The organism is Bulleidia sp. zg-1013, from assembly GCF_019798045.1.
Classification (GTDB): domain Bacteria; phylum Bacillota_I; class Bacilli_A; order Erysipelotrichales; family Erysipelotrichaceae; genus Bulleidia.
In genome coordinates, this window is sequence record NZ_JAGXEX010000007.1 from 1 (window position 1) to 57,671 (window position 57,671).

The following is a 57,671-nucleotide window of genomic DNA, read 5'->3' on the forward strand; positions in this document are numbered from 1 at the left end:
GAAATTTTTATGAATGTTCAGTGATAATGTCTTAATAGATGTTCAGTGATAATGTCCCGATTATTGATTAAAGATAGTGAGGCATTGTTTTACATCTCTTTCTCCATTTTATTATTTTCCAGTCATTGGAGGAACAAATGAAGAGGATACGATTATCTATGAAAGAACAAGAAAAATATTTAACAATCAAAGATTTAATTGACCATCACGGCAATAAGAAACGAGCGGCTTTAAAACTTGGTGTTTCTATTCGTACAATCAATCGTTTAATTATTGTCTATCGGAATAAAGGAAAAGCCGGTTTCGTTCACGGAAACAGAAACCGACCATCTGCTCATTGCCTCACACAAGAATTAAGCTCTCACATCATACATCTTTATCAATCGATTTATCAAGATGCGGGCTTTAATTTTTCTCATTTTACCCAATTCTTAAGTGAAAAACATGATATCCATGTCAGTCTTTCTTCGGTTAGAAGAATTTTAAATGAAGTAGGTATCTTCTCCCCTAATGAACACCGCTGTTCAAAAAAGAAAAGAAGTATCATGTCTTTAAAACAAACGAAACCGACTCTCACGGATACGGAACTAAATGTGGCTGTCAATCATGAATTAAGTTTACAACCAGCTCATCCAAGAAAAGCTCGATGTAAGAATTTTGGGGAAGAAATACAAATGGATGGCTCTATTCATAATTGGTTTGGTGAAAATAAGGCAACGCTACATTTAGCGATTGATAATGCCACAGGCGTGATTGTAGGTGCTTATTTTGACAAGCAAGAAACACTTCACGGCTATTATCACTGTTTTCACCAAATCCTTTCTAACTATGGCATACCCTATCAATTTCTTACCGATAGACGAACTGTTTTTGAGTATGAAAGACGCACGAATAAATCGGCTGAAAATGATGTCTTAACGCAATTCGGTTATGCCTGTAACACTCTTGGCGTTACCATTGAAACTTCCGGTGTTAGCCAATACAAGGGGCAAATAGAAAGAGCGAATAGAACCTTTCAAGACCGCTTAGTTAGTGAGTTAAAAATGGAGAATATAACAACCATAGAAAAAGCCGACCAATATCTTATTGAAACCTTCGTACCTAATTTTAATAGGCGTTTTGCTCAAGATTATACGAAATACCCTTCGGTAATAGAAAGTAGTCCCGGCGAAGAGACAATCAATCTAACATTATCAGTTATATGCGAAAGAAAATTCGATAATGGCTCCTGTATAAGCTATAAAAACAAATATTACCAAGCCTATAATCAAAATAATCAATTAATCGCCTTTAAGCCTAAGACAAAAGCCTTAGTCATTAAAACCCTAAACAATACCCTATACGTAACGGTAGATGATTGTGTGTATGCTCTATTTGAATTAGAAAAGAACAAGAAAGTCTCTGCAAATTTTGACACTGATGACACAAAAGAAAAAAAGCCGAAACAGGTACATATACCGCCAATGAGTCATCCTTGGAAAAGAGATTCATTTATTCGTCAGCAACAAAGAGCACATCAACACAAGCAATTTACACGATGATAGTAAGCTTTAAAATAGCGAGAAATCTCTAATCAAGATTCCCCGCTTATATTACAAATTTTTTGGGACATTTTCACTGAACATTGACACTTTTCGTTCCGGTTTTGTGAAATTTTATTCGTTTAAGTTATCGGTTTTTGTAATACTATATTCCTTTAATTTTCTTGAAAATGTTGAATGGCTTATTTTTAGACGTTTTGCCCCTTCTCTAAGGCTGATTTTGTCGTTTTGCCATAATGTTACGATTTTGTAAAAATTATCGGGAAGTTTTTGTTTTGGTCTGCCAAACTTTACTCCCTTTTTCTTGGCTTCCTTTATGCCCTCCATCTGTCTTTGGTGGGTATTTTCTCTTTCTATTTGTGCGACATAAGACAAAACTTGCAAAACGATGTCTGCTAAGAATTTGCCTGTTAGGTTTTCTATCCTCTCTCTTGTGTCGAGTAAGGGAAAATCTAAGACGATGATGTCTGCTTTTTTCTCTTTTGTGATTTTGTTCCACTCCTCTAAGATTTCGTCGTAGTTTCTTCCGAGCCTGTCTATGGACTTGATGTATAGCTCGTCGCCCTCTTTTAGCTTTTTTATGAGCAGTTGATATTTTTTGCGATTAAAATCCTTTCCGCTGGCTTTGTCTACATAGATTTGTTCCATCTCCAAGTTTTCTTTTTTCATGGCAGTAAGCTGTCTGTCTACATTTTGTTCCCTTGTCGATACTCTGACGTATCCATATTTCAATATAATCCCTCCTACAAAATGATTTATATATAATTATTCCATAGGATGGGTGGACTTATCATGAATAAGGGAAAGAGTTAAATATCTTGCAAACAAAAAAGGTGGTTAGATTTTACTCTAATCACCTTTTGATTCTGTGTATTGCAACTTACTTTTACTCATTTAGCTCCCAATGACCACTATTACCACTACCTACATACTTCAGATTATCTATTTCTTTCAAAGCCCTTTGTATTGTTTTTACACTTACCCCGGCACTTTCTGCAATAGCCTGTCTTGTAATTTTATTATTTAATCTTACTTGCATTTTTATAAATTCGATAAGCTCATTTCTGTCGTGAGGGACACTGTGAGGGACATCGTGAGAGACACTGTGAGGGACATTCCCTCCACCAACCTTTTGTGTCGCTATCTTCTTTAGAGGAATAATCGTTCTGAATATATCTCCCTCCTCAAATAGCGGGTTTTGTCCTGAATAAAGCTGTGTGTACTTGTAGGTATTTCGCATTCCTGAACCAAGTTCATCCGCAAGACCTATTTCTCTGAAAACTTTAGAGATAGCAGGATTCTTGGGAAATGGCTCAAACTTCTGTAAATCTAAAGCTCCCATCCCATGAGCCAAGTTGCTGTTTTCAACTGTAATCCTCTCATCGTCAATAATCATCTTTGCAGGGAAGCCACTTGAATAATCTCTATGAGCCAGTGTATTGGAAACTATTTCTCTGAGTATCCTGTCTCTTGCATTGACATTGACAATTCCGTCCAAGACAAATAAATCATTCAAGTGCTTTTGTCCAAATTCTATCAGCCTGTCATAGCTGTCAATCAGATTTGTTATAACAACATCTCTATCATCATATCTATCCTTATTTTCAACCCTGAATATCGCATCCGTTTTGTGCTGCGGAAGAACGGACATAATAGAGTTAACTTTTCCAAATAGCAAAATAGCAGCTAATGTGATTCCTTCACGCTTTGTTTCCGGATTTGTCAGTATCAAATTGGCACTTCTAAGAAGCTCCTCATTACTCATATTTTCCCAAACATGATTTTTATTTCTTGCGACAGCCATTTTCTTGGCTTTATCAATGACAGAAGCATCAAGAAAATCAATATCAAGATTCGGATATACTTTATTTACAAAATAGCTTCCTTGTTTTCTTGCATATAACTTATAGACAAGTTCAGAATGATCTGTGATATTGATGTCCCCTTCATAAGACCTGTCCCAAATTCTTCCGTTATGTCTGCACACCTGATAACCTTCAGGAACTCTTATATAAATAACTTGTTTTCCCTCAATTTCAAAAGTTTCCGGCAGTAAATAAAGTGGTGGATACATCTTTTGTGGATTGTTGATTGCCGTAGTAAATTCCTTAATCACTTTATCGACTTTATCTTCACTAACACCAACGATCTCTCTTTTATCATTTACACCAAGTAAAATATGTCCGCCATTTCTATTATTGAAAGAGCATACCGTATCAAAGACATCTTTAGTTAAAGCATTCTTAGATTCTTTAAATTCGACATCTATCTTTTCTCCGGTTTGGATTAACTTCTTAATTTCATCTATCGTCATCTGCTTATTTCACCACCTTTATTTCTTAATCTTTTCTTCAATAAAAACATTGGAATTTTGAATTTCAACTCTATCTTTATTAACTACAAAAGTAACATAATCCCCATTTTCTAAATTTAAAAGTTCCCTTATCCTTTTCGGAATAGTAACCTGTCCTTTTGCCATAACTTTTGCGGTATCCATAAATATATCTTTCATGCCCGATTCCTTTCGCCCTACTTTTCCTACAAAAGATTATAGCACTTTTAGGATATTTTTTCTACTCTGAGATTAGTGGATCTATACTAATAAAGTAGACATGATATAAAAAAGGAAGTATAGGTTATTTTCCTTTACTTCCTCTTACAGATGAATAAAATTCTTTAGCTATATTAAAGTAATTCCACATCTATATTAAGTATATCAAAAATTTCTTTAATTTTATCGTATTTACCAGTCATAATAGTAGCTTTCTTAAGATTAGGAAATTGCTCTAGTTCCGATAAGCTTACTTCATTCAAATCAAAATAATCATCTTCTCCATCCCAAGCCGGAATAATATTCATATAGATGTCATTTCCACCATCACATATAGATTGTTTCTATATGTGATGCTAAGCTCTTTGGGATGGTCAGCTCTTTGAAAAAATTGATTGCCGGTTCAATTATAGTACAAGTATCCGTGTCAATATCTCCTCTTGTGTACTGTTTGGCAAAATCATATATATCAAATGAAGGCCTTAATAACTTCAAGTCATACATTAGAACTTGAATAATAGCCAACTTGAAATTTATATTTTCAAAATGAAGAATATCTTCCTTATTTTCCTTATTAGGGTCTCTGGAAAATTGGTCGTCTATACCCGTATTTTCCATTACCTTTATAAGATTAGCCACCTCTGATTTTATAGATTTATTCTTGTATATTAAGGTTATAATCAAAGGGAGTCCTATAAGAGGTAAAAATATAAGTCCTCCAATAAGTCCTAATAGTCTATAGCGATTTGTCGTATAAATGCTTTTGGAAACACTATTAATAAAATTTGCTTCAAGGGTGAAAATTTCACCCTTAGTTAGGATAAATAATAAAATACACTCCACTACTAATAATAAGAAAAATAGAATAATTGATTTCTTTGCCACCTTATTACATATATCAATTTTTGTGTCCATACAGATATCTTGACTGTTAGGTATATTAAAAAACCATTTTTTAGCACGTTCTTCTTTAGTCATAATTTATTCTCCTATAATGTATTATTGTATATTTGATTAAAGGTCTTCAAAGAGTCTTTGCCTTTTGCTTAAACTATGTATATCTATATACAAGAATATCAATGCTACAGCACCAGACATTGTATCACTCAGGGCGTTTGAAAGGTATACTCCATTTATGCCCATTATTTTTGGTACCATATACAAGAGGGGTATCAGGATACCTCCATACCTCAGTATATACAATAAAGATGATATTTTAGGTCTTCTTATAGACTGAAAGTAGGTTGTCGCAATAGAATGGATGCCCACAAAAGTTATACCAAGAAGGTATATCCTTATATTATGACCCGTTATCTCAAGTAGTCTGGTATCAGAAGTATAGGGGCATACAAAAAGCTTTGGATAAAACTCTATAAATATTAAAAATAGTGAACTTATAGCCACCATTACACCACTTGTGAGTTTTGCTGTTTCTACAATCCTGTGGTACTTGTTAGCACCAAAATTATATCCTATGAGTCGGGAATTTGCCGGTTTTTCATTCTTTTCGACATTACACGATTCTTCCAAATAGACTTCATCAGCAATTTGTAAAAGTTCATCATCCTCATATTCCCTATTTTCAATTGAAATCCCAATATCATAGAGTAACTGTTTTTCAGATTGTTCAAGTTTTACTTTCATAATCTTTCCTCTTCATTAATTTTTCTACAAGTTTCGTATGTGTCTTATGAACGGTAGTTATTGTACCATTATCTGGATTTAAATATACTGTAGCATTTTTACTAATAATTTGAAATGATGATTTGCCATTTTTATTAACTTTAACATCACCAATTTTTAAACTATGTTTGATTGCATCTGTAATATCAAATGGATTCATTTTCCGATTATATGCTTGGTCGTAAAAGTGTCTACTTATTTTTTTGATTTCAGTATCATTTACCCTTGCACCTACGATCTTTCTTAATTCTCGACTGACCTTTTCCTGTAACCCTTGTGGTTCGAGTGACTTTTGGAGCATGCCCGCTTCTTTGAATTGTTCTTTCCACTACTTCAAATAGCTTTAAATCCATACTCTTTTGAGTGGGCTCACATGAATGCTTGAAGATATAGCCTTTTTCTCTTAGCCATTCATCAAACACGCTACACGCTGTATATTCGTCCACTGATAGCTTCCGGCTAATTCTTGTACTTTCTTCTCATATTCATATTGAACGGCTTTCAGTGCCTTCCTAACGGGGTTTATCTGCTCTTTCTCCGATTTCCCCATCTCTTGTATGAGTTCTGCTTTGATTTGTTTTTTAAGTTCTTCAAATTGTTCTTTTGTTAGCTCCATATAAAAAGCTCCTTTCTTTTTTCGTTCTTTGAAAACACAAGGAGCATAGTGTATAATCTCTATGCACCCTTGCGGTGTGATGTTTGGGTGGTCGATACGTCCGTCAAAACTTAGCGACTACCCTTTTTATTTAGCTTTTTCGATCCAATGTCTTATCAATCCGGCTTTGGTTAAGCCTTTTTGATTTGCTAAATATTCTAATTTTTCTAGGCTTTTTTCGTCTAATCTAATTTCTAAACGTTTAGACTTATAGCCCGATTCATTAGGTTTAAATCTCATCTTTTTTGCGGACATTTTCCTCCTTTCCCTTAACTTCAATACTTTTGTATTGTGCTAAGTCAATACCTTTTTAGAAATAAATAATTTATTTTCCTATTGCAATACGTAATAATACGTAATATAATATAGACGTGGTAAGGAAGTAACCATATGCCAATGACGTCTAAGGAAATGGTTAAACTTCTTCTAAAGAATGGATTTATAGAAATTAAATGTGGGAATGGTTCTCACCGCAAATTTCAAAATCCTGTTTCTAAGAAAACAATAACCGTTCCTTATCACAGTAAAGATTTAGGGAAAGGGCTTGAGCAAGCAATTCTCAAGCAAGCAGGGCTTAAAAAATAGCCCTGTCCCTATTTCATTTAACTTTAGGAGGTATACACCATGTTAAACGTTTCTTATCCTGCTGTTTTCCATCATGAAAATTCTAGCTATTGGGTTGAATTTCCCGATTTACCAGGTTGTTTTACTCAAGGTTCTACTTTAGAAGAGGCTTATTCCTTCGCTAAAGATGCTTTAGGCACTTACCTTGATACCTCTGAAGATATTTATACTCAAGATTTCAAACAACCTAGTTCATTTGAAGATATTGCCAAAGAATATCCAAGTGAAACTGTTATGCTCGTTGATTTTGACTCCATTGTTTATGCAAAGCACACTAAGTCACGTCCTGTTAAGAAAACACTTTCTATCCCGGAATGGCTAAATAATGAAGCAAATAAGCATGGCATTAACTTTTCACAAGTACTCCAGGATGCCTTAAAAGAAAAACTAAATCTTCAATAATTTAATACCTAAGCACCTCTTATTTCATTGTCAAAGAACTGTTTTTTGTTAAAATTTGTATGATGTTTTAAACACATCACTTGTTTTTTAAACTTTAACTTCAATATTTATTTCCTTATATTTTGCGGCTAATTCATCAATAATCGAATTAGCCTTTTCTAATGCTTTGTTTAATTCATTGATTTTTTCTTCCAATTCTTCTATTTCTCTAAATTTGACTTGGAAATGCATAGTGTGGTGTGTGGTACTTTGCATAGTAATTCCTTTCTCCTTTCTATTCAGTTAGTGCCCACCAAATAAATCCCTAAATTGGAAAAGTGATGGTGAGTGTTACTATTAAAAATTCATAGATGTTTTTAAGTGATTGTTTCATATGCTCTCCTTTCTGTGTTCTCCTTTTTCCGCTATATACTGATGGCGGAGCGGAAAGGAGGTGAATAATAATGGCTAAAAATAGTAAAACTACTTCTGCTAAAGTTGCTTCAAAGGCATCTAGTATTCTTCGTGACGGAAGAACAAGTGCAAAATCAAAATCTGTTGCCTCTTCTTTTCTTGACTTAAATACAAGCTGGTAAATACCAAATTCTGGAATTACATTTGTTTCTACTGTCTGGGTAATTGGTGTTCCATCTCCTTTTGTTCCTGTAACTACCCCTACCTTACTTTTAGTAACCCCGTCTACCGTCGATAAAGCTCTAGTAATTTGTTTCAATCCAAGTGCTTTACAAATGTCTACTGCTACCGCATACCATTCACCGCTTACCTCAACAAACCTTATTTGATGACCATTCCATACCTCTGTTTTCATTGTTAATCCTTTCTAAATAGTGTCGTTTAAGACACTATTATTGAAAAAAACAAGGATGATTTGAGAATCACTTAAATTTAAGATAGATGATATATTCTTGATTTCATCCTGTTTAAATTGGGTTACGCCATTCATTTTTCTTGTGAACGCTGTTAATGAAATACCTAACTTATTTGAAATATCTGAATAGGTATATCCCTTTGCCACTAATAATCCTTTTAACTCTTGAGTATTCATTTAATCCTCCTTTCTGCATAAGTAAAATAGCAATAATGTGTTTGTAAGCAAAATAATTATTTCAAACATATGTGTTATAATGGAAACAACCATTAAGGAAAGAAGTTTTCACTTCTTCCCTCTGCTCTTTTTAAGAGCAATGGTTAATGTTACGATTGAGCTTATTAGCGTTAGCAAGGCGGTTATAAGTTCAATCGTTTCTTTTATTATTTCCATCTTTCCTCCTTTCGTGTCTTTTAGGACACTATTATAATAACAAGCTTTTCTATCTTTGTAAAGCCTTTTAAGACACTTTTTTAATATTTTTCAATGGTTTAATTGTCTTTTTTGCTACTAGTTAATATAATTTAATCATTGATGGAGGGAATGCTTTTATGGATAGCATGTTAAAGAAAAGACGAACGGAATTGGGGCTAACTTTAGAGGAAGTTGGAGATTATTGTGGAGTTGGAAAATCGACAGTTAGAAAATGGGAAGTTGGCATTATAAAAAATATGAAAAGGAATCAGATTTCAAAATTATCTGAAATTCTTCAATTATCACCTCTTGATTTAATAAATTATAATTCAGAAGATTATCTCACCGAAATACCAATGTCTAATATTGTTTTTGATGATTACTTCCCTCTCCGCTATTATTCGGGACTTTCTGCCGGTAGCTTTGAGGAGCTTCTGGAAGCTGAACCGGATAGCGTAGTTTATGTTCCTATCATCTTTCAAAGCAAAAAGAAAAGGCTTCATGCCTTTAAGGTAAATGATACATCCATGAACAATGTTATCCCGGATGGCTCTATTGTGGTCATAGAAGACACGCACAACAACACTATGCGATATTCCGACGGAACAATCATTATCGCCTTCATGGACGGCACAGCGACCGTTAAACGTTTATATTCAAGTGGAAATCAAATAATGCTCATGCCGGATAGCTCTGATAAAAGCCATATGCCCATCCTTATTACTCAAGAACAGCAATTAATTATTATCGGAAAAGTCATCTGGCACATGAACCCGGAAGATATAGCGGATAAGTGTTACTAAAAAACAAAGGAGAAAGGAGTGAACAGATATGAATAGACGAGTTCAACTCTTTCACGGAAACATATATATCTATAACGAGGCAGACATCGGTATGTATCTGTGTGACACGAACTTAAAAAATAGAGTATGTTTTGTTCCGCTTGACGAGGATGACGGAAAGTCAAACACAATCAAAATTAACACATTGCGAAAGGTTGTATTTTTGGATGATTTTGAAGAGATTGACCGTTCCGCAATTAAAGAACCATTAAAATTACACGGAGCGAATGTGCAAGTCCCTTATACACAATATCTGCTAATATCCGAGTATGTTCTGACAAAGTTGTTTCACAAAACAGCGGACACGTATAACAAGCTGTCGCACTTACGTTTCAATAGTATTGAGAAAGAGAATTACATACTAACCGAAGATTACTATAAGTATCTATCTTGGTTTGACTTTAAGACAAAATTGCAATTTCAAATAAACTTAAAAAAACAACCAAGTATCATGGTACGTGGTGTATATTGGGCGGAACTAGGGCGGAACCTAGGTTCAGAGTTGGAAAAGTTACGACCTGTTTTGGTATTGAGAAAGAATGTATCAACCTCTAACCCAAACCTATCGAGCTACACAGTTATACCGTTTACCTCGCAGGATTCCGCAAACAAATATTGGTCTAACTATCGGATAAAAGTTGATGGCAAGAATAACTACATTAAAATCAATGACATGCAACGGACAAGTATCAAGCGAATTAAAGGCTCTTTTATCAAAAGGGACGGTACGCCTTTGTTTATCAACGAATATCAAATGCACAAAGTTAAAAGTCTTATACATAGATATTATGTCAAAGGCGAGAAAACGCAGAAAAGCGCCACCAATAAACAGTAGCGCCTTTCTGAAGTCCTCCAAATATACCACCTAATGTGGATTAACGAAGTTACGTATATTTTATAACACAGATGTTTAGAAAATTCAACACACAAGCAACCAACTTGATTAACACGTAACGAAAAACAGCCATCCATAGATGACAGGTAAAAAGCGTTAATAGATAATTAGAAAGGCGGTTTTTGATGATTAGATATGATGAAAAAAGAAAAACTCATTATGTTCAAATAGAAACTAAAGACCCCGTTTCAGGAAAAAGAAAGACCAGAAAAAACGTGGGTTTGCTTTGAAGCGTGAAGCAAAACAGTATGAAACAGAACTAATAAATAATGTAGCCAATAACAAGTCCACTGATTATACTTTTGGAAAAATGGTGGATTTATACATCGAATCAATAGAGGGTTTGCAATCCACTAAGGATACAAAAAGAAAGGTATATATAAATCATTGTAAAAAATTCTATGATACCCCCATTTCAAAAATCACAAAAGCTAGCTTAATGGAATGGGCAAATAACCTAAAATCTAGTTCACTGTCCAGATTAACAATAAATAGAATTATAGGTTCTGTTTGTTCTGTATTTGGATATGCCGATAAAATATATGACATTAAAGATATATCCAGCATAATGACACTAAAAAAGAAAACTTCTAACGACATAAAAGAAATGGAAACTTGGACGATACAAGAATTTGAACAATTTGAAAATGCGATTGATAATCCTTTGTATCGCGCTTTTTTCCATACTTTATTTTGGACAGGTGCACGTCGTGGAGAGATATTAGCCTTGCAGTGCGATGATTTTAGAAAGAATGAGTTAGACATCAATAAAAGCATAAAACACTTCAAAAACGGCTTTATTCCGTTAAAGAATGCTAATTCAAAGAGAACTATAAAGATAGATACTAATACAATAGATATTTTGAAAGAGCTAAAAGGCAAATATAAGAAAGGCTTTTTATTTGGCGGTAATAGTTCTTTATCTATAACAGTAGTACAAAAGCAGTTTAAGAAAGCTATTAAAAAGTCAGGTGTAAAAGAAATAAGATTGCATGATTTAAGGCATAGCCACGCTACTATTTTAATCAATAATGGGGTAAATATTGTAGCAGTATCCAAACGACTAGGACATTCCGACATTAACACAACCCTAAGGGTATATACTCATTTATTACAAAAGACAGATGAAAAGATGATGGAAACAATCAATGAATTAGCAAAAACGAAATAAAAACCCGTCCATAATCCGTCCAATTATTAAAAAAGCCCCATTTTACTGGGGTTTTTTAGTTAAAAGCGAGTGAGCGGGATCGAACCGCCGTATCCACCTTGGCAAGGTGGTGTTCTACCATTGAACTACACTCGCAATGGCGGTTCTGACGAGATTCGAACTCGCGATCTTCTCCGTGACAGGGAGACGAGATAAGCCACTACTCCACAGAACCAATCATGGCGAGGAAAGAGGGATTCGAACCCTCGCGCCGATTTCTCGACCTATGCCCTTAGCAGGGGCACCTCTTCGGCCTCTTGAGTATTTCCTCACGAGCTGCCAAGTGCATACCTGTTTTATTCAGTGCCTTGTAATATTACCATGACAGCTAAATGATTGCAATATATTTTTAAAAAACTTTTCAAATTAACGACTAAAGGCTTCCGGTAAATCATTCTCCAGTAAAATCGTATCATGTTCGTTCGCATGTTCATATACATACGAAAACGCTTCTTTCACTGTTTGATACACATGAATATGTTCAGAATCAAAATTCATTTCTGCTAAACCCTCTTGAATAGCCTTTGTTTGTTTTGGACCAACCAAAATAACCTCATCCACAAAATGCTTCATTTGTTTGCCAAATTCACGATTGTATTCATCTTGCTTCTTACCTAAGTCAATCATACCAGGAGTGATAATATAACGCTTCCCCGGCATCATTGATAATACTTCCAAGGATATCTTCGCACCAATCGGATTTGCATTAAAGGCATCATCAATAAACCGATAGCCATTCATCTTTTTTAATTCTAAGCGATGCTCCACTTGTTCCATATTAGCCACTGCTCTTTGCAAGGATTTCCAAGAAACACCTAAATGGCGAGACACCACAATACCACTTAAGATATTCATGATATTCAACTCACCTAATAGCTTTGTATGAAACCGAACTTCTTCTTGTGCATGAATGACAGTGAAATAGGATCCCGTTGCCGTATAATTGATTTTTACAGCACGATAATCCGCATCCTTCGATTGAATACCGAAACTAATTAAAGGAACCTTATTCTTCACTTTATATTGACGAATATAAGGATTATCTAAATTAATAACCCCTAAGCCATTTTCTTTTGGTAAACATTCTATCATCTGCATTTTTTCAGCAATGATATTTTCTAAAGAACCAAAGGTCAATAAATGCTGGGGACCAATTGAAGTCACAACCCCAATTTGTGGTTGAACGTATTTCATCAAACGCTTAATTTCTCCCCTATGGTCGGCACCCATTTCGCAAATGAAAACCTGATGAATTGGTTTTAAATAATGACGAATGGTCATCGTAATACCCATTGGTGTGTTATAGGAAGCCGGCGTCATTAAAGCATTGTATTCTTCCCGAACGATGGAATGAATAATGTTTTTTGTACTGGTTTTACCATAACTACCTGTAATTCCAATTTTAATTAAATCTGTTTGAGCGTATAAGCGCTTTTTGCCTAAATGAATATAATACTGTTGAATTGCCTTTTCAAATGGATAAGTCAACCAACCCACCAGGTACATATAAAGCCAAGGACTTAAAGTCAAACAAAGCAACCATAAAAAATCCAAACGGAAATAAATAAAACTAAAGATGGTTAGCCCTACCAACAGAAAAGAAATGAACAGTTGCCTTTTCACTCTTGATGTCAATACCAAAGGCTTGATAGTGATATGAAATTGATTTTGGAAACGATACATAACTGACAACAAAAGACTCATCCCTATCATTCCTGGCCACTTTACAGCTGTAACCGGTATGAAAGACCATATGATAGACAAAAAGACAAGTCCAAAAGGAAAGTATAATTCATGATAAATCTCAGATATATGATCTTTCATCCAATGGTAAAAGCGGCCTATCTCATAGCGATTTTGTTGGAACATGTGTAATACATATAAAAATTCCACATAAAAACCAAGAAAGAATAAAACAGCTTCTATACATCTCCAAATCATTCTGTTTTCCCTCCTAAAAATGCCCACAATACTTGATTAAATCGATTAGCTTCATTCCAATACGCAAAATGGTCTTGTTTATCAAACACGACTAAAGTCGCATTCGTCATTTCCTTTTCCATTTTTTCTCCCATCCATAAAGGGGCGGCCGTATCAAATTCACCCCAAACCAATAAAGTTTCACAATTAACTTTATTCAATAAGGGTGATAAATCTTCGTTGACTACTTTCACTAATGTTGGACGCATAATACCTTTCGCCGCTCGATAATCAGCTGAACCACGGGAATTTTGATAGCGCTCCAATTTGTCCCATTGATTAGATTTGGTCAAATACCACTTCCCTAGTTTATACATACAAGTGCGAAGCCTAACCTTCCAGCTAACCTTCGGGCGAATACCGGCCGCTCCTGTCAAAACCATTTTTTCGACTCTCTCCGGGTAATCACCTGCCAAACGAATCGCAACACGACCACCAAAAGAGTGAGCAACGAAAATAGCTTTCCGTACCCCAAGTTTATCCAATAATTCCAATAACCAATTTTCATAGTCTTGAGTTGACCAAGCTACCTTTGGTGCCTCACTTTGCGCAAAACCAGGGAAATCAAAAGAAATTACACGATATTTCCGACAAAATTCTTTACGAATTTCAGCCATCATCTCAATGTTTTGACCCCAACCATGTAATAGAACCATCGCCTCTCCTTGACCTTCATCTATGTAGCGAGCTTGTAAGTTTTGTATCTCAATCATTTTTTCCATACGCTCATTATACCCTAGTTCTAATTTCTTTTCCTTTTATTTCAAAGCCAACCCCATTGGAAGTATTATATGCCCTAGCATGATAGCCATAGCCTTGACTGACGCGATCCACAATTGCTAGACCCAAGCCAAATTGACCATCTTTGCCTTTTACATAAGGATTAAAAAGATCACTTAATTTTTCTTTTGGAATAGTTGGACCATCATTTTCAATTCGTAGTTCATTCTTTCTTAAATAAATACGAATCTCACTTTTCGCATAGCGTAAAGCATTATCCAAAAGATTAGAAATCACATTTCGCCAAGGTTCTTCCTCTCCTTTGAAGCTTACATTTTCACTATCTACAATAAATTCGATATCCGAACGGATGGCTTTTAGAGAAATCACAACACTATCAATTAAAGGTTCCAAATCCGTTATTGCTTCTGTTTCTTTCTCTGCCAAATAACCATATCGATTTAATAATAACAAACTCTTTACTTTCTTTTCCAAACGGTTCGCATGGTCTTGAATAACCGCTACCGATTCTTCTAAGGTTCCATAAGGATATACACCATCTTGAATCGCTTCCGCATAAGATTTAATCGTCGCAATTGGCGTCTTTAAATCATGAGAAATATTTTGAATCATTTCCTCTTTTTCACGTGATTGTTTGGATAAGGTTTCTTCCATTTCCACTAAAGCTTGAGAAATGGCACCTATTTCATCGTGGTGGGTTATTTTTAATGGTGATGGCTCATTCAATTTCACATGGCGAATATACACACGAATGCGATACAAACGATAAATAAGAGAAGATAACCATATCAACATAGCCATCATGAAAAGACCCAATACCAGCATATTGATAATATTGAGAGACTCCCCCACTCGTTTTTCAACATCTGGAATAGCTTCTTTATCAATGTAAATACGATATTCTTGACCATCTATGCGAACTGACTTTTGATGATATTGCTCAGGCTGATAGAGATTCGGCTCATTCTTTGAATACGCTTTCCACATTGTCCCTTCTTTTTCATAGACATAACTACCCCATGGTAAATACAAAGTACTTTGATGGTCTACTTTCGCTTCCTGAATGGCTTCTTCTATTGTCGCAAAGGTTTTTTGCAAATCATGAGATGCACTAAAATGGATGTTGGGCCAAACTAAAGTTGCTAAGCCAATCACTAAAATCAAACTCAATATAAATAAAAGAGAAATAAATTGTTGGGTTAAAGAAAAATACTTTGCCCATAGACGAAAGCGTTTCATCCTAGACGATACCCATAGCCATAGATGGTGTGAATACTTAAATCAGGACACTTTTTACGCAATCTTCTTAAGGTATCATCCACCACTCGATCCGAACCAAAGTAATTATCATCCCAAACTTGCGCTAGGATTTGTTCACGCGAGAACGCAATCCCTTTGTGTTCCACAAATAAAATTAACAATTCAAATTCTTTAGTTGTTAATTCGATTTCTTCATCACCACGCTTAACAATGCGTTTTTCTCCATCAATCTGATAGCCATCCACTTCAATACTCTTACTATCCGGATAAGAGCGTTTCATCACATTCAATACACGTAAAACCAATTCTTTTGGTGAAAAAGGTTTTGTAATATAATCATCACTTCCCTTTTCCAAACCTAAGATACGGTCAAACTCTTGATCACGAGCAGACATAAAAATGACCGGTGTTTTATTATCACGATTACGAATTTCATCCATCAAGTCAAAGCCTGATTTATCTTTCAACATAATATCCAATACCCATAGATGAACCGTATGATTTTCTAGGTATTGATAAGCATGGTCATAATCCAAGAACGAAACAACTTGAAAACCTTCTTTCTCTAAATAACGAGAAACAAGTTCGTTTAAATCTTTTTCATCTTCTACAACAGCGATTATTTTTTTCATACTTCTATTATAAACAAAAAGGATGCTTCATGGTTTGTTTATAAGGTATCTTTCTAATAAAAAACACCGCTTTATTGCGATGTCTCATCTTTAAAATGTTATAAAAACTATTCCATCTATACTAAATAGCTTTCTTTTAAACACTCTTTATCCTTTGGCACAACGATCCAAGTCTTTATATATCTAAAGCTGAAATAATAGCTTCAACCTCTTGTTCACAAATTTCTAAAGTAGCAGCTTCCACCATCACTCGTAATAATGGTTCTGTTCCCGAAGGACGAACTAAAACACGACCATTACCCGCTAAGCGTTTTTCACTTTCTTGAATGGCTTTGCGTAAAGAAGCACTTTCTAAAACCGTTTCCTTATTTTCCACACGCACATTCTTTAGAACTTGTGGATAAATAACCAAACCTTCTTCCAATTCTAATAAAGACTTCTTAGTTTCTTGCATCACATAAAGAACAGCTAAAGCTGTTAATAGACCATCTCCGGTTGTCGCATATTCCTTGAAAATAATATGACCGGATTGTTCCCCACCAACTTGGTAATTATATTTACACATTTCTTCATAAACATATTTATCCCCAACTTGTGTCTTAACCATTTGAATCCCTTCTTTTTCAAAGGCTTTGAGTAAACCAAGGTTTGCCATAACCGTCGTAACAACGGTATTATCCACCAGCTTGGCTTGATCTCTTAAGAACTTGCCAAATAAATACAAAACAAAATCACCATTGACCAAATGACCATTCTTATCCACAATGATTTGTCGGTCGGCATCACCATCAAAAGTTAGACCAATAGCATAGTCACCCTTCTTCATCATTTCTTGCATATCTTCAGGATGTGTCGAACCACAATGGGTATTGATGTTCACACCATTTGGTTCCATATGGATAGCATCTACCTTGGCTCCTAAATCCTCTAAAACTTCTTTAGCCGTATAAGAAGCAGCTCCATTAGCTGTATCAATAGCAATACGCAAGCCTGTTAAATCCAAAGAGAAACGATTGGCAATCCATTTTTTATAATGTTCCAAGCCCTCACTATAGTTGTAGACTTTACCAATTTTTTCATCTGTTGCATATTCAAGTTCGACTTCTCCATCAATGAAAGCTTCAATTTTATCTTCCAAATCAGCTGGAATTTTAATACCTTCCGTTGAGAAAATCTTAATTCCATTATCATAGAAAGGATTATGAGAAGCACTGATCATGGCTCCACAAGCGAAATCCTCATTGTGTGCTATATAACAGGTCACCGGTGTTGGACCATAGCCCAACAAATATACATCACAACCTTGGGATGCAATACCGGCCGCCAAAGCACTTTCCAACATATCACTAGAAAGACGCGTATCCTTTCCAATCACAATCTTACTTTTCTTTTCTTGACTAAAATAATAGCCTAAATAACGACCAACTTGAAAAGCTCGATCCACTGTCAAACCAATATTCGCTTTACCGCGAATTCCATCTGTTCCAAAATACTTACCCATACATGTGTACTCCGTTCTATTTATTTATCACCAATCACATTGAGGTTGTAATTATTCTCTGTTAATTGATAGGTTACTAGCTTATTTTTAGGGGCATCTACCTTTAATGCAAAGTCTTGCAAGCCGGGCTTCGCATTCGCTAAGTCAATATAAACGTAAATATCCTCTGCCTTTTCTTGATTAACATTACTTTCTGTTCCCTTAACAATCACGGTTGTGGTTGTTTTGTGGTTAGCTTGAGTGACTTTATAACCATTGGTATTATTGCGATAATTGATTGGAACATTCTCAATTTTACGAGTGACCATATCTCCTAATTTAATATTCATAGAAACCTGTTCTAATGAAGCTGAACTAACCCCGGCCGGTAATTCCAAAGGACGAAGAAGGGTCGCATCTTCAGTTAGGTTTTCACCATTTACCCCCACTTCAACCTGTTCAATTGTTTTTAAAACTTCTTCACTACCATAAATCGTGACGGTTTCTTGGGCTAATTGAACACTTTCGATGGCTTTATTATTAGGAATATCACCCTTAATTTTAAGTTTAATTGGAACTGTCTTATGATTATTTGTGACTGGCACCTTTACCGAAACGGTTTGGGGAATAATATCGGCTTCCACGGGCTGTCCTTTGCTGTTATAAGCCACCAAATGCGCTTCTTGGCTAAAGGTTTCACTTTTACCTGAAACATCAATAAAAGCCTTCACAAATGCAATAGAATTCAAGGTATCTTGAGAAGCACGCACATTCACTTTGTTTTTGGATAACTCCGGTGTCCCTAGGCTTAACTTAGGATCCATTTTGGATGTATGGATAAATTCATAGGAAACATTAAAGGCTTGCGTTGTTTTTTTCTTAAGTGTCACAACAACTGTGGTTGGATCAACAACCGCATCCAAATTATCTCCATAACCTTCGGTCGTTAATCGAACGGTGTGTTGTCCTTCACTTAAATCACTTAAATTAGCAACCACATTCCCATTCGCTACATTAGTACCACTTAAGCTGGTTGCATCTCCCGATAAAATAACGTTTGCACTGCTTGGTAAACCGGATAATTCAAAATTATCACGATTATAGTTAGCGACCACCTTTACCCCATTCACCGTTCTTGAGGTCTTTAAAGTAGAAGCGTACAGCTTTGATATATCACTTAAATTCACCAGGCTAAACAAAAGAGCAGCCAACAGAAAAGCCACTAATTTAGGGTATTTCTTATTGAACAAAAACTTATCGAAGCCAGAAGAAATAGCCGATAAAACACTCGCCAGCTTTTTTTCGTAGGTATTGGAATGATTGGATAAAGATTTTCTTTTTTCTTTTAAACGAGAAGTTAAAGAAGGGAATCTTGTTTTTTTATCTTTATTCATCTACTTTGCCTCCTTTGTTCTTATCTAATTCTTGAATAGCGTTATCTCTTAAGCGTTCCACTTCTTCTTGACTTAGAGTTGGTTTTATTCTTTCCGGATAACTCGCTTTCGTTTTTTCTTTCTTATGTGGTAACTTCATACCGGCTGACTTAGCCACCCAATCGAGATTATCTTTTTGACTTTGTTCATAGATTTCTTCATGACCATCATGAATTTCAACAACAGTCATCGCACCACTATTATTCACTGTCATCTTAGAGTTAAATGGATTTAATTTTGCTGAAGAGTTATCCTTTGTTACTTGATTGAACACAATTGACTTCAATAATCTTCTTAATTCCGCCGGACTAACGGTTTCAATATTACCTTCTCTTGCAATAGAAATAGAACCTGTTTCTTCTGAGATAACGATGGTAATAGCATCCGTTATTTCACTAATACCAATCGCCGCTCTGTGTCTTGAACCAAAACGGGAAGAAACCACTCGGTTGGTTGGTGGAAAGTAAGCACTGGCACAAACCACTCTATCACCCTGAATAATCACCGCCCCATCGTGTAAAGGTGTACTTGTCACAAAAATGGAGGTTAATAATTCAGCTGATATCTTCGCTTCAAGTTTCGTTCCAGTATTAATGTAATTTTCTAAACTGGCCGATTGACCAAGAGTAATTAAAGCACCCGTTTGATCCTTGCTTAAAAGAGTAGCGGCCGTCACAATGGCTTCAACCACTTCACTTTTATCATCATTAGACATTACCGAAAAACGCGAAAAGAAAGTACTCTTTCCTAATTTTTCTAGTAAAGAGCGAATTTCCGGTTGGAAGATAATGATAATAGCCAAAAATCCCCAGTTGATAAACATATCTGCAATAAATTGAATGGTTTTTAAACCAATAATTTTAGCAATAATATCAATGAAAATCACAAAGAAAATTCCTTTAAAAATCTGCGTGGTTCTGGTGTTGGTTCGAATGACTTTTAAGGAATAATAAATCACAAGCCAAATGATTAAAATATCTAATACAGAGCCAATAATGCGCCATGCGCCCTGAAATGCGTTTGTTAAACTTAAGATAGACAAAAGAGTGCCCCCTTTCAGCCATTTTATTATATCAAAAAAAGATAAGCTTTCGCTTCTTCTTCTATTGTTTTCCTAACTGCACTTTGGTGACTTTTATTTTCCGGTTTAGAAACGTATCATATAAGAAGAGAGGTTTTCTATGAACATTCACTATAAAGAGCCCTTAACATTACCAAAAATGACGAATTATTTGCGTGAAACCAAAAACGTTACATATGTTCAAATCAGTGAGAAACAAGCCCGGCGTTATTTATATCAATATTCCTATGTTAATCTAATCACGCCCTTTAAGCATCTTTTTAAAAATAACGGTGTTTATCGTTCGACGGATTTTAAGGAATATTTAGATGCTTATTTACAGGAAAGAAATCAGTATCCCATCCTTTATAAAAATATTATGGCTTTGGAATGTTGCTTAAAGTCTATTTTGTCCTATGAAATATTAAATGCTTATCAATTGAAAAGTTATACACAATTTCAAGATTTAGCTGAAACTCTTCGTTTTAATGCTCAACATACACCTTATACAGATTCCATCAAATCACATATGTATAAAATCATTGATAAAATGCGAGATGAAATTCAAGATTATCGCAGTCCTTATTTCCTCTTGGGACAATTAACTTTGCATGAATGTTTATCATTATTGTATTCTTTAGATACTGCTTTAAAAAATCATTGTCGAAAAGAATTTCTTCATTGTCAAAATTTTATTCAAGAAAGTGATGATCAGTTATTTTATGAACAATTAGATAAGATTATTCAAATTAGAAATTGTATCTGTCATAACGATAGTTTAGAAAGTTTAATTCGTTATCAACAAGAATCAAAAGGTCTTCTTCGTCTTCCGGAAGAACAGAATCAATTCTTAATTTTAGTGGATTGTTTATTAAAGAATGAATGATGGATACAATTTAAAATTTGTATTTGGAATGAAATTAGAAATTTAGCTTTTATTCAATCACTTTTTCTTTCTGTTAGACACATAAAAAGCACTCTTCACCGCTAATCAATATAAATTTTTATGGTTTGCTAGTTAAGCTCATTTTATCCGATGGTCTTCTATTCTTTATTTTTTTGTCACATATGTATTATCACCTAACACAAAAAAGCGAATAACAGTTATCAAGCTGCTATTCGCTTATCGCTTTTATGAAGGCTCTTTATTTAAAAAGCCATTCTGTAAACGTCATGCCTAATAGACTACTATGACGTTCATAATTGGTATATAGCTTGCTTTTCGCTATATAAATTCATAAGACTTATTTACTACAAACTTCTTTTCTGCGTAAGAAGAACAGTAGCACAACAGAAGCCAATCCCATTACACCATATAACATCAGTGCATTATCATCACTCGTCCTAGGAACTCCAGTAGCAGATATTGGCTTTTGTTTCTGTTTAGGAGCTGCAGCAGATATTGGCTTTTGTTTTAGTTGAACAACTACAGTAATTGTTGCACCATCAGGAGTTGTAAATGTTAATGGATATGTACCACCTTCATTTTGTTTAATCTTATCGTTGATGGCTGTTAATTCAGATGAATTCACTTTAATTGAATCTAACGGAATCGGATTTCCATTGACATCTTTACCAATAATCTTAGCCAATTCTTTAGCTTTGTCTGCTGTTAATTCTCCATTACCGTTATCATGTGTGAAACTATTACCTCCAATATTTCCAATACCATTCGGAACATTTGGCTGTACCCCCATATCACGTAGATTGACTGTAACTGTCACCTTAGTTCCGGAAGGAGTTGTAAATGTTAATGGATAATCCCCCGGTTTCTTATTTGTAATCTTATCATTGATATCTGCTAACTGTTTTGGATTAACTTTAATGAGTGAAGAATCAATTGGTGTTCCATCAACATCAGTTGCACTAATCATACTACGTATCTTACTTTCAGTATCAGTTAGTGATCCTTCATTAATTCCATAAATGAAATCATTTCCTGTAATACGCTGTTGTGTTGCTGAATCACCGGCACCATGACTCTTAATTTGTACTTTTACTGTTGTCGTCATACCATTAGCTGTAAATGTTAATGGATATACTCCCGGCGTATTGCTATGCTGTTTATCAACAATCGTTGCAAGTTGTTTAGCATTCACATCAATATTTGCTGTTGGAATTGGTATACCATTTGCATCATGGGCATTAACCTTACTCAAAATACGTGCAATTTTATCTGTTAAGTCAGGCTCATCTGCACCATATGCGAAGTCATTTGCACCGATATATGCCGCACTAACAGTTGGTCCACCCGTTCCGGATTCAGCGTTGTCATACATTGTTACTTTCACCTTCAGGCTTGTGCCATCAGGAGTTGTAAATGTTAATGGGTATGTACCCTTTTGTTTGTCGGTCTGTGCTTTCTGAATTACGTTTAATTCAGTAGGATCTACAGTAATACTACTTGCTGGAATTGGTTGGTTATTACCATCCATTGCACTGACGGTCGAACGTACCTTAGCAATGACGTCTGTAATTGGAGTTTCATTGAAACCATAGCTGAAATCATTGGCTGTGATATGTGTCGATGTTGGACTCAAATTACCATGATCCACAAGTTTCACTGTAACTTTTGCTTTCACACCACCATATTCAAAAGTTAATGGATATTCACCATTCTTCTTGTTGTGTTGTCCATCAACAATAGCCGCAAGTTCTGTAGGATTTACGGTAACGGTAGATGAGGATACATGGTTACCACTACCGTCTTTTGCTGTAACTTTAGATAGTTGTTTAGCGATTGCTTCCGTTAAATCCGGTTCATCAATACCATAGTTAAAGTTGTTTGCCCCAATGGATGGTGTATTTGGTGCTGTTGGTGTTTCGGAACCATTATCAAATAAGGTTACATTTACCGTAACACTAGTGCCATCAGGTGAAACAAATGTGAGTGGCATTGGGCTAGTTGATTTATCTTTATTGTCAATTGCTGTATTGATGGCGACAAGCTGTGCAGCATCAACAGTAATATCACCTGCATTCAGCACAACATTATTGGCACGATAACCATTTACAGAAGCTAAAATCTTTGCTGCATCATCGGTAATATGACCATTATTCATACCATATAGGAAGTCATTTCCATATATACGATCCGTGTTGTCTGTCGGATCAGATGGATCATTACTATTGCCATGACCTTGATCCATTAATGTTACCTTAATAGTCTTTTCAGCAGTTGTTACAAATGATGCATGTGGGTTTACTGCTGGAGTAGAAATCTTAAGCTCATAAGTTCCCTTTTCTCCTGCCGTAATCTTGGCGTTGATATTGGCTAAGTCAGCCGGATCAACAATAAGATCAGCGAATGGAATATTTCCTGCCCCATAGTATTTACCGGAAGCTACAGCCAATGCTTTTGCATCCTCAGCTGTCAATGCGCCTTCATTTAAGCCACGTGAGAAATCATTTGCTATAATCTGGTCTTTACCACTTCTGGAAATATTTTCTAATGCTTTATTTGGAACGGACTTGTTGCCGGCATTATCTTCTGTAATGACATATACATCATAATGACCCTCATTTGGCAGCTCAGTCGTGTCAACCGGCTTGTATTCGCTTTCTGATGGTGCCGGATCTCCGCTCTTAACAATTGCTACTTTTGTTGTATTTGGCTTGATTCCAGAAGCACCATCCGTTGAAGTGTCTGTAAAACCATGATTAGGTGCTCCTTTATTGTATGTAACATTCGCATTTGGTTTTGTCTTATCAATACGAACATTCATATCATCAGAAGCGGCTGACAACTTCGTATCTGTTCCATCTACGATATAACCATTTACAGTTGTACCGGCTGTTTCTGATGTATAAGTATGGTCAACAGACGAGTCTGGTGTTGTTGCCTTGGCAACTTGTGTTGAACCTTCATAGGCTGCACCAAACCATGGAATTGAAGTTGTCCATCCGGTTGGCTCTTTAACCGTTACGGTTACATCTTTATTTGTCCATGTTCCGCTTACATAGGCTTCACCATCATTAGTTTTTGCACTGATTAATGCACTTGCACTACTGGTTACGACTTGGTGCGTAGGACCTGCCGTTACACCGGATTTATTTGTTGCATGATCAATCGCATAGAAATACACATCATAGATTCCGGGATTAACCCCGGTATCTACCGTACCACCCGCCGGAATGGCAAGCCAATTCGAATCAGAGGCATCAAATGTAGGGGCTGGGAAACCGGCATTCACAAAACGAACATAAGTCGTTTTAACACCCGATAAAGCATCTGTACTTGCATCCTCAACCGTCGCCCAGTTATTTGATGTTGTAGCGTTCGCAGTCGGAATCACACTGTCAATCTTCACCACCTTCTTTGCCGATTTTGGTGACAATCTCACTGTATGGTCACCCGTACCTAATAACTGTGCTTCAAATTCATCACCAGTATTAGTAGTAGAATCAGCTGTATAGTTAGCAACCGTATGCGCATTACCGGAAGAACCGCCTACTTCTGTACCATTCTTGAAAATCGTTGTATCATACGTTGTACCAGGAGCAGTTGTAGTCCCTTTAATGTCTACTCCCTTACGTCTATCAGCATCAGCATCGGCATGTTGAGAAAGCCATTCACCACCATAAACATCATTTGTTCCGGCATAATAGGCTTCAATGTTTGGGGCTGTTGAAGTTTTAACTGTAATACGACGGCTTGTCCCTGTTTGCGTATTATCACCAGTACTATCTTTGATTGTATAGTTATGATCAGCATAACCGACAACATCAAAATTGGCACCTGTGCTAGACAGCTTCGTATCATTTCCACTAACTAAACTATCGTCTGTGATGGTTCCATCACTTGGGATTGTCTTGGAAGTGGTCTTACCCCAAGTCGCAGTAATTCCTTCGTTCCAATCAACGGCGCTGTTATCTTCCATTGTCTTTTCAATATCCGGATGCGCTGTGACAATTGGGGGATATGGTGTTGCCACTGTACTTGCAGGAATTGTAAAAGTTTTGGTGAATTCTTTTGCAAGATTATGCAAGGGATGAGCTTCTACATCCGAATGAGAAATAGTCTTCTCCACTGTTGGTTGAAAAGAAGATACAGGGTAGTGTGAATGGCTCACATTAAAGCCCACCGTGCGAGTGGCTGATACCGTTGTTCCATCATTAAGTTGAAGATCAAAATCCAAAGGTACATTTGCTATGACTCTCGATCCATCACCCGAACTTGGGTACGCTGTATAGGAATTCGTCGATGTAAGCGTAATATTGGCTAAAGATGATGGCTGCATAAATCCATTTGCGGCAATCAATGCATTAGCCTGTGAAATAGAAATCGGAGCACCATCCAGTGTCGCACTAACAGCAGAAACATTACCGGTTGCATCGACCGATGTGATATTCATATCCATGTTGTATTCCCGATCGGTTATTGTGTCACTTGGATAAGGTGGCGCAAAATGGAATATACTATGCGATGTACAATCAGCCCTTACTTCCAAACTACCCAAAGCACTATAAAAATATTTTACAACCAAAGTTTTTGGTGGCGCCGTCGTGGTAACTGTTTCCGCATTTACCTTAGCATAATTGGTATGCAGAAAAGTAGAAATCATCATAAATACGCCAATCAATACTTTCGTAATCTTATTTACGAGACTGTGTGCACGCTTCTTTTCTCCTTTCCTTTTTTTTCGAGATTTGTTGTTGTTTTGCATAATAACCCTCCCTCCCTTGTAAAGAACAAAATGCAAAATTCTCAATTTGTGTTGCGATGATATTTAGAATCTTCTTTACCACCATTTTTAAGCATTACATCACTATCTCTTCCTCAGAGTCAGTTGTAAATACTAACTAAAGTAGTAAACAGTCTCCCAAAAATCATCCTTCCCCTTAATGCTGTATCATCATAAATATGTACGCTTAGTACATTCAAATGTTATAGAGCATTAAGTTTAAAAATAGAAGTTGGCACGTAATTCAGACTTTTAAATCCGTTTATGCTATATCTAGTGTATAGAAGTATATATAGGCTCTAATACAGGATTTTTATAAATGGGAATTTATTAAATTTAGGTGGATTTAAAAGTCTACCTTTATTGCCACTTTATGGTGAAATTTATTTGACAAAGATGTTATATTTATCCTTTTATTGTTGATATATGCTTTTCTTCCTTTAGCCATTTTGCCAGCAAGGTATGACTAATTCCCAAAATTTTTGCTCCTTGCCTTATACTGATTTCTTTCTTTTTCCATCTATATGCTACTTCGTGAAATTCCTTTGGAATTTCTTTTTTAGTTCTTCCAAATTTTACTCCTCTTTTCTTAGCTTCCCATATACCCTCCATCTGTCTTTGGTGTGTATTTTCTCTTTCTATCTGAGCAACATAAGACAATATCTGCAAGACTATATCCGATAGGAATTTCCCGGTCAGATTGTTAATTTGATTTCTTGTATCAAGTAAAGGAAAATCTAAGACAATAATCTCAGCATTTTTCTCTTTGGTAATATCATTCCATTCTTTGATGATTTCATCATAATTTCTACCCAGTCTGTCTATGGACTTGATATACAATTCATCTCCCTCTTTCAATTTTCTGATGAGCTTTTTATATTTTCTGCGATTAAAGTCCTTTCCGCTTGCCTTGTCTACATAGATTTGTTTCACCTCTATCCCCTCTTTCAAAATAGCAGTCAATTGTCTATCTATATTTTGTTCCCTGGTTGATACTCTGATATATCCATATTTCATCTCTATATCCCTCCATTTCTTTTATCTATAATTTAGATGTTATATGGATACCTTTAGTAAATAGGAATGATATATCTTGAGTAAGCAAAAAAACCTAACCCATATCGTTTGATATTTTATCCTTTTGTATACGGACTTGATTATCTTCCAGATAGCTATAAAAATTAAAAAAACGGAAAGAGCACTTTTTTTAAATATGTATGCTTTCCCTGAATTATCTAAAAAAATAGCTGGGTTGCCTTTTCATATACTTATTTTACTAATATAGCTTTGCTTAAAACTGCCTAATCATCAAATTCTATATCAGTAAATCATTCCGACGTAGAGTTGACGGTATAGAGTCTACAAAGGATAAGAATTCACAATCTGCGACATTCTCATGCTTTCATTTTATGGCAAAAATAAATAAAATAATGCCATAGAACTATAAAACCCCATTTTACCGGGGTCTTTATGTGTTTATGCCGCTTAGCAGAATTGAACTGCCCGTTCATCCTTACCATGGATGCGTATTACCACTATACTAAAGCGGCGTGCCTTTATATCTTAAACAAAGACAACATAAATGTAAAGGCTAGAGTATCTGTTTCAATAAAGAATTTACCTTAGAAACTGGAAAACCCATAATCGCATAATAATCACCATCAATCTTATCAATATAACGAGCAGCCCAAGCTTGAATAGCATAGGCACCTGCCTTATCTTTCCATTCACTACCTTTTAGATATAACTCCAATTCATCATCTGGTATTTCTAAGAAATAGACATCACTAACTGAAATGGCACTAAGCACTTGATTCCCTTTACGAACAACAACGGATGTATACACTTGATGAACCGAATTGCTTAATTCTTGTAACATCCTTCTCGCATCCTTTACATCTTTTGGCTTACCAAAAACAAGATTATCTTTAAGCACAATTGTGTCGCTCGCAATGATAATCGCTTCTGGTTTTTGCAAAAAGATAGCCTCCGCTTTTTCTTTAGCAATATTCAAACTATTTTCATTTGGTTTTAAATTTGAATACCACTCCTCTTTTGTGTTTGAAACCATAATTGAGAATGGTAAGCCTAAAGTTTCCATTAATTCTTTTCGGCGTGGGCTTTTAGAAGCCAATATAATCTCTTTCATAGACAAGTGTTCCTCTTTCTATCCATGTAAATGCTATAATAAGGATAATGTAAGTATACAACAGGAGGTAACTATGAATCATCAAAAACCAACACTCGTGATACTAGCTGCAGGATTGGGTAGTCGCTATGGCGGTATGAAACAAATCGATGGCGTTGGATCTCATGGTGAACCAATCATTGAATTTTCTATTTACGACGCAAAAGAAGCTGGCTTTGAACAAGTCGTCTTGATTATTCAACACCAACACGAAGCTCTTTTCAAAAAAGCTTTAACTGACCGCGTGGCGCAAAAAATGGATGTCCAATTCGCATTCCAAGACGTTAATGATATACCAGGGGAAGCGATTGAACGTAGTAAACCGTGGGGAACAGTACAAGCTTTACTCTCTTGTCAAGATATTGTCAAAGGTCCTTTCGCTATCATCAATGCGGATGATTATTATGGCAAAGATGCTTATCGAAGCATTTATCAATTCTTAAGTACAAAAGTAAGCGAAAATCACTACGCTATGGTAGGCTATCACATCAAAGAAACTGTCACCGAAAATGGTTCTGTCACAAGAGGTGTTTGTGATGTCAATGAACAAGGTTATTTAAAACAAATCATAGAAATCAAAGAAATCTATTTAAAGGATAAGCAAATTCACGCTAAGAAAGATGGTCAAGATATTCCACTAGATAATAACTGTTTGGTATCAATGAATTTCTGGGCTTTTCATCCTTCCATTTACGCAAAACTCATGCCATTATGGACAGAGTTCGTTGCCAAAGCACGCATTGAAAATCCTGAAAAAGCTGAGTATGTTATTCCAACAGCGATTGGTCAATTGGTTCAAGATAAGCAAATTCAAGTAGAAATCTTAGATACAAGCGACAAATGGTTTGGTGTAACTTATCAAGAAGATAAGCCAACGGTTGTCAGAAATATTGCTGAATTAAAGAAAAATGGTTCCTATCCAGATGTTCTTTGGAAAGAAACCGATTAAGTGATTGAAAAATCACTTTTTAATTTTACGATGGAAGAGTTAAAACTTTCTTCTTGAATTCAAAACTATGTTTTGCCATAAAATCAGGATTTTATCTTACTGTTCTTCTACTTGTTGAGTTATTTTTATTCCTTGTTGTTTTTTCCCTTTTGATATGAAAATTCTCAATTCAAATGCAAGCATAAATAATGTTGCAATCAAAAACCCATCATGAAAATTTTATGATAGATAACGAAATAGCCAATATATGCTATTATTGTCAATAAATACACAATGACTAATATATGCCATTTCTTTGCCGAGCTATCATCTATTATTTTATTTTTTATACCAACATTTCCCTTTATCAACTCGTCCAAACTCATTCCAAATTCTTCACTGATTGCAATAAGATTAGCAATATCGGGAATCCCTTTGCCCACTTCCCATTTGGTAATTGCCTGCATTCCCATTTTCCAGCAATAACTATAATCTTATCTCTATTATTATATATTTCAGAGCGAATCTTTTTATAATTATCTTCATCTGAAAACGATAATATAAACACATATTTTTTACTTTTTATAGGAGAGACTAAATAAACTTCTTTCTTATCATTATCATATAATTTTCCGTCTACAGTCGCTTCAATTATCTTTTTTCCAAAACACTCTTTTGGATATCTATATCATAAGCCCCTTCTTCAGTAAGAGGTTTAATTGCTGTTCCTAATTTAATAGAACCTTGTAGGTAAATATTCGGATTATATTCTGCTAGGTCAGATTCTTTTATATAGTTTGCAATTGCCTTATACCTGTTTGATGCTTTTTAGTAATTTGATTCAGAAACATCAATTTCATTAATAAGCTCTTTTATCTCCTTCGACATTTCAAATTTTTTCATTTTATTCCCCCTCTCTTCTTAAATAATATATTGCAAATGGGCTCCTATTTTAAATGATTTTCCTCTTATATCAACACATTCCTTTTCAACGTCTTCTCTATCTACAAGCTTAATTAAATCATTCTCTTCTTTTACATATTTATATATCATATCAATGTATTCATTTGTTAAATGAATCTCATAAATATCAAACAATAATATTTCATTCTTTTTAAAATGCTTAGAATAAGCCATTTTAGGTTTTATTTGCTTTAAAAATTCTATTCTCATGCTACTTAGAATTTCTATAGGCAATATGTTATTTTTTATAATTTCTTCGTAAAACTCTCTATATACCGCTACTTCCCTATTTTCTCTACTATCAAACCAATTTAGAATTTTGCTAATATTTTTTCCTTTGGTACAAAATCTTAAATCTTCTTTTTCATAAAAACCTCGTTTATTTTCGAAAATAATATTCAATTTCCTTTCAATAGTACTAAACGAACTACAAACCTTATATACTCCACCAACAGGTTGCAGTTGTTCTATTTTACTTCCCTTAATTAAAAGATATTTATCATCTATTTTTATTTTATATAAATACGCAATACTAAACCTAATATCTTCGCTCCAATGTATCAACGATTTTACAAACAACCCTATTCTTCTATAATTAGCTGCAAATATACCAATCAAAAAACAAATTCCACTGCTAATCAAATTAATTCCTATATTTTCTAACACTTATATCCCTACACTTTCATTATTACTCCCACTTAATTTCTTCATTCACTTTTTGATGAATATCTACTCTATTATCAACATCAATTAAATTTACTAACCAACCATTTAATGTACAACTTCTGATAAATTCATCAATTCTATTAACCCCATTCATTTCTTTGAGTGTTACAACAACACCAAACCTAACTCCTACGCCATCTTGGGGAGCTAATCGGTTATTTGTCTTTACTTCCATACCCCAGTTCTTATTTCTATAAGAATCTTTTGGTATCATTCTTTTTGTAGCACTCTCTGCGATATACTTTACGTTATCCCATTTTCTAAACTGTTTTCTGGCTTCAACTTCCAAAAGATAATTTTTTTCTCCATCTAATGTGTCTTCTGTATTCTGTTTATCACCCTTAATATCCTTGATTTTTTTATCATCTCCTATTCGACCAAAATGCAAATTCAATTCTGTATTTGTATAGTCAACACCTTGCAATCTATCACACAATGGGAAATAACACATCGTAGCCTTCGCAATATATGGATACTTATTATCCTTTAGAGGAACTGGAAAATCGTAGTTATAAGTATTCCATTTTTCACTAATATCTGATACCACAAATTTTATTTCATCATCTTTTGTCTGAATAATATCGTTTATATGAATTGGTACAACTCCATGCCCATATAAAGCAACTTCCTCAGGAGTCGGTTTTTCATCCCAACCTCTTGCAGCGTCAATAATCATGGCTTTTGCAACTTCTCTATTAAGTCCTAACACATCAATTAAATAAGATAATTTTCTCGCAATCCAAGGTGCAGCATAAGAAGTACCAGCAACACTTGCAGCCCCTAAAGGTTCACAAACCCTAATGTACTCTTCTTCACTGCCACCATAATAGCTCACATCAGGCTTTGCAAAGAAAGATAATACTAATCCTTTACGAGCATATTTAGTAGACAGACCATTCTTACTAACCGAATTTACAACTATACTATTAACAGAATCTGCCGGAGATCCTATTTTTACTATATCTGCACTTGGTTTATTTGTTCCTGCCACAACAAATATTACATTGTTTTCAAACTGAATTTTATCTAATGTTGCAGCTTCAGCAGAAATAAAGTTGTCATTAATTTCCTGATTACTACCAAGTGAAATATTCCAGACTTTTATATCTGAATTATTTACTACAATACTCTTTATTTTCTTTATTATTGAAAATGAAGAAAATTCAGCACCTACCGCTACTCCAAAATGCCTAACCTTAAACCTTCCACAGCCATCATCCAGCCAAGGATTTAATCTTGCTCCATCAACAATAATGGAAGATACTGCTGTACCATGATTATAATCTTTTGGATTTTTTGGTATATCTTCTGAGACCATATCATGATATTCAACCCAATCACTAAAATAAACACTTTCATCAAATAAGGTATCTATCACCCCAATTGTCGGTTCAATAGTTGGGGATGGTATAGTTACCATTTTTGTTTGATACTCATTGATAAAATCATCAGGTGATAAACTTGACAAATCAACGGTTGCCATTGAAACAAGATAAGGAGCTTTTTCGAAAAGTAGTTCTACCTGCTTTTCATCTAAGTAAACAGTTTGATTATCTAAAATTCTGCTACTTAAAATATCTATCCCTAATCTTTCAAATAATAATTTTGCATCTTTTCTTACATCATACAAAGTTATAATACTCTGTTTTACATCTATCGTAGGTGACTCTATCTCAAAAGAATCGATATACGATACATCTGCAATCACCTGTTTAAATATGGACATACTTACAGAAAGGTTTTTAAAAACTTCTGAATTAACAATACTTTTGTCTTCAAATTTGCTCTTGCTGATATTTCCTTCAAATTTTTGAGATAATATATTTGAAGTATTTACAATTAACTCTATGCTTTTAGTTAAATCATCCTCATCAAGAAAATACGTTATTATATGCTTACTCTTATCTAAATTAAATTTTGCTCCAACAATTGCTTCATTAGAATCCGTCCCTTTAAAAAGTCCTGCAATTCGATTACTTTTCGCAACAATTTTATTATAATAAACACTAATTAAAATTCCTTCAAACGGCTTTGTTTCTTTATCCCAAAATTCTTTAATTTGGCTTAACTGAGATTTTAACCTTAACAAATGCTGTGTGCTAACATCATTTTTTCCATTCATGGCTATACCTCCACGCATACCATTTTTACTGGCTTGCACAAAGCGCTTACCTCTTAATTCCAAGACATTATTCACTGCCTACTTCCTCCTTCTTTAACTTTCTTGATACAGCACTTTTAGACTCTCCTTTTAATTTTTCTATTTCTCTTACAGTAAAGCCTTCTTCATGAAGTTGGCTTACGTCCTTTTGATCCAAGTTTCCTATCAACCTATTGTACAATCTTTTCAAATAATCATACTCAGAACCAACATCACTAAATGCAAGTGATGTTTTTATAATGTTTTTTAATTCTCCAGGATAAGGTATTTTCTTTGCTATCTTCAATATTTTTTTAAATAATCTTGTGTCCTTGGATATTCCTTTAAAATTCTTGATAAATGAAGAAAAATAATATTCAGCAACTTCTATTAAATCCTCATCACTATACCTATTGAAATTAATAACAGCATCAAATCTCCTAATTAAGGCTTTATCAAAATTTGAATATAGATTAGTTGTTGCAATAAGTACAATCTCTTTATTAAGGTCTGTCAATCTATCTAATTCTCTTAAAATTGTAGATGTTACTCTTCCCATCTCTCTAATATCATTAGAATTAATTCTATCCAAAGCAATAACATCAATTTCATCAAATAAAACCACAACCTTATTTGCATTTGGAAGCATATTTATTTCTCTAAATACCTTTATTATGTTTTTATTAGTCTGTCCCAACTTGCTATCTATCAAGTTTTCAAAATCCACCCTAAAAAGAGATCTATCCAATAATCTTGCAACATTTTTGGCTGCTTCTGTTTTTCCACTTCCCGGTAATCCTTCAAATAAAAATTTATTAATACCAACATTATGGTTTACAGCGTTAATAATACCTTTTATATCTTCTGTTATTTCAAGTGGTAAATTTAAAGCCTCTAAATTTCTTATTTCTACTTGTTTTAAAAACTCACTTTCAAAATCACTACTTTGTGGTGAATATAAATTTGATTCAGATATTAACCCCATAATATATTCGGATAACTGATAATCTCCTATGCTATCAAAATATCTTGCGATTGCTATCGCCTCATTCCTAAAGGAATTTTCATTCCTTTCCACATGGTATTTTATTAAATTCAAAACATTTTGTTTTTTCATATTTCCATACCTCCTATTTTTTCATTATTATATCACAAATCGGGACAAATTTCTATATTTATGGGACAAATATTTAAAATTTTAATTTCTGTATGAAAGGGTATATTAGCGTTCCTTCATGAATAAAAAAGAGCCGGTGCAGTTCATTTGACCTTGCATAATGGTACGGTTAAAGCGTTCTCTCCAATAGTCGAACTTGGCACAGGCTGTCGCTTCAGGATTTTTATCATAGATACTTAACTGACTTCTAAAGTCGTATCTTTAATCGTTTCCGACAACCTTTAAGAGCTTCAGATATTCTGCTTTACTATGAAGCACATCTTGTTTTACAAGCTCCAAAATGTTATGAAAATCATTTATTCGCATTTTTACCTCCTTCTTTTTTCCAAACAAAAAGGTGGTTAGATTTTTTACCGACCCCCAAAAGTCAGACTTTTTTAGCGTAGCAGTTTATATGGCTGCTCCAACCATCGGTATTCCGTATGGACTAACTAAAAATCCAATAATCAATGCTTCGATTCCAATGGTAACTTCTTTTTGCAAAAAAGATGCTATTGCTCCAAATATACAAAACATCATCAGCAAGTATAACAATGCTGTTCCTATGCTGATCAGGAATGTTAGAAATGCAGTGAGAATACTAAGCAGCAAGCTGATTGGAAACAAGATTATTTTTATTATCCACCTAATCATTTCTTATTCCTCACTTTCCAATCCATTCCTTGTATCTCCACACACCATATCAATGCAAACATTCACATCAATATAATTTTTCAGGACTTTTTTTCGTCCTCCATCGCCATCTTCATTAAAGACATAATGCTTGTAAAACCGCTTAAAATGCAGGATTTTCACGATTTCACTCTTTGTATCAACGCTATGCACTCCACATGTGTTGTCATCGGGAATAAATCAATTGGCTGAACTAATTTAATCTTAAATCCCATCCCCTGTAAAATCTCTAAATCCCTTGCTAAAGTACTTGGGGCACAAGAAATATACACCATCTTCTCAGGTTTCATCTTTTCAATTGACTTCAATGTTTCTAATGAACAACCCTTACGAGGCGGATCCACAATCACAATGTCAATATTTTCCTTATTCCCAACAATCTTCTTAGCTCCATTCTGCGCATCCATACACCAAAATTCCAAATTATCACACTGATTTAATTGTGCATTTACTTTCGCATTCTCAATCGCTTCCGGCACAATCTCAATTCCAATTACTTTTTTAGCCTTCCTAGAAGCCAAAATACCAATCGTCCCAGTCCCACAATACAAATCCACAACCGTATCTTCACTTAAAATATCCGCCAACTCCAAAGCCTTCGTATATAAAATTTCCGTCGCATAAGGATTTACCTGAAAGAAAGCCTTAGCTGATAATTGAAACTCCATTCCCAATAAAGATTCCTGTAAGAATAAAGGACCAATCACTTCAAAAATAGGTCCGTCCAAAATGACATTTGTTTCCTTAGGATTTAATAAATACGAAAAAGAAGTAATGTTTGAAAATTTTTTCACCAACGCTTCACCTAGTTCCCTTGCCTCAACAAAAGGATACTTGCGTACAATCGGCATCACCATCAATTCATCTCTACGATGCACATGACGGATAAACAAATACCGAAAATTATCTGCCAAATGATGTTGATTTAAAAAATCTCTTACAAAATATGTAATTTGATTTGACTCTTCTGTTTCTACCTTGCAATCTTCATACACAACCACGTCATGTGAATGTTTCCGATAAAAACCAAATTGTGCTAGATTATCTTTTTCCTGAATAGGAACCTGAACTTTATTGCGGTATCTCTCTTGCTTTGGTGAGGGTAAAATTTCTTGAATAATTCCTAAGTCCAAATGGTGCTTTAAAAAATGACTTTGTACCATCTCTTGTTTCAAAGAAAGCTGTTCCTTATAAGACATAAATTGCAGTTGACAACCACCACACAAACGAGCAATGGAACAACTTGGCTCCACTCTTTCCTTCGATTTTTCCAAGATTTCTGAAATCCGAGCAAACGCATAAGTTTTCTCGACCTTGGTCAAGATCACTCTAGCCTTTTCACCCTTTAAAAGTCCGGGAATAAACAACACAAAAGAATCCAGTTTCGCTACCGCAAAACCTTCTGTTGTATAACCACTAATTTCAACCACATACTCTTCATTCTTTTTCATATCGATAATAAAAGGGGATTATTCCCCTTCCTTTTCTATTGAGCAGGCTTTTCTTTACTATCCGCTGTCACATTTTTATTGTTCGTTGCTTTCTTTTCAGCCTCTCTCTTCTCTTTCGCTTTTTTACGTGCTTCCACTGCATCACGCAAAGACTTTGCGACCTCCTCATTGACTGGTTTAGAAACCAACTGTTGAGAAGGAGCCTTCATCAAAGAATTCTTCGTTGTTAAAACATACGCAAAACCTTTTTTCGTACTATCGCTCGTATTATAAGCATGAATTTCCACATCATACATCTTCTTACCATCTTTTTGTGTAAAATACGTTTCCACCGGTAAAACTTTTGTAATAGCTTGATAAGCCTCCGTTGTTTTCTTCTTTAAGGTATCGGCAGATGTGTCATCCTTCATATCCAAATACACTCTCAAGGTTGCTGTTTTTAAATGAACCTCACGCCCTTGAACACCATCAATTTTAGCAATAGTTTCATCGATTTTTGATAATTGTTCCTTCTGAATGGCTGGATTTAAATCCCCCTTAAAGCGATTTCCCAAGACTGGAGATTTTGATTCCATATAACTCGATAAAAAAGTCCAACCAAAATACGCAAATGGTAGAAGAATCAGTACCAATAAGACCACAAATAAAATTCCTGTGGTGTGTCCCTTTTTCTTTTGAATATTCTTTTGTTTATTTTTTTGATTTGCCATATGCTTATATTTCTCCGTTCTTAGTTTAACTTATTTTTAAAAGTTTCACTAGTTTCGCTTTTTCTCTAAAGCTTCCTTTACCAAACCGTTTACCATTTGTGGATTAGCTTGACCACGAGATTGTTTCATCACTTGACCAACCAAGAAACCAACCGCCTTATCTTTTCCATTGCAGAAATCTTCAATTGCTTGTGGATTTGTTTCTAAAACCGCATCTACCATAGCTTGAATAGCACTTGTATCCGATACCTGTACAAGTCCCTTTTCCTTGGCAACAACTTCCGGATCTTTACCAGCCATCAAATCATCCACTAGTTTCTTCGCTTGGGCATTCGATACGGTTCCCTTATCAATCATCTTCACTAATTTAGCCAATAATTGTTGTTGTAAATGCACTTCTTGAATGCTCGTTTCATGCTTATTCAACCAAGCTGAAATCTCCCCTAACAACCAGTTACACACCGCTTTAGGATCATCACTGTATGGCAAGACTGTTTCAAAATAATCCGACATTTCTTTATTCGCAATCAACACATGAATATCATGTGCATTTAAATCATAATCATGCTTGTAACGTTTCTTACGACTTTCCGGTAATTCCGGTAGGTTAGATTGAATTTCTTCAATCCACTTGGGATCCAAACGAATTGGGAAAATATTAGGTTCAGGGAAATATTTATAATCCACCACCCCTTCTTTTACACGCATCGAGATGGTTGTATTGGTCTTATCATCAAAGCGACGTGTTTCTTGATGAACCGCTTCACCGGCATCTAGCAAGGCGGATTGTCTTTGAATTTCATATTCCACTGCCTTGCCAATATGTGAAATTGAGTTAATATTCTTAATTTCATTCTTCATACCAAGAGCTTTAGAACCTTTTGGGGCTAAAGAAATATTCACATCACAACGCATGGAACCTTCTTCCATCTTCACATCGGAAACACCTAAGTAATAAAGCGTTTGCCGAAGTGCCTCAACATAAGCTTCAGCTTCTTGACCATTCTTCATATCTGGTCTCGATACAATTTCAATCAAAGGTGTCCCCGCACGGTTGAAATCAATTAAAGAGGACTTCGTCAAGTGGAACTGCTTAGCTGTATCCTCTTCCATATGAATGCGTTCAATACGGATTTTCTTCGTTTGACCATCACTTTCAATTTCTACATAACCATCTCGACCAATCGGATGAAACTGTTGGGTAATCTGATACCCCTTTGGTAAATCCGAATAATAATAATTCTTACGATCAAACTTCACTAATGGATCAATCGTTAAATGAAAGGCCGTACAAGCTTGAATCGCTTTATGAACCGCTTCTTGATTGACTTCTGGCAAAGTTCCTGGATGCCCTAAATCAATTTCATTAACACAAGTATTGGCTTTGCGACCAAAAGAAGTCGGTGCACCTGAAAACATCTTTGTGTTTGTCTTTAATTGGACGTGAATTTCAATACCGATCGTAACATCGTATACCATTATTTCACCTCCGCATGATTGTCTTTTAGACCTGTGATTTCCTCAATCACTTCACCAATCTGGAACATTGTTCCTTCTTGCCAAATATCTGTATTTAAGTTAATGCCCGCCGGCATTCCATCCACAAAGCCCATTGGTTGTGTTATGGATGGTGTACCTGCAAAATTAGCAATAGCCATGTAGTTTTCTGAAATTAAGTAAGTATCGGATAAGGGATCAATCGCATCCACTTCATCAATCTTAGGAGCAATCGTTCCCGCTGCCGGGGCAATAATCGCATCGTATTCTTGGAATGCCTTTCGCCACATATCCACAATTTGACGACGAACCTTTTGTGCCTTACGGAAAACACGTTCTTGGTTATCCGCCTGAAGCCCATACGAACCCACCACAAAACGCTTACGAATTTTTTCACCAAAGCCCTCTGTTCTTGTGTTCACCATGATTTCTTCCATGTGTTCACCTTCTTTACGATTACCAAAACGGATACCATCTAAGTTGGAGTGATTGGAGGTTGCTTCACAGTTTGCAATAATCATATAACTTGGATAAATCGCCGCCATAAGTTTTTCATCCAATTCAATCATTTCAACAACCGCACCTTTTTCCTTTAAACCGGATACAACTTTATCAAACAATTCATTGATACGTTTATCTTGAATATGATGATAAACATTGCCTAAAATCCCTATTTTTTTAGCTTGAATATCCTTACCCACATAAGAAGAATATTCTTCCACAGCTTCAAAACCAGAAGTCATATCTTTTTCATCACGACCACTTAATACTTCAAGGGTTAAAGCCGCATCTGCAATATTCCCTGTAAAATAACCAACATGGTCTAAAGAAGATGCGTAAGGAATAACACCATAACGGCTAATACGACCATACGTTGGTTTTACACCAACCACACCACAATACGAAGCCGGTTTGCGAACCGAATCACCTGTATCAGAACCAATCGCCATCGGCACAACACCTGCCGCCACTAAAGCGGCTGAACCACCTGATGAACCACCTGTAATACGACTTTCATCCCAAGGATTATGAGCCGGACCAATAAAAGAACTTAAGTTGGTACCACCCATTGCTAATTCATCCATGGATGTTTTCGCAATCGTAATTGCACCGGCTTGATTTAGCTTTTTCATAATGGTCGCATCATAAATTGGTACATAGTTTTCTAAAATGCGCGAACCTGCTGTAGTACGAACTCCTTTTGTATTCACATTATCCTTCACTGCAATCGGCATTGATAATAGCTTACCTTCATTCCCCAAATTTCCTAATTGTTCAGTCGGATTCACAAAGGTAATAACTGCATTCAATTTTTCTTGTGAAGCCTTCGCTTTTTCATAGGCTTCTAAAACCTGTTCTTTTGAATATGCCATTATTTCACCACCTTAGGAAGCACAAAATGCCCTTCCACCTTCTTGGTAACATTCGCTACTGCTTCTTCTTGACTAATCACATGCGTTACTTCATCTTTTCTTAAGAAGCTTGTTTCGACATCCAAAGGATAAATCATTTCTTCTGTATGACTCGTGTCAATTTTATCTAATAAAGCTAATTGTTTATCTAAGATTTTAAAGTCCTCAGATAAACCGTCCGCTTCTTCATCACTTAATTGAAACATCAATTGTTCTGCTAAAGATTTAAAGTATTGACGATTTCTATTTTCGCTCATAAATACCTACTTTCTACCGTATTATTCTAGCCTTTTAAGGTCTATTTATCAATGAATCTAGTTATAAAGTCCATTTCACTTAAAATTGGAATTCCAAGGGCTTTCGCCTTCATATTCTTAGAAGAAGAACTCTCAACATCGTTGTTAATTAAAAAGTCCGTTGAACCGCTGACGGCTGAAGCTACCCTTCCGCCTCTTGCACTAATCCATTCTTTTAATTCATTACGATTTTTAAACTGTTGCACATCTCCCGTCACCACAAAGGTTAACCCATTTAAATCACTATCATGATGGATAGTCGGTAAGTCTTCCACTTGTAAAAAAGAAAACAAATCCTCTAATTCCTTTTGCTTATCTTCTTCTTTCATCCAACGCACAAAGGCTTCTGATTTTTGTGGACCAATGCCATCAATGTGAGAGAAAAAATCCCCTTCTTTTTCTCTAGCTAAAGAAATTAGTTCTTTCAATGGATAAACATGTAGTAAACGACTCGCTACATCAATTCCTACCAAAGAAATTGATAAGGCAAACAAAAACTTATCCGCACGAACGGTTTTCGCTTTTTCTAAAGAGGCTAGAATATTCTCGGCTGATTTTTCACCAAAGCCCTCTAACTGAGCAATTTCTTCTTTTCTATCTTTTAAGCGATAAATATCTCCATAATTTTTAATCCAGCCTTGGGCAATGAAAGTTGATATAGTCGCTTCTGAAATTCCATCTATATCCATACCTTGTTTCGAGACGAAACGAACGTATTTCTTCAAAGCTTTTGCCGGGCAAGATGAATTGGTACATTTAAGGCTTTTCGTTTCAGATACTTCGGAAATATGAATCTTCGTTGCCTGTTGACAAACCGGGCAAAGTTTAGGAATGTCAAATTCACCCACTTTTTTCACAACTGAAATCACCTTTGGAATAATCATATTGGCTTTGATGACTTCCACTTCTGTTCCACTAGAGCCAACACCTAATCGTTCACATTCTGAAATATTCACTAATGAAGCTCTTTGAACAGTTGTTCCTTCAAGTTCTACTGGTTCAAAGATAGCTACGGGTGTAATGGTTGAAATTGCGTTTGACCATTCTATGCGAACTAATTTTGAAATTTTGGATTGGTCTGCCCACTTAAAAGCCAGTCCAGCCCTTGTCGCATGGTGACCTGTCACACTGCCGTTGCTTGCATAGACAATATCATCATAAGCAATCACCAAGCCATCAACAGGATAAGGATTTTTATGATTTTTAACCTCTTCACTAAACTGATTTAAAACCATCTGCACACTTTCTTCATTTGGTTTTTCAATCAAAATATGTTCCACCACATCAAAGCCAAGTGCTTCTAAAAAAGCCATTCTTTCACCCCAAGAATTCATTTCTTTTTCACAATAAACCAAGGTGAAGGGGCGGAAATGAATTTTTCTTTCCAAGACCTCTGAGGCTTTCTTTAAACTTAAAGAACCCGAAGCTAAGTTTCGTGGATTGGCGTAATTTTCACCGGTTTCTCTAATATACTCTTCAAAATCCGCATAAGAGATTAAAGCTTCTCCACGAACAATCAAGCGACCTTTATAACGTATTTCCTTAGCAATGCCGTATAAACCATCCACTAAATGTGTGATATTCGTTCCAATATGCCCATCTCCACGCGTAACAACCTTCAAAAGCTTGCCTTTTTCATAAGTCACCACTAAAGTTAAACCATCTAACTTCCAAGACATCCAAATAGGAAGATGATTCGCCCATTTAACTAATTCACCTATACTTTTCGTTTTCGCTAATGACAAAGCCGGAAATTCATGTGCTTCTTTTTGACCAACAATTTCATCCGCAGACACTTTTTGAGTTGGAGAATCTTCTAAAATAATGCCTGTCTTTTCTTCCAATTTTTTTAATTCATCAAATAAACAATCCCATTCTTGATCACTAAGAATTTCTTGCCTGCCATTGTAATAAGCATCGGAGGCTTTATTTAGTTGTTGAACTAATGATTGCATTTTTTCTCTTTCAAGCATATTAACTCCTTAAATTCTTCACTTTTAAAGATGGATGTGAAGCTTGCAAACGCTTGGTACCAAAAGGATAGGCAAAGGCAATGGTGACGAATTCCCCTTCTTGTTGAATGACAACTCCCTCACCAAACTTAGCGTGTTCAATGATGTCTCCTTTTTTCCACTTTTTCCTCTTTTCAGTTGGGTTTTCATTGAACCGGGCATAGAAAGAAGATTCTTGATTGGTTTGTAGCTTTGGCGTTCCTTTATGCTCAATATAGTCTTCCTCAATTTCATCAATAAAACGGGATGGTGTTTTCACTCTTTGTAACATAAACGAATAACCGCCCGCATCCGTTAGGTATAAATGTTTACGCGCTCTTGTGAAAGCCACATACGCCAAGCGTCTTTCTTCTTCCACACCGCGATGACCCTCTTGAAGTGAACGTTCAGATGGGAAAACACCTTCATTTAAATCCGAAACAAACACTGTATCAAATTCCAATCCCTTTGAAGCATGCACCGTCATAAGTTGCACAAAATCATTTTCTAAGGTTTCTTCACGATCCCCATATAAAGCCACAGATTGTAGGTATTCCTCTAAATTAGCTTCCGGATGATACCGTTCAAAATCTTGAATATCTTCCATTAAGGATTTCAAGTGACCTAAATTATCCATATCTTTTTCAGCTTCTAAGAAAGCACGGTAGCCCGATTCATCCATCACCCTCTCAAAAAGTGTCAAGAGCTTTACTTCTTTCTTTTCCTGTAGTGTATGCCATCTTTCTACCTTTTGTACGAATTGGTCGATGGTAATTTGGGTTTTTCCTTTGAATAATTTTTCTTTTTGTAAAATTTCTAATTGACTACAATTTAACTCTCTTGCTCGCGTAGCAATGGTTTCTAAGGTTTTTGATCCTAAGCCACGCTTTGGTCGATTTAAAATGCGATTTAAAGATAAATCATCTCCGCTAACAATCAATCGTAAATATGATAAAGCATCCTTAACAACCTGGCGTTCAAAGAAACGTAAGCCACCATAGATGATGTATGGAATTCTTTCATCCATTAAAGCTTTTTCCAAAGAACGGGATAAATAATTTGCTCGATATAAAACCGCAATTTCTGAATACGTCCCTGTTTGCAAACGAATCGACTTCATTTTTTGAGCAATCCAAGTCGCCTGGTATTCATCACTCACAGCTGAAAAATGGTAGATTTTTTCTTTGGATTGATTATCGGTAAATAATTCTTTATCCACGCGTTGTTTATTATTTTTAATCACCGAGTTAGCCCCATTTAAAATTGCATTCGTGCTACGGTAATTTTGTGTTAATAAAATCGTTTGTGCATCCGGGAAATCTTTTTCAAAATTTACAATAATCCGCACATCAGCTCCACGCCATGTGTAAATGGTTTGATCAGGATCACCCACCACAAGTAAAGAATTGTCTTTTCCAGCCAATTGTTTAATGAGTTTATATTGAATACGGTCAATGTCTTGAAACTCATCCACTAAAATATAATGGAAATAGCGTTGCCACTTTTGTAAGATGACATCGTATTGATCAAACATACGAACGGTCCAGAGAATTAAATCATCAAAATCCAATGCGAACAGTTCCTTTTGGCGACGAAGATAGTACTCATAAATTTGAACCTTCTTCTTTTCTAATGAAGAAAAATCAGCTATTTTATTCGCTTCTTCCACGCTAACATTCTCTGCTTTATTGTTGGAAATATAATTCAAAGCATGCGCAAAGGAAATCTCATTTTTATCAATAGAATGTTCTTTATAATATTCCTTCAAGATGGCTTTTTGGTCTTCCGTATCTAAAACGGTGAAGTTCTTAGGGTAACCCATTGCTTCAATTTCTTGACGAAGAATACGCACACACAAAGAGTGAATGGTGCAAATGGTTGGCTTTGTACCTTCTTCTTTCATCATCTTCAAAACACGACTTTCCATTTCTCTAGCCGCCTTATTCGTAAAGGTAATCGCCAATATCTTATGCGGCCAAACTTTCTTTTCTTCCATCAAATACGCAATACGCATGGTTAAAACACGCGTTTTTCCAGAACCTGCTCCGGCAATAATTCTTAGATACTGATGTTCATCTAGCACGGCTGTTTTTTGTTGCGAATTTAGGGATTGTATATCTAGCACAGAAGACCTCTTTCTAATGAACTTATGTCCTATCATTATAAAGTTTTAAAGAGACCTTGTAAATTTTAAACACTGGTCCATGTTATAATCAGGGCGAGGTATTTTATGATTAAAAAAGCAGAAAATTGGCAGGATTATGAATGTATAGATGCTGGAGATTTTGAAAAATTAGAGCGGTGGAAAAAGGTGATTTTAAGAAGACCTGATCCATTAGCCATTTGGCCTAAAAATCCAAAGGTAGATTGGCAACGATACGATGCGATTTATCATCGTTCTAAATTGGGGGGTGGCTCTTGGAATTTTAAAAAGAAGCTTCCGGAATATTGGACAATGGATTATAAAAATCTACGCTTTAAAGTTGCACCAACCGGTTTTAAACACACCGGTTTATTTCCTGAACAAGCAGCCAACTGGGATTGGATGCACGATTTAATTCAAAGTCGTAAACAAAAGGAAACCCGTATCCTCAATTTATTTGCGTACACAGGTGGAGCTACCTTAGTTTGCTCAGAAGCCGGTGCTGGTGAGGTGGTTCATGTGGATGCGTCTAAAGGGATGGTTCAGTGGGCAAAAGAAAACCGTGATTTTTCTCATCTTCAAAACCATAAAATTCGTTTTATTGTTGAAGATTGTTTGAAGTTTGTTGAAAGAGAAAAGAGAAGAGGTCGAACCTACCATGGTATTCTCATGGATCCACCAAGCTATGGTCGTGGTCCAAATGGAGAAATGTGGAAATTTGAAAAGGAAGTGGTTATCTTCATCCAAAAAACATTGGAGCTTTTGGATGAAGACGCTATCTTCTTCTTAGTTAATTCTTATACCACAGGCTTTTCTTCCACCGTCTTTGAAAACCTCTTTAAAACCTGTCCTTTACCAAAAGGAAACATTGAAACCGGTGAATTGGGTTTACCTGTTTCTTCTCGTGATATTGTTTTACCGGCAGGAATTTACGCAAGATGGCAGAGAAAATAAACATTCTTTACGAAGACAATCACCTTCTTGTCGTTGAAAAACCAATCAATGTGTTATCCCAAGCAGATAACACACAAGAAGAGGATATGGTCAATCGTTTAAAAGAATTCATTAAAGTAAGAGATCATAAACCCGGCAATGTGTTCATTGGTTTAGTGCATCGTTTGGATCGTCCCGTTGGTGGTTTAATGGTTTTTTCGAAGACCTCGAAAGCCGCTTCGCGTTTGAGTAATGCGCTGCGTTGTCATACGTTCCAAAAAGGTTATCTGGCAATCGTCGATAGCGTTTCTTTACCAAAAGAGGACACTTTAGAGGATTATTTATATAAGGACAATCAAAAAAACCGTGTTTTTGTCGTGGATAAGAAAAAAGGGAAATATGCCCGTTTGCACTATGAAGTTTTAGCCCAGAAACAAGGTAAATCTTTCGTTCGTATTGCTTTAGAAACTGGTCGTCCGCATCAAATTCGTGTTCAATTTTCAAGTCGGAATTGGCCTTTAGTGAACGATCAACGTTACCACCCCCATCCAACTAAAGCCCCTATTTGTTTATTTGCGTATAAATTAAGCTTTCCCCATCCAACTAAGAAAGAGGAAATGCGTTTTGAGTTGCATCCAAAAGCCAATGGAGCCTGGTCTTTATTTAAGGAGGTACTATCATGAAAAAGAAGCCTAAAAGACATATTCGTAAGAGTTTTCTATTCCTATGTGCTCTTTTTGTAGTCGGCATTTCTTATCTTATTCTTCATCCTAGCCTTGAGAAAAATCAGCGCTTAGAAAAGCTTGGTTATACAAAAAAACAAATCCAAGTTTTAAGCCAAGAGAAAAAAGTGGATGAGGTCATTCAAAAATCCATCAATTCCGTGGTCTTAAGACAAGCCATTGACACAAACACCTTTTATCCAGCTTACTTTTCTCTCTACAAAGCCCATTACCAAGATAAAGCCATTCAAGCTAAAGATATTCTTCTATACCAACGTTTAAAAGATAAAGGCTATGAAGAAGACCAATTAGAAAATCTTTTCAAAAGAGCTTCCTTTGAAGAATTAAGCCCTTTATTGGTCTTTGACTACCAATGGGATGAAACTAGTTACTTAAAAGATGTGGAAAAGAACCGTTCTAAAAACATAGATGGGAAATTTCAGTTAAGCCACAGTTATCGAAAGAAATATAAGATTAGTAAAGAAATTAAAAATCCGCAAGTGGATACACTTGTAAACGTAAATCATTATTATTCTTCTCACTATATACCAAAAGATTTGACCGGTATCCCTACTTCCTATGCGGCTAATCAACAGAAAATGAGCAAAGAAGCGGCGGAAGCGGTAGTGGAGTGGGTACAGAAATCCATTGAAAATAATACCAATTTCTTTGTGACAAACGCTTATTTAGATTATCATAGTCAAGAAAAACTTTATCTTAAAAATGGTGAACGAGTGGATAAGGCCGGTTATAGTGAGCGCCAAAGTGGCTTACAGATGAAAGCGGTGATTACCTACGCTAAACACGAAGAAAAAGCACTTCCTTGGTTAAAAGAAAGTGCTCGTGAATATGGTTTTATTTTACGCTATCCGGCCGGTAAGGAAATGATTACGGGGCATTCTTCCAGTAACCTTATCTTCCGTTATGTTGGGAAAGATTTAGCCAAACAAATTCAAGATTCTTCTTTAACTTTTGATGAATATAGTGAGCTCTATCTTCAACCTTGGATTGACAAAACAAATAAACCATCCGATACCATTATTCATCAAGCCAAACCATAAAGAAGAAGGCAACTTAGTCTTCTTCTTTTATTAATTCCATGATTTCTTCCTTGCGGTTTTCCATATCGGAATATCCTAATTCATACAACTGTTTCGCTTGTTCAGCCGAACCCTTCCAACGAGAAACCGGCACATTAACGGTTGGATAAATATTGACTGCCTGCCCTTTTTTAACATAGTCATCAATCAGTTGACGTTGCTTGTAATAATTAATATGACGAAGCGCATAATCCTTCGCCATTTGTGGATAGCTTCGATACACCACCTTCATCAACATTTTAACAAGTAGACTAGCTGGTTTACGTACATAATCCCTTGCCTTAGTTGTAATCACTAATGTATGTGTACAGCCTTGTTCCATCGCTCTTTCAATTGGAATCATCTTCGTAACCCCACCATCCAATAGATGTAAGCCTTGGTATTCAATAACCTTTGCGGCAATTGGTAATGAAGCGGAACCTAGTACCGTCTGTAAGTTCTCATCCACTGGAAAATATTCGGTTTGACCATGTTCTAAGACATAACAACCCACTTCAACAGGCGCATTTTTTTTCACCAAATTTTTACCATTAAAATGACCAACATCACATAGATAATGTTCAAATAAACGTTTATACGCTACATAATGTCCTTCTTTTACTAAAGCTTTTAAGCCAACGATTTCTGGAGCAATAGAATACTTCGTCGCCAAATCATACGCTAATTTTTCCTGACCATCCCAATAAAGCACTAAATAAATCGCTCCTGAGGAAATACCAACTCCATAGTCAAAATGGATATGTTGGTCATGAAGCCAAGCCAAAGCTCCAGCTGTATAGGCTCCCCGAATTCCCCCACCTTCTAATACTAATCCCAATTTTTTCATTCCCTATCTCCTAAACCATTGGTACAAATAAATTCAAAATATCACGGAAAAGACGCACAATCGCCTTTGCTTCACATGTTTCTTTTGTCATGAGTTCTGATTGCGCAATGGCTTCTTCAAAATTCTTTCGCATTTCTATCGCTGTTGGTCGATGTACAAACAACACCCCATTTTCAAAGTGCAAGAAATAGCTTCGATAATCGGTATTGATGGTTCCAACTAAACCTATCAAATCGTCTACAACAATATTCTTCGCATGATTAAATCCTGGTGTGAATTCATAAATTTTAATCCCCGCTTTTACTAAGGCTTCATAATTTCCTCGTGTGATCTGGAATACCCAGGCTTTATCAGGAATATGGGGAGTTAAAATGCGAACATCCACACCCCTTTTCGCCGCTAGTATCAATAAATCACGAATGGTATCTGTAATCACTAAATAAGCTGAATCAATGTAAATATACTTTTTCGCGCGGTTAATGAGATTGATATGTATATCCAAGCCTAGGTTTTGCTCATCAGTAGGACTATCCGCAAAAGGTTGGAAAAAACCATCATTTTCTATCTCATACTTTAAACAATATTTTTCATAGCATAAATGATTTTTATCTTTCTTTAAGTATGTCCATAAGCCTAGGAACATACAGGTTAAAGACCAAACCGCTTTACCTTCTAAACGAATGGCTGAATCTTTCCAATAGCCAAAGCGACGAATGTGATTAATGTACTCATCCGCAATGTTTACCCCGCCAGTATAGGCAATACGATTATCCACAACCGCAATCTTACGATGATCACGATTGTTCATTTTAATGGATAAAGCTGGTCGCAATGGATTAAAACGATAAATTTCAATACCGATGTCACGCAATTTCTTATCATAGCTCATCGGTAAAACAGCACTGCCAAAGTCATCCATGATAATTTTAACTTCCACACCTGCTTTTACTTTTTCTTGTAAAATAGCAACAACCTGATCCCATAGATAACCATCAATCACAATGTAATATTCTAAAAAGATAAAGTGTTTCGCCGACTTTAAATCCTCTAAAAAGGATTTTACCCAAACTTCTCCACTTGGAAAATAAGTTGCTTTTGTGTTTTCATAAACCGGAAAATCACTATAATCACGTCCAAAACGGAATAAAGGTTCTTCTTCGGGATAATGAATTTTTAATTGTTCAACTACTTTTTCATCTTGCTTAAGTAAATCGTTCATGGCTCGATTGGCTTTAACCGTCCCACGAGCTAATTTACGCGGTACACGACGATTCCCTGCCAACAAGAAAATAGCTACACCAGTTACCGGAAAAGATAACAGCACTAATAACCAAGCAATCTTATAATGAGCATCACTTGGTCGATTAATGATATAAATTGCAAAAGCTAAGGCGCTGATGCGGAAAATTCTTTCAAAAGAACCATAGAGAAAACTTCCCGTCACAAAGAAGGAAAGATATAGGTAGAGTTGGATTAGAATCAAAGGACCAATCCACATTAACTTGGATGAAAGAAACTTCAATAAACGATGCATATACGCAACTTATTATACCAAATTTATTTCATAAATTAGCTTTCTTTTTTCACCACGTTTGTATAGCCAGTGCTTTCTAGGAACATCCACTTCTTCTAAGAAACGAGCTGATAATTTTTCAATGGTTTTACGAGAAGGAATATTATCTGGACTACAGGTAATGAAAACAGAGCACGCTAGTTCATATTCTATTAAAAATTCAAGTAAAAGACGGGTTGCCTTTAAGGCATAATGATGACCGCGGTGTTGAAAATTGATGCGATAGCCAATATTTCCCGCATAATACATAATTTCATAAGGACCGCTTCGATAATCCACATAGCCTACATAGATACCTTGGTGAAGAATGGAAAAAGAGTAGCATCGTTCCCGACGAAACCGGCCACTATCTTCAATGGATTCTAGTTGGATTTGAATTTCTCCATCACCATTCCGGTACACTATATTTTCCATATTTTCATTATATAACTAAAAATCACCCATAAAAAATGATTATCCCAACTAAATCTTTTACGACAACGATCGGCATCATCCATGATTTCAAAGTGATAAAGCCTCATCATCAAATTAGAAATAACTACAGTAAAAGGGAAAAGTTACTCTTAAATGAATGAATTAATTTAACGAAGACTCATCGACTTCTTCCTTTTAACAATTATTTATACTATCTATTTTTTCGCAATTTTTTGAAAAATATTAATATAAATATTTTGAAGTTCTTTCTTTTGTTCCTCACTCATCTGTGCTTTTTCATCTTTTATCTCATAATTTTTCAACAAAGTGGTATGCTCTGCAACAGGGATTCCATCCCGTATTGCGACCACCAATGGTACATAAAAGCCATCTGTGTTATCCCCTGTTTCACTCAAAATTGCCGCGAATTTTGCTAATAAGGCATTGATATCCAGCACATTAGCCTTTGTGGTATCTACATAATAAACCGACACTCCCGTTCTCTTCATCGCTTCATTCAATTCCGGAACAGCCCGAGCACAGAATTGGCAATCTGTATAACCAAAGTACAAAATACCCGTTCCTTTCTCATTGATTAAACGCAAGGCTTCTTGTGTACTAACCTCTCTAAAATCAGCTGTCTTACCACGAATCCATTTATAGCCACTCATATCCGCTTTATTAGACTTCAATTCCAGTTTATAAGCAACCACAATCTTTTGGTCCATCTTTGGCTCTTGATATGGATTGGAACAACCTACTAATAGTACCATCGTCAATAAAACCGCAATACTTCTCTTCATGTGTTTTATCTCCTTCCACTAAGACGCAATCTTTTTAAACATTTCTAAATAACGATTTTGCATTTCCTTTTTCACATCATTACTCAAAGTATCTTTTTCGTCCTTAATTATTTGATTATTCTTCAAAGAAATTTGACTATCCACAACTTTTCCCTGTTTCACAGAAACCACAAAAGGTGTTAAGAAAATAAGATTTCCTTTCTTATCTTTCTTTAGAGAAGAAGCCAAAAGCTTTACCATTTCTTGATAATCCTTTTCCTTTACTTCTTCATTGGTACTAATGTAATACACACTCACATTACTTCTTTTCATTGCTTCATTTAACTCGGGAAGAATTGCTTGCTCATAAAGACTATCCACTTTACCAAAATAAAACATGCCTGTTCCTTTATCTTGTATGAATTTCAAAGCTTGTTGAAAACTTACCTTTTGAAAAGAGCCTAATTTCCCCGGTAATTTCGCATAAGCCTTTGCATCTAAATTATCTCCTTTTAAAGAAACTGAGGATTCTATCTTCAAAGGTGTATCTACCTTCGGCTCTTGATAGCCCTTATTCATTGAACAAGCACTTAAACAGACGGCTAACAAAATAACCAAACTACTCTTTTTCATCTTCTAACCTCTTTACTTCGATACTTTCAAATTGTTGATTGATACGTTCCATCGTTGCTAAACCTTTAGAATAAGCCGTTGCTGACCCGCAACTTGCCGCAAAACGAAAGCTTTCCATGCCATTATAAGAACGCTGGTAATTCATTAAAAAGCCGGCCACAATAGAATCACCCACACCAACCGTGTTGACCTGTTGATCGCCATCACTTAAGGGTGCCTCAAAGTAACCCTCTTCACTCATATAAAACGCATTCGTTTTACTTTCTAAGATGATCACATGACGAGCCCCTTTGCCTAATAAAGACTTACCATACGCCAATAATTCATGACGACTAACTTGTTTTCCCACTTCTTCTCGGTAATCTTCTAAATTGAATTTCACTAGAAATGGCTTGAGTACTAAAGCTTCATTTAAAACGGTCACATCACAATCATCCAAGACAAGCTCCACTCCATCCTCAGCACCATTGCGTAAAATACCAATCACATCTTTTACTAAATAATCAGGAGTTGAACCGGCCAGCACAAAATAATCTCCCTCATAAAGAGAAAAAACCTTTTCTGCCAGTTTTTTCATATCCTCATGTGTAATATAAGGACCTGCCGCATTGTAATTGGTATGCGTTGGAGCATGAGCTTTCACATTAATACGAGTCATCCCTTCTGTATAAACAAAAGAAGGTCGAATGAGTTCGTATTTTTGTAATAAAGAAATATAGAAATCTTTCGTAAAACCACCTAAAAATCCAAAAGCACGGCTGGGAATATGTAGATTATTCAAAACAATCGACACATTGACCCCCTTTCCACCAGCTTCGTAATATTCCAAACCGGAGCGGTTTGTTTTACCCTGTTCAATTTCCTTTTCAAACTCTAAATAATAATCTAAAGATGGCTTTAAAGTGCAGGTACCAATCATAGTTCTACCACCTCTTTCACAATTTGAATCATCACTTCAATTGCTTCTAACATTTCATCTAAAACTAAGTATTCATAAGGTCCATGGAAATTCGCTCCCCCGGCTCCAAGATTTGGACAAGGTAAGCCCATGAAACTCAATTGAGCTCCATCTGTACCGCCACGAATGGCTGTACGCACAACAGGGATACCTAATTTTTTCATTGCTTTTTCAGCAACATCAACCACTTCCGGCCGCTTATCCAGTACCGCTTTCATATTGCGATATGAATCCACAAATTCTACTGAACAAATTTCTTGTCCAACTTGTTTATTAAGCAAGTTGGAAGCCGACTTTAATAGTTCTTTTTGTGCTTGCAATTTATCAAAATCATGGTCACGTAAGATGTATTCGAGACTTGCTGCAACAGTGTTTCCTTTCACTTCAATTAAGTGGATAAATCCTTCTCTTAATTCCGTGTGTTCAGGACTTAAAGCATCTGGTATCATCGTTTGAAAAACACAAGCTTGTTTCGCGGCATTAATCATCCGATTTTTAGCACTGCCGGGGTGAATGGAATTACCACTAATCTTAACCATGGCACTAGTCGCATTGAAGTTTTCATCTTCTAATTCTTGAATTTCGCCACCATCAATCGTATAGGCAAAATCAGCACCAAAGTTTTTAACATCAAAGTACTTTGGTCCATTACCAATTTCTTCATCTGGTGTAAAGCCAACGCAAATCTTACCATGCTTGATTTCCGGATGTTCCACCAAATATTTCATCGCTTCCATAATGGCAGTTACACCTGCTTTATCATCAGCACCCAACAAAGAATGACCATCCGTTACCACTAATGTCTTACCAACTTTTCTTGTTAAAGCTGGATAATCCTTTGGTAACAAACTACGTTTTTCATTTAACACAATGACACCGCCATCATAGTTTTCAATCACTCTTGGTTGAATATTATGACCATTAAAATCAGCGGCGGTATCCATGTGAGCAATAAAACCCACACTTGGCACTTTTTTGTCTATATTTGCTTCTAATTCCGCATAAACATAACAATGCTCTTCAACGCGAATATGACTTAAACCAATTTCCTTTAAATCCTTTTCTAATTGACGTGCCATATCCCATTGAATATCCGAAGAAGGTGTTACTCCTTCATTTTTAGGATTGGATGTGCTGGGAATAGTAATATAACGAATAAATCTTTCTAAAGCTGTCATTGAACAATCTCCCTTTTATAGAACCAATCTAATTTTATCACGATTATGAAAAAAGCTCCCACCGGAGCTTTTAGAATATTGTTATTTTTCTTCTCTTTCGATACGACCGATATCGCGCGCATGACGGCGACGGTCAATCTCCGTCAACCATTTCTTACGGATACGAATATTTTCAGGTGTAATTTCAACCAATTCATCATCATTGATAAATTCAATCGCTGTTTCAAGTGTTAATTGACGTGGTGGAACAAGCTTCATCGCTTCATCATTACCGGTTGAACGAACAGCTGTCATCTTCTTATTCTTCAATGGATTCACACCCATATCCATATTCTTAGCCGATACACCAATAATCATTCCTTCATACACCGGTGTTTGAGCACCAATGAATAACTGCCCTCTTTCTTGGATGTTCCATAGAGCATAGGTCATCGCTCCACCTGTGTCGGTGGAAATCAAAGCCCCATTTTCACGTTGTGGAATTTCGCCCTTGTAGGCTTCATATCCCGAAAGACGTTGTACCAACGTTCCTTCCCCATGGGTCATATTAATAAAATCAGAACGGAAACCAATTAAACCACGCGTTGGTACTGAATAGGTGATGCGGGTATAAGTACCAATATCTTCCATATTCTGCATAAGTCCCTTTCGCAAGTTCAAGCTCGAAATAACAGAACCCGAATATTCTGTAGGCACATCAATCACGACTTCTTCAATCGGTTCTAGCGTATGCCCATCTTCTTTCTTTAAAATAACTTCCGGACGAGAAACCGCAATTTCATATCCTTCACGACGCATTTGTTCAAGAAGAATGGTTAAATGTAATTCACCACGCCCTGAAACCTTGAAGGTATCCGTTGAGTCCGTATCTTCCACACGTAAACCAACATTGACTTCCAATTCTTTTTCTAAGCGTTCACGGATGTTACGTGATGTCACAAACTTGCCTTCTTGCCCGGCAAATGGAGAGTCATTGACCATAAAATTCATCGACAAGGTTGGTTCTTCAATCTTTAATTCCGGCATTGGATCCGGTGCACCAATTGGACATAATGTATCCCCAATATTGATGTCCGGAATACCGGAAATCATGCAAATTTCACCACATTGAATTTCGTCCTGAACAACACGACTTAGTCCTTTGTAAACAAAGATTTGATTGGTTTTGCCATTCTTTACTGTTCCATTCGCATTAACGATAGTTACCGGTGATGAAGCCTTCAATGTCCCTTTATAAACACGACCAATACCCAGTCGACCAATGTAATCATCATAAGCTAAAGCTGATACCTGCATTTGAAGAGGTTCTTCCATTAAGTTTGGATAGGCTTGCGTGTGGTGAATGATGGTTTCAAATAAAGGAACGATGTCTGTATTGGTATCTTGCTTTTCATAGCGAACAATACCTTCACGAGCAATACCGTATAGAATTGGGAAATCCAATTGATCATCACTAGCATCCAACTCCAAGAACAAATCATATACTTCATCAATCACTTCATCTACTCTAGCCTCAGCTTTATCTAATTTATTGATTAATAAAATGGGCTTTAAACCACATTCTAAGCTCTTTTGCAAAACAAAGCGGGTTTGTGGCATTGGTCCTTCTGCTGAATCCACCAATAAAATAACAGTATCAACAGTTTTAATGATACGTTCTACTTCGGAAGAGAAATCAGCATGACCCGGTGTATCAACAATATTGATTTTGTAGTCTTTGTAGGTAACGGAGCAGTTCTTAGAATAAATGGTAATTCCTCTTTCACGTTCCAAATCATTGGAGTCCATGATTAAATCCGCAACTTCTTCATTGTCACGGAAGATATGACTTTGGTGTAAGAACGCATCCACAAGTGTTGATTTACCGGCATCGACGTGTGCAATGACTGCGATGTTAATAATCTTTTTATAATCCATCCGTTTACCCCTCTTCCTTATAATAAAAGCCTTATAATTTTAGTCGTATTTAGCTTGAAATACAAGTGTAGCACTACTTTTCCATTTTCAATTTAAGAAGAGCTTGTTATAATGATTATACTGCACCGGTGGTGGAATGGTAGACACGTACGCTTGAGGGGCGTATGAGGAAACTCGTGCAAGTTCAAGTCTTGTTCGGTGCATTCAATGAACCTGCTATTGAGCAGGTTTTTTATTGGCTTGATACTTAAAATGTAATGTCTGGAATAAATACTTGACTGCATGCATGAATTTATTAGATTAGTAGTCCTTTCTTTTTCTAATTACTATTTAAAATTCTTTCCAGTGTTTTGTTTTTAGGGCTAATTTTGAATGATTTTTCTTTTTTTGTTCTATAATCTAACCAGAAAAGAGGTTGGCATGATAAAAGTAGATTTAATTTCCGGCTTTCTAGGCGCCGGAAAAACCACGTTAATTCAAAAATTATTAGCGGAAGTATACAAAGATAAAAAAGTCGTTTTAATTGAAAATGAGTTTGGTGAAATTGGCATTGACGGCTCCTTCTTAAAAGAAGCAGGTATCGTTGTTAATGAGATTAATAGTGGTTGTATCTGTTGTACTTTACAAGGAGACTTCCGTTTAGCTTTAATGAAAGTTGTTGAAGAATACCATCCTGATGTTCTTCTAATTGAACCATCCGGTGTTGGCAAGTTATCCGATATTCTTAGTTTAGTAGCTTCGGTGGAGGACTTAGAAGTTCATACTCAAAGCACTGTGGTTGATGCTGATAGAGCTTTGATGTACCACAAGAATTTTGGTGAATTCTTTAATGATCAGATTCAAAACGCAAATTGTGTAATCCTATCTCGTACACAAGAAATTGAACAAGAAAAATTAGAAGCCGTCTTAAATATGATTCATGAATTGAATAAGGATGTTCGTGTTGTCACAACCCCCTGGTCCGATATTTCCGGAGAGGACTTATACGATGCCATGATTCATTCAAAAACGCCTGTATCTTTTAACCGATTTTGGCTAGAAGAACATCATCATGAACATAAGCACAACCATGACCATGAATGCGGTTGTCATCATGACCACGAACACGAACATGAATGTTGTCACCATCATGAACACAATGAAAAACAAGAAGCGATTGAAAAAGCTAATGAAGGTCTAAGTGAAGGCAATCGTATTCATATTGGCGCTAAAGAAGAACAACACCATCATCACCATAATGGCTTAGATGCGGATGAAGTTTTCGATACCATTGGAATTGAAACCATCCAGCGTTATTCCAAGTCTGAATTAGATGAAGTCCTAGCTCGATTACCGGAAACAATCCTTAGAGCCAAAGGTATTGTACAAGATCATAAAGGAAATTGGTTCTTCTTTGATTATGTACCGGGTTCTACAGATATTCGTGAAGGAAAGCCTGCTTACACCGGTTTAGTTACAGTGATTGGTACCAATGTTGACGTGGAAAAGATGAAAGAAATCTTTAAGGTTCACTAATGTCTGTTCCGGTTTATTTGTTCTCCGGTTTCCTAGATTCCGGGAAAACCACTTTAATCAAGGATACGTTTCAAGATAGTAATTTTATGGAGGGGGTGGCTCATACTTTGCTCATTCGCTTTGAACAAGGTGAGGTTGACTATGAAGAAGACTTCCTAAAAGAACGCGGAATTGATTTGGTTACCTTAGAAAAACATGATGAGATGAGTGCCGAGTTAGCCGCTTCTCTTCAACAGGATTATCAACCAAACCAAGTGTTCATTGAGTGTAATGGCATGCAATCACTAGAACCTTTGATTGCTCATCTTCCAAATGAATGGTTAATTGTTCAATTATTGACAACTGTGGATGCACAAACTTTTGAGTTATACATCAATGCAATGCGTTCCGTCTTATTTGAACAACTTCGTTTCTCTGATGTGGTGATTTGCAATCGATGTCGAGAAGACACGAAAGCTGCTGTGTTACGAGGTAATATCAAAGCTATCAATCCAAGAGCGACTATTTATTATGAAGCTGAGTTTGGTCAACCAGCCACTTTAAAAGAAGGAACTCTTCCTTTTGATAAGAAGGCACCCTTATTAGACATCAAAGACGATGATTATGGTTTATGGTATATGGATGCTTCGGAACATCCGGATGACTATGAGGGGAAATCCATTATTCTTCGTGGCAAGTTTGCTCAAGAATTACCTGGTTATAAACAATCCTTTATCTTTGGTCGACAAGCTATGGTCTGTTGTGAAAATGATACGAATTTATGTGGTTTAACTGTAACTGGTGTTCGCATTGATGAAATGAATTTAGGCGATTGGATTGAAGTTGAAGGTCAACTAACCGGTTTAGAATTAGATCAAGGTCAAAAGACATT

The 57,671-nt window shown here is 35.8% G+C and carries 56 protein-coding genes, 5 tRNA genes and 2 pseudogenes (1 of these 63 running past the window's edge); 15 read left to right on the forward strand and 48 right to left on the reverse strand.

Translation table 11 applies throughout. The features are described from left to right. Positions 1-137: 137 nt before the first annotated feature. The gene (locus tag K7I92_RS05315) at positions 138-1,541 is read left to right on the forward strand and encodes an ISNCY family transposase (RefSeq protein WP_220282335.1); all 1,404 of its coding nucleotides are present in this window, start codon (positions 138-140) and stop codon (positions 1,539-1,541) included. A gap of 114 nt (positions 1,542-1,655) precedes the next feature. On the opposite strand, the gene K7I92_RS05320 is transcribed toward K7I92_RS05315, so the two are convergent. From K7I92_RS05320 to K7I92_RS05365, 10 genes are all read right to left on the reverse strand, one after another. Next, positions 1,656-2,273 carry a recombinase family protein gene (locus K7I92_RS05320; protein WP_220282336.1) on the reverse strand — a complete coding sequence of 206 codons (618 nt, stop codon included), beginning with the start codon at positions 2,271-2,273 and terminating at the stop codon, positions 1,656-1,658. 154 nt (positions 2,274-2,427) lie between these two features. Then, positions 2,428-3,855, reverse strand: coding sequence for a helix-turn-helix domain-containing protein (locus K7I92_RS05325; RefSeq protein ID WP_220282337.1), 1,428 nt, complete (start codon positions 3,853-3,855; stop codon positions 2,428-2,430). Between the two features lie 18 nt (positions 3,856-3,873). Then, positions 3,874-4,053, reverse strand: coding sequence for an AbrB/MazE/SpoVT family DNA-binding domain-containing protein (locus K7I92_RS05330; protein ID WP_203244641.1), 180 nt, complete (start codon positions 4,051-4,053; stop codon positions 3,874-3,876). Positions 4,054-4,226: 173 nt separating this feature from the next. Further along, entirely contained in the window at positions 4,227-4,400 is a 174-nt protein-coding gene (locus tag K7I92_RS05335; RefSeq protein ID WP_220282338.1) for a hypothetical protein, read from the reverse strand. 19 nt (positions 4,401-4,419) lie between these two features. After that, a complete protein-coding gene (locus K7I92_RS05340; protein WP_220282339.1) occupies positions 4,420-5,070 on the reverse strand; it encodes a hypothetical protein in 651 nt (216 codons plus the stop codon). A gap of 36 nt (positions 5,071-5,106) precedes the next feature. Next, positions 5,107-5,736 (reverse strand): MATE family efflux transporter, encoded by a 630-nt coding sequence (locus tag K7I92_RS05345; RefSeq protein ID WP_220282340.1) that lies wholly within the window; start codon positions 5,734-5,736, stop codon positions 5,107-5,109. Next, complete coding sequence (locus K7I92_RS05350; RefSeq protein ID WP_220282403.1) at positions 5,720-6,076, reverse strand: hypothetical protein; 357 nt, start codon at positions 6,074-6,076, stop codon at positions 5,720-5,722. The genes K7I92_RS05345 and K7I92_RS05350 overlap by 17 nt, the downstream gene beginning before the upstream one ends. Next, positions 5,991-6,221: a phage antirepressor KilAC domain-containing protein gene (locus K7I92_RS07670; protein WP_220282341.1), complete on the reverse strand. Its 231-nt coding sequence runs from the start codon at positions 6,219-6,221 to the stop codon at positions 5,991-5,993. Before K7I92_RS07670 ends, K7I92_RS05350 begins: the two co-directional genes overlap by 86 nt. Further along, a complete protein-coding gene (locus tag K7I92_RS05360) occupies positions 6,179-6,391 on the reverse strand; it encodes a hypothetical protein (protein WP_220282342.1) in 213 nt (70 codons plus the stop codon). Before K7I92_RS05360 ends, K7I92_RS07670 begins: the two co-directional genes overlap by 43 nt. A 126-nt stretch (positions 6,392-6,517) precedes the next feature. Next, a complete protein-coding gene (locus tag K7I92_RS05365) occupies positions 6,518-6,685 on the reverse strand; it encodes a ribbon-helix-helix protein, CopG family (RefSeq protein ID WP_220282343.1) in 168 nt (55 codons plus the stop codon). Between the two features lie 135 nt (positions 6,686-6,820). On the opposite strand from K7I92_RS05365, the gene K7I92_RS05370 reads away from it, so the two are divergent. Both K7I92_RS05370 and K7I92_RS05375 read left to right on the forward strand, forming a co-directional pair. Further along, positions 6,821-7,015 carry a type II toxin-antitoxin system HicA family toxin gene (locus K7I92_RS05370; RefSeq protein ID WP_203244647.1) on the forward strand — a complete coding sequence of 65 codons (195 nt, stop codon included), beginning with the start codon at positions 6,821-6,823 and terminating at the stop codon, positions 7,013-7,015. Between the two features lie 39 nt (positions 7,016-7,054). Then, entirely contained in the window at positions 7,055-7,456 is a 402-nt protein-coding gene (locus tag K7I92_RS05375) for a type II toxin-antitoxin system HicB family antitoxin (protein WP_203244648.1), read from the forward strand. An 87-nt stretch (positions 7,457-7,543) separates the two neighbouring features. On the opposite strand, the gene K7I92_RS05380 is transcribed toward K7I92_RS05375, so the two are convergent. Genes K7I92_RS05380 through K7I92_RS05390 form a run of 3 tightly spaced genes read right to left on the reverse strand, consistent with a single transcriptional unit; the run spans position 7,544 to position 8,501 of the window. Beyond that, positions 7,544-7,711: a hypothetical protein gene (locus K7I92_RS05380; protein WP_220282344.1), complete on the reverse strand. Its 168-nt coding sequence runs from the start codon at positions 7,709-7,711 to the stop codon at positions 7,544-7,546. A 49-nt stretch (positions 7,712-7,760) separates the two neighbouring features. Continuing rightward, positions 7,761-8,264, reverse strand: coding sequence for a BRO family protein (locus K7I92_RS05385; protein WP_220282345.1), 504 nt, complete (start codon positions 8,262-8,264; stop codon positions 7,761-7,763). Positions 8,265-8,276: 12 nt separating this feature from the next. Further along, positions 8,277-8,501, reverse strand: coding sequence for a helix-turn-helix transcriptional regulator (locus K7I92_RS05390; protein WP_220282346.1), 225 nt, complete (start codon positions 8,499-8,501; stop codon positions 8,277-8,279). Between the two features lie 374 nt (positions 8,502-8,875). On the opposite strand from K7I92_RS05390, the gene K7I92_RS05395 reads away from it, so the two are divergent. From K7I92_RS05395 to K7I92_RS07510, 4 genes and pseudogenes are all read left to right on the forward strand, one after another. After that, complete coding sequence (locus K7I92_RS05395) at positions 8,876-9,541, forward strand: LexA family transcriptional regulator (protein ID WP_220282347.1); 666 nt, start codon at positions 8,876-8,878, stop codon at positions 9,539-9,541. 28 nt (positions 9,542-9,569) lie between these two features. Next, positions 9,570-10,415 carry a type II toxin-antitoxin system PemK/MazF family toxin gene (locus K7I92_RS05400; protein WP_220282348.1) on the forward strand — a complete coding sequence of 282 codons (846 nt, stop codon included), beginning with the start codon at positions 9,570-9,572 and terminating at the stop codon, positions 10,413-10,415. A gap of 265 nt (positions 10,416-10,680) precedes the next feature. Beyond that, a pseudogene (locus K7I92_RS07505) lies at positions 10,681-10,749 on the forward strand (Arm DNA-binding domain-containing protein); the annotation flags it as partial. 165 nt (positions 10,750-10,914) lie between these two features. After that, positions 10,915-11,646, forward strand: a complete 732-nt coding sequence (locus K7I92_RS07510) for a site-specific integrase (RefSeq protein WP_370627449.1) — start codon at positions 10,915-10,917, stop codon at positions 11,644-11,646. Between the two features lie 64 nt (positions 11,647-11,710). On the opposite strand, the gene K7I92_RS05410 is transcribed toward K7I92_RS07510, so the two are convergent. The 10 genes from K7I92_RS05410 to cdaA form a co-directional block, all read right to left on the reverse strand. Beyond that, positions 11,711-11,781: transfer RNA gene (locus K7I92_RS05410), tRNA-Gly, on the reverse strand. Between the two features lie 2 nt (positions 11,782-11,783). Further along, positions 11,784-11,860 (reverse strand) — tRNA-Asp (locus K7I92_RS05415). Positions 11,861-11,865: 5 nt separating this feature from the next. Then, positions 11,866-11,956: transfer RNA gene (locus K7I92_RS05420), tRNA-Ser, on the reverse strand. A gap of 95 nt (positions 11,957-12,051) precedes the next feature. Continuing rightward, the gene (gene murF, locus K7I92_RS05425) at positions 12,052-13,626 is read right to left on the reverse strand and encodes a UDP-N-acetylmuramoyl-tripeptide--D-alanyl-D-alanine ligase (RefSeq protein WP_203244655.1); all 1,575 of its coding nucleotides are present in this window, start codon (positions 13,624-13,626) and stop codon (positions 12,052-12,054) included. Next, the gene (locus tag K7I92_RS05430) at positions 13,623-14,387 is read right to left on the reverse strand and encodes an alpha/beta fold hydrolase (protein ID WP_203244656.1); all 765 of its coding nucleotides are present in this window, start codon (positions 14,385-14,387) and stop codon (positions 13,623-13,625) included. Before K7I92_RS05430 ends, murF begins: the two co-directional genes overlap by 4 nt. A gap of 7 nt (positions 14,388-14,394) precedes the next feature. Continuing rightward, on the reverse strand, positions 14,395-15,645 hold the full coding sequence (locus K7I92_RS05435; RefSeq protein WP_220282350.1) for a sensor histidine kinase KdpD: 1,251 nt from the start codon (positions 15,643-15,645) through the stop codon (positions 14,395-14,397). Further along, positions 15,642-16,298: a response regulator transcription factor gene (locus tag K7I92_RS05440; protein WP_203244658.1), complete on the reverse strand. Its 657-nt coding sequence runs from the start codon at positions 16,296-16,298 to the stop codon at positions 15,642-15,644. Before K7I92_RS05440 ends, K7I92_RS05435 begins: the two co-directional genes overlap by 4 nt. A 175-nt stretch (positions 16,299-16,473) precedes the next feature. Next, the gene (gene glmM, locus K7I92_RS05445) at positions 16,474-17,799 is read right to left on the reverse strand and encodes a phosphoglucosamine mutase (protein ID WP_220282351.1); all 1,326 of its coding nucleotides are present in this window, start codon (positions 17,797-17,799) and stop codon (positions 16,474-16,476) included. A 20-nt stretch (positions 17,800-17,819) separates the two neighbouring features. Then, on the reverse strand, positions 17,820-19,172 hold the full coding sequence (locus tag K7I92_RS05450; RefSeq protein WP_203244660.1) for a YbbR-like domain-containing protein: 1,353 nt from the start codon (positions 19,170-19,172) through the stop codon (positions 17,820-17,822). Continuing rightward, complete coding sequence (cdaA, locus tag K7I92_RS05455; protein WP_220282352.1) at positions 19,165-20,253, reverse strand: diadenylate cyclase CdaA; 1,089 nt, start codon at positions 20,251-20,253, stop codon at positions 19,165-19,167. Before cdaA ends, K7I92_RS05450 begins: the two co-directional genes overlap by 8 nt. 139 nt (positions 20,254-20,392) lie before the next feature. On the opposite strand from cdaA, the gene K7I92_RS05460 reads away from it, so the two are divergent. Further along, positions 20,393-21,157, forward strand: a complete 765-nt coding sequence (locus tag K7I92_RS05460; RefSeq protein WP_203244662.1) for an Abi family protein — start codon at positions 20,393-20,395, stop codon at positions 21,155-21,157. 358 nt (positions 21,158-21,515) lie between these two features. On the opposite strand, the gene K7I92_RS05465 is transcribed toward K7I92_RS05460, so the two are convergent. The 4 genes from K7I92_RS05465 to K7I92_RS05480 all read right to left on the reverse strand — a co-directional run bounded on the left by K7I92_RS05465 (position 21,516) and on the right by K7I92_RS05480 (position 28,104). Further along, positions 21,516-25,937 (reverse strand): hypothetical protein, encoded by a 4,422-nt coding sequence (locus K7I92_RS05465; protein WP_220282353.1) that lies wholly within the window; start codon positions 25,935-25,937, stop codon positions 21,516-21,518. 423 nt (positions 25,938-26,360) lie between these two features. Next, positions 26,361-26,972 carry a recombinase family protein gene (locus K7I92_RS05470; RefSeq protein ID WP_220282354.1) on the reverse strand — a complete coding sequence of 204 codons (612 nt, stop codon included), beginning with the start codon at positions 26,970-26,972 and terminating at the stop codon, positions 26,361-26,363. A 462-nt stretch (positions 26,973-27,434) separates the two neighbouring features. Then, positions 27,435-27,505 (reverse strand) — tRNA-Thr (locus K7I92_RS05475). A 41-nt stretch (positions 27,506-27,546) separates the two neighbouring features. Continuing rightward, entirely contained in the window at positions 27,547-28,104 is a 558-nt protein-coding gene (locus tag K7I92_RS05480; RefSeq protein WP_203244709.1) for a nucleoside triphosphate pyrophosphatase, read from the reverse strand. Positions 28,105-28,177: 73 nt separating this feature from the next. Between K7I92_RS05480 and K7I92_RS05485 the strand changes: the two genes are divergently transcribed. Beyond that, positions 28,178-29,092 (forward strand): sugar phosphate nucleotidyltransferase, encoded by a 915-nt coding sequence (locus tag K7I92_RS05485; RefSeq protein WP_220282355.1) that lies wholly within the window; start codon positions 28,178-28,180, stop codon positions 29,090-29,092. 197 nt (positions 29,093-29,289) lie between these two features. Here the strand turns inward: K7I92_RS05485 and K7I92_RS05490 are convergent, their stop codons facing one another. From K7I92_RS05490 to K7I92_RS05545, 13 genes and pseudogenes are all read right to left on the reverse strand, one after another. Continuing rightward, entirely contained in the window at positions 29,290-29,538 is a 249-nt protein-coding gene (locus tag K7I92_RS05490) for a helix-turn-helix domain-containing protein (protein WP_222150671.1), read from the reverse strand. A gap of 454 nt (positions 29,539-29,992) precedes the next feature. After that, positions 29,993-30,700: a hypothetical protein gene (locus K7I92_RS05495; RefSeq protein WP_220282357.1), complete on the reverse strand. Its 708-nt coding sequence runs from the start codon at positions 30,698-30,700 to the stop codon at positions 29,993-29,995. Between the two features lie 22 nt (positions 30,701-30,722). Continuing rightward, on the reverse strand, positions 30,723-32,957 hold the full coding sequence (locus K7I92_RS05500; RefSeq protein WP_220282358.1) for a S8 family peptidase: 2,235 nt from the start codon (positions 32,955-32,957) through the stop codon (positions 30,723-30,725). After that, positions 32,950-34,017, reverse strand: coding sequence for an ATP-binding protein (locus K7I92_RS05505; RefSeq protein ID WP_220282359.1), 1,068 nt, complete (start codon positions 34,015-34,017; stop codon positions 32,950-32,952). The genes K7I92_RS05500 and K7I92_RS05505 overlap by 8 nt, the downstream gene beginning before the upstream one ends. 147 nt (positions 34,018-34,164) lie before the next feature. After that, positions 34,165-34,383: pseudogene (locus K7I92_RS07675) on the reverse strand (hypothetical protein); the annotation flags it as partial. 84 nt (positions 34,384-34,467) lie between these two features. Next, the gene (locus K7I92_RS05510; protein ID WP_203245793.1) at positions 34,468-34,707 is read right to left on the reverse strand and encodes a CD1845 family protein; all 240 of its coding nucleotides are present in this window, start codon (positions 34,705-34,707) and stop codon (positions 34,468-34,470) included. Between the two features lie 161 nt (positions 34,708-34,868). Continuing rightward, positions 34,869-36,200, reverse strand: a complete 1,332-nt coding sequence (gene rlmD / locus K7I92_RS05515) for a 23S rRNA (uracil(1939)-C(5))-methyltransferase RlmD (protein WP_220282360.1) — start codon at positions 36,198-36,200, stop codon at positions 34,869-34,871. Between the two features lie 35 nt (positions 36,201-36,235). After that, positions 36,236-36,910 (reverse strand): hypothetical protein, encoded by a 675-nt coding sequence (locus K7I92_RS05520; protein ID WP_203244749.1) that lies wholly within the window; start codon positions 36,908-36,910, stop codon positions 36,236-36,238. A gap of 48 nt (positions 36,911-36,958) precedes the next feature. After that, positions 36,959-38,389 carry an Asp-tRNA(Asn)/Glu-tRNA(Gln) amidotransferase subunit GatB gene (gene gatB, locus K7I92_RS05525; protein WP_220282361.1) on the reverse strand — a complete coding sequence of 477 codons (1,431 nt, stop codon included), beginning with the start codon at positions 38,387-38,389 and terminating at the stop codon, positions 36,959-36,961. After that, positions 38,389-39,780 carry an amidase family protein gene (locus K7I92_RS05530; protein ID WP_220282362.1) on the reverse strand — a complete coding sequence of 464 codons (1,392 nt, stop codon included), beginning with the start codon at positions 39,778-39,780 and terminating at the stop codon, positions 38,389-38,391. The genes gatB and K7I92_RS05530 overlap by 1 nt, the downstream gene beginning before the upstream one ends. After that, positions 39,780-40,076 carry an aspartyl/glutamyl-tRNA amidotransferase subunit C gene (locus K7I92_RS05535; RefSeq protein ID WP_203244752.1) on the reverse strand — a complete coding sequence of 99 codons (297 nt, stop codon included), beginning with the start codon at positions 40,074-40,076 and terminating at the stop codon, positions 39,780-39,782. Before K7I92_RS05535 ends, K7I92_RS05530 begins: the two co-directional genes overlap by 1 nt. Before the next feature lie 41 nt (positions 40,077-40,117). Then, positions 40,118-42,088: an NAD-dependent DNA ligase LigA gene (ligA, locus tag K7I92_RS05540; RefSeq protein ID WP_220282363.1), complete on the reverse strand. Its 1,971-nt coding sequence runs from the start codon at positions 42,086-42,088 to the stop codon at positions 40,118-40,120. A gap of 1 nt (position 42,089) precedes the next feature. After that, on the reverse strand, positions 42,090-44,231 hold the full coding sequence (locus K7I92_RS05545; RefSeq protein WP_220282364.1) for a UvrD-helicase domain-containing protein: 2,142 nt from the start codon (positions 44,229-44,231) through the stop codon (positions 42,090-42,092). A gap of 105 nt (positions 44,232-44,336) precedes the next feature. Here K7I92_RS05545 and K7I92_RS05550 point away from each other — a divergent pair, with 105 nt between their 5' ends. Genes K7I92_RS05550 through K7I92_RS05560 form a run of 3 tightly spaced genes read left to right on the forward strand, consistent with a single transcriptional unit; the run spans position 44,337 to position 46,965 of the window. Continuing rightward, a complete protein-coding gene (locus K7I92_RS05550) occupies positions 44,337-45,203 on the forward strand; it encodes a class I SAM-dependent methyltransferase (protein ID WP_220282365.1) in 867 nt (288 codons plus the stop codon). Then, positions 45,188-45,865: an RluA family pseudouridine synthase gene (locus K7I92_RS05555; protein WP_220282366.1), complete on the forward strand. Its 678-nt coding sequence runs from the start codon at positions 45,188-45,190 to the stop codon at positions 45,863-45,865. The genes K7I92_RS05550 and K7I92_RS05555 overlap by 16 nt, the downstream gene beginning before the upstream one ends. Then, entirely contained in the window at positions 45,862-46,965 is a 1,104-nt protein-coding gene (locus tag K7I92_RS05560; protein WP_220282367.1) for a M15 family metallopeptidase, read from the forward strand. Before K7I92_RS05555 ends, K7I92_RS05560 begins: the two co-directional genes overlap by 4 nt. Positions 46,966-46,978: 13 nt before the next feature. Here the strand turns inward: K7I92_RS05560 and K7I92_RS05565 are convergent, their stop codons facing one another. The 8 genes from K7I92_RS05565 to typA all read right to left on the reverse strand — a co-directional run bounded on the left by K7I92_RS05565 (position 46,979) and on the right by typA (position 55,285). Beyond that, entirely contained in the window at positions 46,979-47,830 is an 852-nt protein-coding gene (locus K7I92_RS05565; protein ID WP_220282368.1) for a patatin family protein, read from the reverse strand. 10 nt (positions 47,831-47,840) lie between these two features. Beyond that, positions 47,841-49,364 carry a cardiolipin synthase gene (gene cls, locus K7I92_RS05570; protein WP_220282369.1) on the reverse strand — a complete coding sequence of 508 codons (1,524 nt, stop codon included), beginning with the start codon at positions 49,362-49,364 and terminating at the stop codon, positions 47,841-47,843. 12 nt (positions 49,365-49,376) lie between these two features. Then, positions 49,377-49,817: a GNAT family N-acetyltransferase gene (locus K7I92_RS05575; protein ID WP_220282370.1), complete on the reverse strand. Its 441-nt coding sequence runs from the start codon at positions 49,815-49,817 to the stop codon at positions 49,377-49,379. Positions 49,818-50,032: 215 nt separating this feature from the next. After that, positions 50,033-50,620 carry a hypothetical protein gene (locus tag K7I92_RS05580; protein ID WP_220282371.1) on the reverse strand — a complete coding sequence of 196 codons (588 nt, stop codon included), beginning with the start codon at positions 50,618-50,620 and terminating at the stop codon, positions 50,033-50,035. 18 nt (positions 50,621-50,638) lie between these two features. Then, the gene (locus tag K7I92_RS05585) at positions 50,639-51,232 is read right to left on the reverse strand and encodes a hypothetical protein (RefSeq protein ID WP_203244761.1); all 594 of its coding nucleotides are present in this window, start codon (positions 51,230-51,232) and stop codon (positions 50,639-50,641) included. Continuing rightward, positions 51,219-52,151: a 1-phosphofructokinase family hexose kinase gene (locus K7I92_RS05590; RefSeq protein WP_203244762.1), complete on the reverse strand. Its 933-nt coding sequence runs from the start codon at positions 52,149-52,151 to the stop codon at positions 51,219-51,221. The genes K7I92_RS05585 and K7I92_RS05590 overlap by 14 nt, the downstream gene beginning before the upstream one ends. Continuing rightward, positions 52,148-53,368 (reverse strand): peptidase T, encoded by a 1,221-nt coding sequence (gene pepT, locus K7I92_RS05595; RefSeq protein ID WP_220282372.1) that lies wholly within the window; start codon positions 53,366-53,368, stop codon positions 52,148-52,150. Before pepT ends, K7I92_RS05590 begins: the two co-directional genes overlap by 4 nt. 81 nt (positions 53,369-53,449) lie before the next feature. After that, positions 53,450-55,285: a translational GTPase TypA gene (gene typA / locus K7I92_RS05600; RefSeq protein WP_220282373.1), complete on the reverse strand. Its 1,836-nt coding sequence runs from the start codon at positions 55,283-55,285 to the stop codon at positions 53,450-53,452. 122 nt (positions 55,286-55,407) lie between these two features. Here typA and K7I92_RS05605 point away from each other — a divergent pair. From K7I92_RS05605 to K7I92_RS05615, 3 genes are all read left to right on the forward strand, one after another. Beyond that, positions 55,408-55,488: transfer RNA gene (locus K7I92_RS05605), tRNA-Leu, on the forward strand. 217 nt (positions 55,489-55,705) lie between these two features. After that, the gene (locus tag K7I92_RS05610; RefSeq protein ID WP_220282374.1) at positions 55,706-56,800 is read left to right on the forward strand and encodes a GTP-binding protein; all 1,095 of its coding nucleotides are present in this window, start codon (positions 55,706-55,708) and stop codon (positions 56,798-56,800) included. Next, positions 56,800-57,671: the 5' portion of a GTP-binding protein gene (locus K7I92_RS05615; protein WP_220282375.1), read on the forward strand. Its footprint extends 67 nt past the window's final position; 872 of the gene's 939 nt are visible here — the first part of the coding sequence; it begins with the start codon at positions 56,800-56,802; its stop codon lies beyond the right edge, outside the window. Before K7I92_RS05610 ends, K7I92_RS05615 begins: the two co-directional genes overlap by 1 nt.

Bases quoted from the DNA above. Each gene is read 5' to 3' on its own strand.
- K7I92_RS05315 (WP_220282335.1), top strand. From the start codon at position 138: ATGAAGAGGATACGATTATCTATGAAAGAACAAGAAAAATATTTAACA.
- K7I92_RS05325 (WP_220282337.1), bottom strand. From the start codon at position 3,855: ATGACGATAGATGAAATTAAGAAGTTAATCCAAACCGGAGAAAAGATA.
- K7I92_RS05330 (WP_203244641.1), bottom strand. From the start codon at position 4,053: ATGAAAGATATATTTATGGATACCGCAAAAGTTATGGCAAAAGGACAG.
- K7I92_RS05335 (WP_220282338.1), bottom strand. From the start codon at position 4,400: ATGAATATTATTCCGGCTTGGGATGGAGAAGATGATTATTTTGATTTG.
- K7I92_RS05340 (WP_220282339.1), bottom strand. From the start codon at position 5,070: ATGACTAAAGAAGAACGTGCTAAAAAATGGTTTTTTAATATACCTAAC.
- K7I92_RS05345 (WP_220282340.1), bottom strand. From the start codon at position 5,736: ATGAAAGTAAAACTTGAACAATCTGAAAAACAGTTACTCTATGATATT.
- K7I92_RS05350 (WP_220282403.1), bottom strand. From the start codon at position 6,076: ATGCTCCAAAAGTCACTCGAACCACAAGGGTTACAGGAAAAGGTCAGT.
- K7I92_RS05360 (WP_220282342.1), bottom strand. From the start codon at position 6,391: ATGGAGCTAACAAAAGAACAATTTGAAGAACTTAAAAAACAAATCAAA.
- K7I92_RS05365 (WP_220282343.1), bottom strand. From the start codon at position 6,685: ATGTCCGCAAAAAAGATGAGATTTAAACCTAATGAATCGGGCTATAAG.
- K7I92_RS05370 (WP_203244647.1), top strand. From the start codon at position 6,821: ATGCCAATGACGTCTAAGGAAATGGTTAAACTTCTTCTAAAGAATGGA.
- K7I92_RS05375 (WP_203244648.1), top strand. From the start codon at position 7,055: ATGTTAAACGTTTCTTATCCTGCTGTTTTCCATCATGAAAATTCTAGC.
- K7I92_RS05380 (WP_220282344.1), bottom strand. From the start codon at position 7,711: ATGCAAAGTACCACACACCACACTATGCATTTCCAAGTCAAATTTAGA.
- K7I92_RS05385 (WP_220282345.1), bottom strand. From the start codon at position 8,264: ATGAAAACAGAGGTATGGAATGGTCATCAAATAAGGTTTGTTGAGGTA.
- K7I92_RS05390 (WP_220282346.1), bottom strand. From the start codon at position 8,501: ATGAATACTCAAGAGTTAAAAGGATTATTAGTGGCAAAGGGATATACC.
- K7I92_RS05395 (WP_220282347.1), top strand. From the start codon at position 8,876: ATGGATAGCATGTTAAAGAAAAGACGAACGGAATTGGGGCTAACTTTA.
- K7I92_RS05400 (WP_220282348.1), top strand. From the start codon at position 9,570: ATGAATAGACGAGTTCAACTCTTTCACGGAAACATATATATCTATAAC.
- K7I92_RS07510 (WP_370627449.1), top strand. From the start codon at position 10,915: ATGGAATGGGCAAATAACCTAAAATCTAGTTCACTGTCCAGATTAACA.
- murF (WP_203244655.1), bottom strand. From the start codon at position 13,626: ATGATTTGGAGATGTATAGAAGCTGTTTTATTCTTTCTTGGTTTTTAT.
- K7I92_RS05430 (WP_203244656.1), bottom strand. From the start codon at position 14,387: ATGGAAAAAATGATTGAGATACAAAACTTACAAGCTCGCTACATAGAT.
- K7I92_RS05435 (WP_220282350.1), bottom strand. From the start codon at position 15,645: ATGAAACGCTTTCGTCTATGGGCAAAGTATTTTTCTTTAACCCAACAA.
- K7I92_RS05440 (WP_203244658.1), bottom strand. From the start codon at position 16,298: ATGAAAAAAATAATCGCTGTTGTAGAAGATGAAAAAGATTTAAACGAA.
- glmM (WP_220282351.1), bottom strand. From the start codon at position 17,799: ATGGGTAAGTATTTTGGAACAGATGGAATTCGCGGTAAAGCGAATATT.
- K7I92_RS05450 (WP_203244660.1), bottom strand. From the start codon at position 19,172: ATGAATAAAGATAAAAAAACAAGATTCCCTTCTTTAACTTCTCGTTTA.
- K7I92_RS05460 (WP_203244662.1), top strand. From the start codon at position 20,393: ATGAACATTCACTATAAAGAGCCCTTAACATTACCAAAAATGACGAAT.
- K7I92_RS05465 (WP_220282353.1), bottom strand. From the start codon at position 25,937: ATGCAAAACAACAACAAATCTCGAAAAAAAAGGAAAGGAGAAAAGAAG.
- K7I92_RS05470 (WP_220282354.1), bottom strand. From the start codon at position 26,972: ATGAAATATGGATATATCAGAGTATCAACCAGGGAACAAAATATAGAT.
- K7I92_RS05480 (WP_203244709.1), bottom strand. From the start codon at position 28,104: ATGAAAGAGATTATATTGGCTTCTAAAAGCCCACGCCGAAAAGAATTA.
- K7I92_RS05485 (WP_220282355.1), top strand. From the start codon at position 28,178: ATGAATCATCAAAAACCAACACTCGTGATACTAGCTGCAGGATTGGGT.
- K7I92_RS05490 (WP_222150671.1), bottom strand. From the start codon at position 29,538: ATGCAGGCAATTACCAAATGGGAAGTGGGCAAAGGGATTCCCGATATT.
- K7I92_RS05505 (WP_220282359.1), bottom strand. From the start codon at position 34,017: ATGAAAAAACAAAATGTTTTGAATTTAATAAAATACCATGTGGAAAGG.
- rlmD (WP_220282360.1), bottom strand. From the start codon at position 36,200: ATGAAAAAGAATGAAGAGTATGTGGTTGAAATTAGTGGTTATACAACA.
- K7I92_RS05520 (WP_203244749.1), bottom strand. From the start codon at position 36,910: ATGGCAAATCAAAAAAATAAACAAAAGAATATTCAAAAGAAAAAGGGA.
- gatB (WP_220282361.1), bottom strand. From the start codon at position 38,389: ATGGTATACGATGTTACGATCGGTATTGAAATTCACGTCCAATTAAAG.
- K7I92_RS05530 (WP_220282362.1), bottom strand. From the start codon at position 39,780: ATGGCATATTCAAAAGAACAGGTTTTAGAAGCCTATGAAAAAGCGAAG.
- K7I92_RS05535 (WP_203244752.1), bottom strand. From the start codon at position 40,076: ATGAGCGAAAATAGAAATCGTCAATACTTTAAATCTTTAGCAGAACAA.
- ligA (WP_220282363.1), bottom strand. From the start codon at position 42,088: ATGCTTGAAAGAGAAAAAATGCAATCATTAGTTCAACAACTAAATAAA.
- K7I92_RS05550 (WP_220282365.1), top strand. From the start codon at position 44,337: ATGATTAAAAAAGCAGAAAATTGGCAGGATTATGAATGTATAGATGCT.
- K7I92_RS05555 (WP_220282366.1), top strand. From the start codon at position 45,188: ATGGCAGAGAAAATAAACATTCTTTACGAAGACAATCACCTTCTTGTC.
- K7I92_RS05560 (WP_220282367.1), top strand. From the start codon at position 45,862: ATGAAAAAGAAGCCTAAAAGACATATTCGTAAGAGTTTTCTATTCCTA.
- K7I92_RS05565 (WP_220282368.1), bottom strand. From the start codon at position 47,830: ATGAAAAAATTGGGATTAGTATTAGAAGGTGGGGGAATTCGGGGAGCC.
- cls (WP_220282369.1), bottom strand. From the start codon at position 49,364: ATGCATCGTTTATTGAAGTTTCTTTCATCCAAGTTAATGTGGATTGGT.
- K7I92_RS05575 (WP_220282370.1), bottom strand. From the start codon at position 49,817: ATGGAAAATATAGTGTACCGGAATGGTGATGGAGAAATTCAAATCCAA.
- K7I92_RS05580 (WP_220282371.1), bottom strand. From the start codon at position 50,620: ATGAAGAGAAGTATTGCGGTTTTATTGACGATGGTACTATTAGTAGGT.
- K7I92_RS05585 (WP_203244761.1), bottom strand. From the start codon at position 51,232: ATGAAAAAGAGTAGTTTGGTTATTTTGTTAGCCGTCTGTTTAAGTGCT.
- K7I92_RS05590 (WP_203244762.1), bottom strand. From the start codon at position 52,151: ATGATTGGTACCTGCACTTTAAAGCCATCTTTAGATTATTATTTAGAG.
- pepT (WP_220282372.1), bottom strand. From the start codon at position 53,368: ATGACAGCTTTAGAAAGATTTATTCGTTATATTACTATTCCCAGCACA.
- typA (WP_220282373.1), bottom strand. From the start codon at position 55,285: ATGGATTATAAAAAGATTATTAACATCGCAGTCATTGCACACGTCGAT.
- K7I92_RS05610 (WP_220282374.1), top strand. From the start codon at position 55,706: ATGATAAAAGTAGATTTAATTTCCGGCTTTCTAGGCGCCGGAAAAACC.